Raw genomic sequence first — 56,196 nt, 5'->3', positions numbered from 1 at the left:
AATTACTTACGGGGCATAGCGCCGCATTTTCAGTGCGTGTGTTTGAACAAAAAATCTAAGGAATCCGCTATGGTTAAATTCGAAAATAGAGATCCGTTGATGTTAGCCAGACTACTGCCGCTTAAATCGGTAGCTCTGATTTTAGCGGGAGGGCGCGGTTCGCGCTTGAAAGACCTGACGGCCACTCGTGCCAAACCGGCGGTACATTTTGGCGGTAAGTTTCGCATTATCGATTTTGCCCTGTCTAACTGTCTAAACTCGGGCATTCGCCGGATCGGCGTCATTACCCAATATCAGTCCCATTCTTTGGTTCAGCATATCCAGCGCGGTTGGTCGTTCTTCAACGAAGAAATGAACGAGTTTGTCGATTTGCTGCCGGCTCAGCAACGTTTGAGCACTGAAGAATGGTACAAGGGAACCGCGGATGCGGTGTATCAGAATCTGGATATTATTCACAGATACAATGCGGAATATATCGTCATTCTGGCGGGTGATCACATTTATAAAATGGATTACTCGCGCATGCTGATTGACCACGTTGAAAAAGGGGCGAAATGTAGCGTGGCTTGTATTCCGGTGCCGCTAAGCGAAGCTTCGGGATTTGGTGTTATGGAAGTGTCTCTGGACTATCAGATCAAGTCGTTTACAGAAAAGCCGGAAGTTCCGGCATCAATGCCTGGAAATCCCGATATGGCGCTGGCCAGCATGGGGATCTATATTTTTAATGCGGATTATCTGTATAAATTATTGCTCGAGGATATGAATACTCTGGGGTCCAGCCATGATTTTGGTAAAGACCTGATACCTAAAATTACCGAGCGGGGAGAAGCCTGGGCGCATCCGTTTACTCTGTCTTGCGTGACTTCCAACGGCGACTTACCGCCTTATTGGCGTGATGTCGGGACACTGGATGCCTATTGGCGCGCTAACCTGGATTTAGCCTCGGTAACGCCGGAACTGGATATGTACGACCGCTCCTGGCCGATTCGCACGCATATGGAACCACTGCCGCCGGCAAAATTTGTGCAGGATCGCTCCGGTAGCCACGGTATGACCATGAATTCACTGGTTTCTGGCGGCTGTATTGTTTCCGGTTCCGTGGTGGTGCATTCAGTGCTATTCCCTCGGGTGCGGATTAACTCGTTCTGTACGATAGATTCAGCGGTGCTGCTGCCAGACGTTAATGTGGGTCGATCGTGTCGTTTACGGCACTGCATTATCGACCGCGCCTGCCAAATTCCAGAAGGGATGGTGATCGGTGAGAATGCGGAAGAGGATAGTGCACGTTTCTACCGTTCGGAAGGCGGAATTGTACTCGTCACAAGGGAAATGCTGGCTCAGTTGTAATTTAGCTTCAGGCTGGCGTGAAAACGTGAGCCTGATATTCTGGCCGAAGCCGTATGTTGTCTGTAAGCCTATTGGTAGCTGATGAGATACCAGGAGTAATGATGCGGGTTTTACATGTCTGTTCTGAGATGTTTCCCTTACTAAAGACCGGAGGATTAGCGGACGTTGTCGGCGCTTTACCTGCGGCTCAAATTGCCGATGGCACCGACGTTCGGGTGATTTTACCGGCGTTTCCCGACCTGAAAAACGGCATTCCCCATAGAGTATTAGTCAAAGAAATTGATACCTTCGCCGGGCGGGTGGAATTGAGTTATGGCACTTACAATGGCGTTGGAATCTACCTGATTGATGTGCCAGGTTTATACGATCGCCCCGGCAGCCCTTACCACGACCAATGGTTGAATGCTTACGGTGATAATCATCGGCGCTTCGCGCTACTTGGTTGGATGGCTTGCGAACTGGCCTGCGGGCTGGATAGCTACTGGCGCCCCAATATTGTGCATGCTCACGATTGGCACGCGGGTTTGGCCTGCGCCTATCTGGCGGCGCGGGGACGTCCGGCTCGTTCGGTCTTTACGGTACATAATCTGGCCTACCAAGGGCTATTTTCCGCTCACCATATGGCTGAGCTACAGCTTCCGCCGTCCTTCTTTAATATCTACGGTTTGGAATTCTACGGTCAGATTTCATTCCTTAAAGCCGGTTTGTTTTACGCCGATCATGTGACAACCGTTAGCCCGACCTACGCTAAAGAGATTACCCAGCCTGCCTTTGGTTACGGAATGGAGGGATTGCTGCAACAGCGAGCGCGGGAAGGGCGATTGAGCGGCATTCTCAACGGTGTGGATGAAGAAATTTGGGATCCGACCACAGATGCTCTGTTGGGAGAGCGCTATGATTCTGAAGATTTGCGAGGCAAGGCGGTCAACAAAGCCCATTTGCAGAAAGCCATGGGGCTACAGGTTACTGATAAAAAGCCGATTTTCGCGGTGGTTAGCCGCTTAACGGCGCAAAAAGGTTTGGATCTGGTACTACAGGCGTTACCCGAGTTACTCAGGCTGGGTGGCCAGTTAGTGGTGCTAGGCGCGGGGGATGCGCTGCTACAAGAGGCTTTTCTGGCCGCATCGGCGGATTATCCAGATCAGGTTGGCGTTCAGATTGGTTATCATGAGGCGTTCTCGCACCGGATTATTGCCGGTGCCGATGTGATCTTGGTTCCCAGCCGTTTTGAGCCTTGCGGCTTGACGCAGTTATACGGTTTGAAATACGGAACTCTGCCGTTAGTGCGCCATACCGGCGGGCTGGCGGATACAGTAGTGGATTGTGCTTTAGAAAATCTGGCCGATGGTAGCGCATCGGGGTTTGTGTTTGATGAATGTGAAGCAGCGGAACTGGAGCGGGCAATTCGCCGTGCCTTTGTGCTCTGGGTTCGTCCAAAACATTGGCGTCACGTACAGCGTCATGGGATGGAGCTTGATTTTGGTTGGCAGGTAGCGGCAGCAGACTACCGGTCGCTTTATCAACACTTGTTGTAACCACAAATTAGGGAAATACCGCTAATGACGACACCCTTTAGCTACACCTCACCCGTAGTCAGTGTGGAAGCACTGAAACACTCTATTGCCTATAAGCTGATGTTTATTGTCGGTAAAGATCCTTCCATCGCCACTGAGCACGATTGGCTGAACGCCACGCTGTTCGCAGTGCGTGACCGTATGGTGGAACGCTGGCTGCGCTCCAATCGGGCACAATTATCTCAAGATGTCCGGCAGGTTTATTACCTGTCGATGGAGTTTCTGTTAGGTCGAACATTGTCCAACGCGCTGTTATCTATGGGTATTTATGATGATATCAAAGCCGCGCTGGATGAAATGGGTATCGATTTCAATGAGTTGCTGGCCGAAGAGAGTGACCCAGGGCTAGGGAACGGCGGTTTAGGGCGTCTGGCAGCGTGTTTTCTGGATTCACTGGCGACTTTAGCCATGCCGGGGCGGGGCTACGGCATTCGCTACGAATACGGCATGTTTAGCCAGAAAATCGTCAATGGGCAGCAGGCGGAATCCCCAGATAACTGGCTGGAATACGGTAATGCCTGGGAATTCCCGCGTCATAACACACGTTATAAAGTGCGCTTTGGTGGTCGTATCCAGCAGGAAGGGACAAAAACCCGCTGGCTGGAAACTGAGGAAATTCTGGCCTGCGCCTATGATCAAATCATTCCTGGTTTTGATACCGATGCGACTAATACATTGCGTTTATGGTCGGCGCGCGCCAGTAATGAAATCAATTTGGGTAAATTCAATCAGGGGGATTACTTTGCGGCGGTAGAGGATAAGAACCATTCGGAAAACGTATCGCGAGTGCTGTATCCCGATGATTCGACCTATTCCGGACGAGAACTTCGTCTACGGCAGGAGTATTTCCTGGTTTCAGCCACGGTTCAGGATATTTTAGCCCGCCACTGGGCGCTGCATCATACCTTCGACAATCTGGCAGAGAAGATTGCCATTCATCTGAATGATACGCACCCGGTGTTGTCTATCCCTGAATTAATGCGTTTGCTGATTGATGAGCATAAATTTACCTGGATCAAAGCTTGGGGAATGGTGGAAACCATTTTCTCTTACACCAACCATACTTTGATGGCTGAGGCACTGGAAACCTGGCCGATCGATATGATTGGTAAGATTTTGCCGCGCCATCTACAAATTATTTTCGATATTAACGATCACTTCCTCAAACAAGTGCAGGAAGCCTTCCCGGACGATAATGAATTACCGTCCAGAGTGTCGATTATCGATGAAGGGAACGGGCGGCGGGTGCGCATGGCGTGGCTGGCCGTGATTGCCTGCCATAAAGTGAACGGCGTATCGGCGTTGCATTCTGAGTTGATGGTTCAGTCTCTATTTGCTGATTTTGCTCGTATTTTCCCGACTCGCTTCTGCAATAAAACCAACGGAGTGACGCCGCGTCGCTGGCTTGGGCTGGCGAATCGCCCGCTGGCGGCGGTGCTGGATGACAGCATTGGCCATAACTGGCGTACCGATCTTAGCCAACTGAGCGATATCAAACCCAATATTGATTATCCGAGCTTTTTACAGGCGATACAGAAAGCCAAGCTGGAAAATAAAAAGCGGCTGGCAATTTATGTCGCACAAAACCTGAATATTGTGCTCAATCCCGCGGCACTGTTTGATGTGCAGATAAAGCGAATGCATGAATACAAACGGCAGTTGCTGAATGTTTTACATGTGATCACGCGCTATAACCGTATTTTGCAGGATCCAGAGGCGAAATGGGTACCAAGAGTGGTGATCTTCGCCGGTAAAGCGGCATCGGCCTATTACAATGCGAAACAGATTATTCGCTTGATCAATGATGTCGCTAAAGTAATAAACAACGATCCTAGGGTGAACAACCTGTTGAAAGTCGTGTTTATTCCGAACTATGGCGTTAGTCTGGCGCAGATGATTATCCCGGCGGCGGATCTATCCGAGCAGATTTCACTAGCCGGAACCGAAGCCTCTGGCACCAGTAATATGAAATTTGCCCTGAACGGTGCGCTGACGATTGGCACCCTCGATGGCGCTAACGTGGAAATCCGAGAGCACGTCGGTGAGGATAATATTTTCATATTTGGTAACACCGCTGAGCAGGTTGAAGAATTACGCCGCAGTGGTTATAACCCGCGGAAATACTATGATGAAGACCCTGAGCTTCATCAAGTGTTGACGCAGATCGCCACCGGAATTTTCAGCCCAGAAGAACCCAATCGCTATACCAGCCTGTTCGATTCGTTGGTTAATCTGGGCGATTATTATCAGTTATTGGCTGACTATCGTAGCTATGTGGATACGCAGGACGCGGTGGATGAGCTATATCTACAACCGGATGAATGGACTCGTCGTGCGGTATTAAATATCGCCAATATGGGGTATTTCTCATCTGACAGGACGATTCAGGAATATGCCGATGAGATTTGGCACATTAAACCGATAAAACTCTAAGAAAAAACCGCCGCTTCTATCAGGAAGCAGGCGGTTTTTTTCATTGCGGCGCGTCTGTCGAATCAGGAAACCAGTGACAGCGTATTCATTTTCTCGGCATGAACTGCCGCCAACCATTCGGCAATGCGTTGTTTCTGCGCCTCATCCAGCCACATACCCAGTTTGGTACGGCGCCAGATGGCATCGTCTAACTCGACAACCCACTCTTTCTCAACCAAATAGCGCAACTCGGCTTCGTACAGGCCATGGCCGAAATCTTCGCCCAAATCTTTAAGGCTGGTGGCATTGGCCAGAATAATCTCGCTATGGCTACCGTAAGTGCGGGTATAACGGCGCGCCAGAGCTTCCGGCAGCCAGTTATAGTGATGGCGCAGTTTAACGGTATAACTGTCGCGATCGCCGCCGATATCGCCACCCGGCAGCGAACCGTTCTTAGTCCAGGCTGGGCCGACTTTCGGGTAGTATTGAGTCAGTTTTTCCAGTGCATGTTCTGCCAATTTACGATAAGTGGTCAGTTTGCCGCCGAATACCGATAGCAACGGGGCTTTGCCCTGTTCATCAGCCACGTCCAGCGTGTAATCGCGGGTCACGGCCTGCGGTGAGTCGGATTCATCGTCACATAGCGGACGCACGCCAGAGTATGTCCAGACAATATCGTCACGGCCAAGCTGTTTCTTAAAGTGGTCGTTATACACTTTCAGTAAATAATCGATTTCCTGATCGTCGATCTTCACATCTTTAGGATCGCCGTGGTATTCCACGTCGGTGGTACCAATAATGGAGTAATCATCCAGCCACGGAATGACGAAAACGATACGGTGATCTTCATTTTGCAGAATGTAAGCCTGCGGCTGGTTATGTACGCGTGGAACAACGATATGGCTGCCTTTAATCAGGCGGATACCGTAAGGAGATTTCAGTTTTAGACCATCGTCAAAGAACTGTTTTACCCAAGGACCTGTGGCGTTAACCAGACCTTTGGCACGCCAGGTGAAGGTTTTACCAGTATTGACGTCGGTTGCTTCTACCATCCACAGGCCGTTTTCACGCCAGGCGCGGGTCACTTTAGTGCGAGTACGCACTTCGCCACCGCGTTCAACCACTTCCTGAGCGTTAAGCACCACTAGACGCGCATCATCCACCCAACAGTCGGAATATTCGAAACCGCGCACCAGCTCCGGTTTTAGGACGGAATCTGCGCCAAAACGCAGGCCTTTACTGGCAGGCAAAGTGGTACGTTTACCCAAGTGATCGTACAGGAACAGACCGGCGCGAATCATCCAGGCAGGGCGCAGATGGGGCTGATGTGGCAGGCGAAAACGCATTGGGAAGGCGATATGCGGTGCCATTTTTAGCAGCACTTCGCGCTCGGCCAAAGCTTCGCTAACCAGACGGAATTCGTAGTGTTCCAGGTAGCGCAGGCCACCGTGGATAAGTTTGGAACTGGCGGAAGACGTAGCACAGGCCAAGTCTTGCGCTTCCAGCAGCAGTACTGACAGGCCACGTCCGGCAGCATCCGCAGCGATACCGGCACCGTTAATGCCGCCACCGATCACGATCAAGTCTTTGGTTTCCATGTAACCTTCCTCCAGATGTTCGAAACAGCTCTTTAATGTTCGTTTTCGCTCACGATTGTAATCAAAAACCAACAAACAAGCCAAGAGTTAACCAAAGAAAAACATTTATGCGTGATGAAGGTAACAGTTTTGTTGCGGGTTCATTTTAAAGATGTAATCAATGCAGCGAAGCAAACTTCCTTTGCGGGAAGCGTTTTTGCCGTCTTATAGATAGATTATAGGTGAAGTCTTGGGTGTCTAACTTGAGAGAAATGGCAGGGAATAGCGGCGAAAGTGTGGGTAAATATCGTCAATAGGGGCCGAAGCCCCTGATTGTAGTTCAAGTCTTATTGGGTGAGCCAGAGGGCGGGAATTAACACAGTTCTAGCTGCACATCATGCTGCTCAATGATTTTCATCACGCTGGCAGGGGGCTGCTGATCGGTAAACAGGTAGTCGATTAAATTCATATTTCCCAGATTTACCATCGCATTACGGCCAAATTTGGAGTGGTCGGTGACCAACATCACGCAGCGGGAGTTTTCGATAATCGCGCGTTTGGTGCGTACTTCGTGATAATCGAACTCAAGCAAAGAGCCGTCCATATCGATACCGCTGATGCCTAAAATGCCGTAATCCAGACGGAACTGGGAGATGAAATCCAGCGTGGCCTCGCCAATAATGCCGCCGTCACGGGTTCGCACTTCGCCACCGGCCAGAATCAGGCGGAAATCTTCTTTAGCGGTGAGTAAGGTCGCAACGTTTAGATTATTGGTCACGACGCGAAGATTTTTATGATTGAGCAGCGCGTGAGCCACGGCTTCTGGCGTGGTGCCGATATCGATAAACAGCGTTGCGCCATCGGGAATCTGGCTGGCAACTCGTTGAGCAATACGCGCTTTTTCCTCAGACCACATGACTTTTCGGTCGTTATAGGCCGCGTTGACCGAACTGGAAGGCAGCGCTGCGCCGCCGTGATGGCGATGAATTTTATTTTGATCGGCCAAATCATTCAGGTCACGCCGAATGGTTTGCGGACTAACAGCAAAGTGTTCTACCAGTTCTTCAGTGCTGACATAACCCTGAAGGCGCACCAGTTCAATAATCGCATCATGTCGCTGCGTTTGCTTCACGATAATCCCCTAATTTGCCCGGTTTACGGACCGTTATTGTGTGGTTCGGGTGCTATTACGCGTATCCCAAAATGCCATCAGTAATCCAATGACCAGACCAGAAACGTGAGCGGCATTGGCGATCGACAGACCTAAAATATCGAAATATCCGGCGATTAACCACAGAACAGAAAAAGCCATCAACCCGTTAGGGAGAGAGACTCCCCGCTCCGGCGCCCGTTGGCCGGTCAGCCAAACGTAACCCATCAGGGCGTAGACCACGCCGGACAAGCCACCAAAATTTGAGCCGCTGAATAAGGATTGTCCCCAGCCGCTAAATACGGCAGAAACAAGGGTTAATACCACTAGTTTTCCCGTGCCGAGGCGTTTTTCCATTTGGCCGCCCAAATACCACCACCACAGTAGGTTAAACAGGATATGCATCAGCGAGAAGTGTAGAACAGCGTGGCTGACCCAACGCCAGATTTCCAGATACTGGCTGCTGTTTACCGGCCAGGCCAGCCAGCTCATAACCGCATTATCGCCAACGATTTGCATCAGAATATAGACTGCAATACATACCGCCATCAGACCGAGGGTGAGTGGGCCAGCCTGACTACGTAAATTCTGCAACAGCGAAACACGCTGATAAGGCATATCGGTGTGAAGATTGCCCGATTGCCAGCTCGCCGCCTGATAGCGCGGGTTGAGTGGGTCTAATAAAAATTGTTCCAGCTCATGCTGAACCTGAGGCAGTTTTTCATCCTCATTTAGCCAGATTTCTGCATCCTGGCTCTGGTGTCGGAGTTCCAAAATCACCTTTTGCGTGGCCATATAGTCCACAAAGGCCTGCGCCAGACGTAGGTTAGAAATTACTATCACACGAATCATATTTATAATTTACCGTCTAACGTTATGATTTATAAAATATCTAAAGCTTTATCTTAGCAATTTAGCATGTTAGCAAACTGATTCTCCCTTTTCGCTGTAGGGATGTCATCTGTTGTTTAAAAAAAGCCAGAGTTCACAACAACGAAAACCGCCGAGACAGGTGAATATGTCGGCTTAATATCATTCTTGTGGGTGATGCAATATGGCGCAAGGCAGAGGCCAGCGGCGGCCTCTTGCATTGGGAAAAGGGGTAAATCAGGCTTTGTCTGTAGCGACATCTTGCGGGTAATTTCTGGCCCAGGCTTCGAAACCGCCGTTAATGCTGTAAACAGCATCGAAACCTTGCTCCAGCAGGTATTGAGAGGCACCGCGGCTGCTGTTGCCGTGATAGCACATCACCATCACCGGCTGGTCAAAATCGGTTTGTTGCATAAAAGTCTGCAAACTGCCGTTGGTCAAATGAAATGCGCCCGGCGCATGGCCGGCTTCGTAGCTCTGCGGATCGCGAATATCCACCAGAACCGCCTGACCCTCTTTCCAGCGAGTGTAGGCTTGCTCAACGTCGATTGCTTCAAATTGTTCCATACTGCTGACACCCTTTTATTGGCGATTAATGTGGTTATGCCGCTATTGTAATCAATTTTATGCCAATAAAGACCCATTGGTTGGTATGGATAAATGTCCGCCAGATAAAATCAGCGGTCGGTTAAACGCCGTATCCCATCATTTGCAGCAATCGCTGCGCTTGTTGCACCGCTTCCTGACGGTGCGCCACGCCCAATTTTTGATACAAATTACGAATATGGGTTTTGATTGTGGTGGCGGCGACGTCCAGTTCACTGGCTATTTGCTCATTACTGTAACCGGAGTAAATCAACCCGAGAACCTGCCATTCCCGCTGAGTCAGCGGGCTGGTACGAATCAATTCTGGCACCTGCGGATGGGTCAGTAACTTATCGACAAAGCGTTCGTCAAAATGAGCAAATTTATGGCGATGATGCTGGTTGATGTCTTTCAGGATGCGTTGAGCACGATGTTGTTCCAGTTCCGGCAGCGCGTTCAGTTGGATAAGCTGACGTAACTGCTGTGCCATTGCTTCCCCTTCGATCACAAAGTGGCTGATAAAACCGGTGCGGTTTGCCAATGTCAGAGATTCTATCAGCGCTTTTTGCGCTTCGCCTTTCCGTTCGGTTTGCCAGTAAAGAATATTACTTAACAGCAGGTTGCGGTTGAGATCGCTGGTCAGGCGCAGGCGACGGGCATTTTCGTTGAGTTCATCGAGTACCACTTCGGCCTCATCGAAATAACCGAGCATAATCTGCACTCTGGCAATATTACGCCACTGGCCTTGCAGGAAATGGTTATCGGCCATGCCCGGTTTTTCCGCCTGACGCAGCCAGTTAGTCGCAGCCGTTTTATCACCGGTCATTTGCCAGTAAATCACTCTGGGCTTATCCGCATTGGTTACCCAGTCGCGATGGTATTGAGTGCCGTGGATCAAGGCTTCGCAGCGTTGAATATACATATGGGCGTTATCTAAATCGCCCCGCGCCAGCGAGCATTTGGAGAGCATTGCCAGACATTGCAACTGCTGCTGTGGCTGATAGTTGGCGAGAATAGCGATGCCCTGACGTGCGGCTTCCTCTGCTTCATCCAGTCGCGACCACGACCACAGCACCTGCGCGCGAATACGCAGTAAGAATTCATGCATCGGCAATTGCTCAAGGTGCTGTTCGCGTATCAGCTCGAAGGCTTTTTCCTGAGTTTCAAACGCTGCCTGCAAGAAGCCTTGGGCAATCAGAATTTCACTCTGTTGCAGTAGAGCCCACAACGCGTAGTGATAGGCCTGGTGGCGGCGCGCCATTTGCTCAGTTTGCTGCATCATTGGCAGCGCGCGAGCCAGTTCACCTTTGCAGTGATGCACTTCACCTGTGACGGAGGTTGCCACAATTCGGCTGTAGTAACTGGCCATCGGCAGGTATTTCAGCGCATCGGTTGCCAGTTTTTCCGCTTCATCTGGCTTGCCTGCGTTAATGGCTACCTGCGCTCGCAGTGCGTCAAATTCGGCGCTGAGCGCAGCATCAATCGGAATTTTACGTTCCAGCATCGCCGTTTCGGCCTGACCGAGCAGAGTGTTAACTTCACTATAGCGATGCTGACTTTGCGCCAGCCAGGCTTGTAGCAGCGCCAGTTCAGGATTTTGTATCAGCAAAGAATAAGGTAGTGCGCTAAGGCATTGTTCTAGCAGCGCCAATTCGCTGTGATTGAAAAGTGACCAGGCGTGTTGCAGCAGAATATCCCGCAGCATCCCCACATCGCCAGCCGCTAGCGCATGGTGAATAGCTTCAGCGGGATAACCCAGCGCCATCCAACCTTCAGCCGCGGCGTGGTGAAGGTCCGGTAGCTCCAACGCCAGTTCCCACTGGCAGCGTTGACGCAGGAAAGTGGCAAACAGCGGATGGAAACAGAACCATTCGCCAGTGTCATCCATTCGGTGAATGAATAGCCCCTGTCGTTCCAATTCTTCCAGCCGTTGCTGGCCGTTGTCTTCGCCGGTCAGACGCACAATCAGCGCATCGTTCATTGAACGCAGCACCGAACAACGTAGCAAAAATGCACGAGCATTAGCATCAACCTGATCCAATACTTCATCTACCAGATAATCGGATAGATGGCTGGCATTTAACCCAGCCAGACGTTTAGCGGATTTTTGCGCCGATGAATTGGGTTGACGAGAGGAAAGGGCGATAAGCTGCAAAGCCGTAGCCCAACCTTCCACTTCGTCACACAGGCGGCTGCTATCTCCTTGATCTAATGGTACTGGCAAGCGGCAATCAAAGAATTGCTGCGCTTCCTGATGATTAAACGCCAACTGTTGAATACCCAATTCCAGTAACTGATCGCGCACCCGCAGATTGGCGATGCCCAAAGGCGGCAGCGTGCGGGACAAAATCAGCAGCGTGAGGTTTTCAGGCTGATGGCGCAGGAAAAAGCGCATGGCTTCATGAATGGCGTCGTTGGTGATCAGATGATAGTCATCAATCACCAGATACAGCGGCCCGTCCCAGTCGGACAGTTCCACAAATAATTGGGCGAACAGCGCCGAAAGATTGGCATATTGATGTTTTTGGCTGAGCGCTTCGCTCTTGCTGCAATGTCCACCGGTGGCCTGTTGCACCGCCGCGACCAGATAGGTAGCGAAACGTTCAGGTTGATTGTCGCTTTCATCCAGTGAATACCAGCCGAGGTTGGATTGCCCCGCTGCCCATTGGGCAACCAGCGTGGTTTTACCGTACCCCGCTGGGCAATTCACCAGCGTCAGGCGATAGTTCGCTGCCGCAGAAAGTTTGGCCAATAGGCGATCGCGCACAACGGTATTTTGCAGCCGTACCGGGCGGCTCAGTTTTGAAGGGATCAGCATATTATTCCAGACTCAAATGGCAACGACAGACCGGCGGATTCATAGGGATAATTATTTTAAGCCTCGTAATTAATCAGCCCTGTTAAGGTCTGATAACGGCCAAATTATTGCAATAACGTTAATACTTCCTATGGTCGTAAGTTGCACCTGATCACATTTTTAGCTACGCCCTGCGACTCATCCCCAGCTAATCCCTTACCAGGATGATGCTCTTGCCGATTCTCCTCGGCAGGATAAGGGTAAAATTACCCCACTCACAGGATAGAGACTTCCCTATGTCACAGCCCATGCTAAAGAAGGATGATTTTCTGGCAGCACTGACCCGTCAGTGGCAGCGCTTTGGCCTCAGTTCGGCCCAGCAGATGACCCAGCACCAATGGTGGCAGGCGGTCAGCGCGGCATTGGCCGAACAGTTGGCGGCTCAACCGGCGCCGACTAAAGTGCAAAAAACGCAGCGCCATGTGAATTACATCTCAATGGAATTCCTGATTGGTCGCTTGACGGCAAATAATCTTATCAACCTCGGCTGGTATGAAACCGTTGAGAAACTGCTGGCAGAGCAGCAGGTCAATCTGGCCGACTTGCTGGAGCAGGAAACCGATCCGGCTTTGGGTAACGGTGGTCTGGGACGTTTGGCGGCCTGTTTCCTCGATTCGATGGCAACGGTGGAGCAACCGGCGACGGGCTATGGGCTGAACTATCAATATGGGCTGTTCCGTCAGTCATTTAGCGAAGGAAAGCAGCAGGAAGCGCCAGACAACTGGGAGCGCGAGAGCTACCCGTGGTTCCGTCATAATGCGGCGCTGGCGGTGGACGTGAGTTTCGGTGGCAAGCTGGAAAAACAGGCCGATGGTCGTCAGCTTTGGCGTCCAGATTTTACGCTGCGCGGTGAAGCCTGGGATTTACCGGTATTGGGCTTCCGCAATGGGGTGACTCAGCCCCTGCGTTTATGGCAGGCAACCCACGTTCATCCGTTTGATCTGACTAAGTTTAACGACGGTAAATTCCTGCTAGCCGAACAAAACGGTATTGATGCGGAAAAACTGACTAAGGTTCTGTATCCCAACGATAATCATCTGGCCGGAAAGCGTCTGCGTCTGATGCAGCAATACTTCCAGTGCGCCTGTTCCGTGGCAGATATTTTACGCAAACATCACGCCGCCGGACGTACACTGGCCGATCTGCCTGAATATGAAGTGATTCAGCTGAATGATACCCACCCAACCATCGCTATTCCTGAAATGCTGCGAGTGCTGTTGGATGAACATCAGTTGAGCTGGGATGCTGCCTGGGCTATTACCAGTAAAACCTTCGCTTATACCAACCATACACTGATGCCGGAAGCCCTTGAATGTTGGGATGAAAAATTGGTGCGTAGCCTGTTGCCGCGCCACTTTGCCATCATCAAGCAAATCAACGCTCAGTTTAAAAAACGGGTGGATAAACAGTGGCCTGGGGATAAATCGGTGTGGGCAAAACTGGCCGTACATCATGATAAACAGGTACGTATGGCAAACCTGTGTGTGGTCAGCGGTTTCGCGGTGAACGGCGTGGCGCAACTACATTCGGATTTGGTGGTTAAAGATTTGTTCCCGGAATACTTCCAGCTGTGGCCAGAAAAATTCCATAACGTAACCAACGGTATTACGCCGCGCCGCTGGCTAAAACAGTGTAATCCGGCCCTTTCTTCGTTGATCGACGAAACTTTAAAAGTGGAATGGGCGAACAATCTGGATGTGCTGGAAGGGCTGGAGCCCTACGCCGAGGATAAAAAATTCCGTGCGCGCTATCAGCAGATTAAGTACGACAACAAGGTAAAACTTGCCGAATACGTCCATCGCACTATGGGAATTACGCTGAATCCAGATGCCATCTTTGACGTGCAGATTAAGCGCCTGCACGAGTACAAGCGGCAGCATTTGAATTTACTGCATATTCTGTCGCTGTATCGCCAGATTCGCGATAATCCTAATCTGGATATTGCCCCGCGGGTCTTCCTGTTTGGTGCAAAAGCGGCACCGGGCTATTACCTGGCGAAAAATATCATTTACGCCATTAATCAGGCGGCCGAGAAGATCAATAACGATCCGATCGTCAAAGATCGTCTGAAAGTTGTATTTATTCCTGATTATAAAGTCTCCGTAGCCGAGCTGATGATTCCGGCGGCAGATGTTTCTGAACAGATTTCCACTGCCGGTAAAGAGGCATCGGGCACCGGTAACATGAAGTTGGCGTTGAACGGCGCTTTAACTGTGGGCACGCTGGACGGCGCTAACGTTGAAATTGCCGAGCAGGTCGGTGATGAGAATATCTTTATCTTTGGTAACACCGTCGAGCAGGTTAAAGCTATTTTGGCGAAAGGCTACCAGCCACTGAAAGTCTTGAAAGCCGATGCGCATCTGAAGAGTATTTTGGACGAACTGGCCAGCGGTGCCTTCAGCAACGGTGATAAACACGCTTTCGATATGATGCTGCATAGCCTGCGTGAAGGGGGCGATCCATATCTGGTACTGGCTGATTTTGCTTCATATTGTGAGGCTCAACAGCAGATTGATGCACTGTATCGTGATAAAGAGGAATGGACTCGTCGCACCATTCTTAATACCGCGCGGGTAGGAATGTTTAGTTCCGATCGTTCGATTCGCGATTATCAGCAGCGAATCTGGCAAGCCAAACGTTAAGGAGACTGCATGGATCGTAAATCGCTCGATCAGGCAGCTACGCTGGCAGGGATAGCCGCCAGCTACATTAATGCCCACGGTAAACAGCAGGCTATACCGATGGAAACCAAGCAGAAGCTGCTGGTAGCCATGGGACGAAGCCCGGATTCCGTTCAGCCTTCGCCGGGTGAGAAAACGCCGTTACCGGTGGTGAAAGTCTTTACTCACGCAAGCCCGATGACTCTGGCTATCGGCGGTGAAGGTGATTATCACTGGCAACTGGTGACAGAAGAGGGTATTTCACATCAAGGGCGCGTTAGCGCCCAAAAAACCCTGACGTTGCCGGCATCGTTACCCCTTGGTTACCATCATCTAGCGTTGGAGCAAGGTACGCAGCAATGGCAATGTTCAATCATTGTGGCACCGAAACGTTGCTATGAGCCAGACGCGTTGCTGACCGGAAAAAAGCTCTGGGGCGCCTGCGTACAGCTCTACACTTTACGTTCGGAGCGTAATTGGGGTATCGGTGATTTCGGCGATTTATACCGAATGGTTGAACAGGTCGGAGGGCGTGGCGGTGCATTTATCGGCTTAAATCCGATTCATGCGTTGTATCCGGCCAATCCCAATAGCGCCAGCCCATATAGCCCTTCGTCCCGTCGCTGGCTGAATGTGGTTTATATCGACGTGAACAACGTGGAGGAATTTCAGCAGAGTGAAGCAGCTCAGCGCTGGTGGCATCTGCCGCAAACCCAAAGCACGCTGGCTGCGATCCGCACCGCCGAATGGGTCGATTACGCCAAAGTGACAGAGCTGAAACTGGCCGGTTTACGTCTGGCTTTCCCGCTGTTTTTGGCGCGAGCAGCCAATGATAAGCAAATGCAGGACTTCCGGCAGTTTGTGGAGCAGGGCGGTAAAAGTTTGCAGCAACAGGCCGCTTTCGATGCTTTACATGCTCATTTAAGCCAACAGGATTCTGCTATGTGGGGCTGGCCGGTGTGGCCAGAACAATACCGCGATGGACAGGGCGAAGGTGTGGCGGAGTTTTGCCAGCAGCATAGTGATGAGGTGACTTTCTACCTGTGGTTGCAGTGGTTGGCAGCCAGCCAGTTTTCCCAGTGTTTCCGCCACAGCCAGCAGCAAAAAATGCCGATAGGTTTGTATCGGGATTTGGCGGTTGGCGTAGCCGAAGGCGGCGCGGAAACCTGGTGTGATCGCGAACTCTATTGCCTGAAAGCCTCGGTTGGCGCGCCGCCAGATATTCTTGGCCCTTTAGGTCAAAACTGGGGGTTGCCGCCGATGGATCCTCACGTGATGGTAGCCAGAGCCTATCAGCCATTTATTGATTTGCTGCGTGCCAATATGACCAGCTGTGGCGCATTGCGGATTGACCACGTTATGGCGCTGCTGCGCCTGTGGTGGATTCCTTATGGTGAAACGGCAGATCAGGGCGCTTATGTGAAGTATCCGGTTGACGATCTTTTGGCAGTACTGGCGCTGGAAAGCCAGCGTCATCGCTGCATGGTGATCGGAGAGGATTTGGGGACGGTACCGGTGGAAATAGTCAGCAAGCTGCGGGATAGCGGTGTTTATTCTTACAAAGTGCTCTACTTTGAAAGAGATAGCGAAAACACTTTCCGTGCGCCTCAGTCTTATCCGGTGCAGGCGATGGCGACTATTACTACTCATGATTTACCGACGCTGCGTGGCTACTGGCAAAGTGACGATCTGACTTTGGGCAATAAGCTGGGTTTGTACCCAGACCAGCAGATTCTCAAACAGTTGTATGCGGATCGGGAAAGAGCCAAGCAAGGCCTGCTGGAAGGTTTGCACCATTATGGCTGCGTACCGAAGAAAGTCGGCCGCAAGGCGGCGCTGCTAGCGATGAGTCCAACGTTAAATAGAGGTCTACAACGCTATGTGGCAGATAGCGCCAGCGCGTTGTTGGGATTACAGCCGGAAGACTGGTTAGATATGGCAGCGCCGGTCAATATTCCCGGCACCAGCGATGAGTATCCGAACTGGCGTCGTAAGCTGACCCATTCTTTAGAGGAGATGTTTGCCGATCAGCGGGTTAACCGTCTTTTGAAGGATTTGGATAAGCGGCGCAAGAATGTCTCTGCGGGTTAACCATCAGCGTTTATCCGATGCCATTCGTTGAAGGGTAGAAATTAAAAAGGGGAGCCGATGATGAGTCGACCCCCTTTATTTTCCAGCGTTTCTCAATTAGGCAACGGCAGTGAGAGTTGCCATTGCCAGTTTAAGACAACGGAATCAGTAATAAGAATGCTCGCCGCGCTGATGCTCGGTCAGGTCTCTTACCCCTTTCAATTCAGGGAATTTCTGTAACAGCTCTTTTTCGATGCCTTCTTTCAGGGTCACATCGACCATCGAACATCCGTTACAACCGCCACCGAACTGAAGAATTGCCAGCCCGTCATCGGTGATTTCCATCAGCGTAACGCGACCACCGTGGCCAGCCAGCTGTGGGTTAATCTGCGATTGCAAAACGTACTCTACCCGTTCCATCAGCGGTGCAGAATCATCCACTTTCCGCATTTTGGCATTAGGCGCTTTCAGGGTTAACTGCGAGCCTAACTGATCGGTAACGAAGTCGATTTCAGCATCCTGCAGATAAGGTACGCTCAATTCATCCACATAGGCGGATAATTGCTCGAATTTTAGCTCGGTATCTGTGGCCTCAACCGCATCCGGCGGGCAATAGGACACACCGCATTCTGCCGTTGGAGTACCTGGGTTGATCACAAATACGCGGATTTGGGTACCTTCTTCTTGATTTGCCAGCAATTTGGCAAAATGAGATTGTGCTGCATCTGTTATTTTGATCATGGCATTAGCTCAATAGTTGACTGCTCTTGTCGGTTATAATACGCCCATTGACGCCGTGACTACAAGGTGCGGCAAATACACCAAACCTGCAATGAGCTTACCTTCTGTTCCCGCAGCATAGCGCCTATCTCGGCAACCGTGCTGCCCGTTGTCACAACATCATCCAGTAATACGACGTGCTGACCGCAAAAATCTTCGGTAAGGCGAAATATTCCCCTTAGATTCTTCCGGCGCGCGCTGGCGGTGAGCTGCCGCTGCGGTGGCGCGGCAGACAGGCGTTTTAGACTGTCAGGATGATAATCGCAGCCTAGCCAGCGAGCCAAAGGTCGCGCCAATAAATCGCTTTGATTAAAACCTCTCTGCCAGCAGCGCTGGTGATGTAACGGCACGCTGATCAACCGCTGAGGCTTGATTGCCGCACTATCGGCGTATTTTATCGTTCGCCAGCGTAAGAATATCAAGCGAGCCAAAACCGGCGCTAATTGTGAAAAACCCTTAAATTTCAGCATTTTTATTAGCGTACTTAACGGCGGTTGATAATCCCCGATGAACAGTATCCGCTGCCATGGCCGTGGTTGCTGTAGGCAGCGACCGCAGGGTAGTTCGGGCTGTGATGAGGGCAAGCCACAGCGAAAACAGCAGGGTGGCGGCATGGGTAAATGACGTAAACAGAAACAGCAAATTCCGTGAAAAGCCAGATGTAACGGTTGTCGGCATAGCCAACATAGCCCGGTGATTGTTAGCATAGGCATCTTCCTTGATGTTGAAGGCAACAGGATAATAACTGATGACAAAGCTTTATTGGCAGACCTGCGGCGAAGGCGATCGCGATCTTGTGCTGCTGCACGGATGGGGACTGAACGCCGAGGTGTGGCGTTGCATGATTGAGCGGCTTGCCCCGCATTTTCGTATTCATCTGGTCGATTTGCCGGGCTACGGACGCAGCCGAGATTATGGTGCGATGTCGCTGGATGAGATGGCTGATATTGTACAGAAACAGGCTCCAGCGAAGGCGCTGTGGCTGGGGTGGTCAATGGGCGGGTTGGTGGCGAGTCAGATTGCCCTGAGTCACCCGGAGCGCGTGAGCGGCCTGATTACGGTCTCTTCTTCCCCCTGTTTTACCGCCCATGACGAATGGCCGGGGATTCGCCCAGAAGTGCTGGCGGGTTTCCAACAGCAGCTAACGGAAGATTTTCAACGCACCGTTGAGCGTTTTTTGGCGTTACAAACGCTGGGGACGGAAAGCGCCCGTCAGGATGCACGCTTGCTGAAATCGGTGGTATTGAATCATCAAATGCCTGAGGTGGAAGTATTGACCGGTGGCCTGGAAATTTTGCGCACGGTGGATTTACGTCAGGAGCTGGCTGCTTGTTCTGTCCCGTTACTGCGTATTTATGGTTATCTGGATGGTCTGGTGCCGCGCAAAGTTGCCGCGTTGCTGGATGATGCTTTACCTCAAAGTCGCTCTGTAGTGATGAAAGGCTCGGCTCATGCTCCATTTATCTCTCACCCTGATGATTTTGCAGAGTTAATCATTAATTTTGCCGCTGAGACTGCTCAGAGTTCTTAATGGAGTCACGCCGTCGGGAGAAGGGCTATCTCTGTCATTACCTCGACGGGATCGAAATATATTGGTCATTTAGTGGCTAAATACTGAATCTACTCAATAATTAGAAGCGTTAGATCAGGTGCTACAGAACGGGCAGTTCATCGCGCCGATTTTTCTGTAACCCTTCCTCTGGGGGATGAACCTTTCCTGTAGGCGCATCAATACAAATCAAATCTAACTCATATCGTTATTACTTGGCTCAATTTTTCTGTACACGCACCTATCACTTTAATGCGAGGTATTACCATGAAATTATTGAAAAATGTAGCGGTTGCTCTGGTTGTTGGTGGGTTGTCTTTTGGCGCTTTGGCAGCGAAAGAAATTACAAGACAAGAAGCGAAAGACAAAGGCTACGAAAAAATTGGCACCATTTCTTCTTCTGGCGAAGCCATGTCTCCACTGGATGTGAAACAGGATTTGTCGGCTAAAGCCGACGAAAAAGGCGGCAAGTACTACGTCATCATCTCGGAAAATGAAAAGAAAAAATTTAACGCTACCGCAGATGTTTATAAGTAATTATCGTTGAATAACAATAAGGTGATGCCATTGCTGACATCACCTTTTTCTTTAGTGGGTTTTTAACTGATACACCACGGTATTGCATTTCTGGCCTTCCGGGCAGCTTTTACAGCTACCGCTCAGGCATCCGCTGTTATCCTGCTCGATACGCTCCAGTTTTCCCATAGCAATCAGTCGTTCTAGCATAGCTTCTACCAAAGGTAGCGGTGCGGCCAACTGCTGACTTAGCTGGCTAGCTTCCATGCAGCCGTTCAGGGCAAGGGTGTCACGCAGTTGCATCAAACTGGCCATAATTGATTTCTCCCTGATTAATGACAGTGACCGCCGCCATTTTGGCAGCCACTCGCGGGCTGTCGATTCTGTAGGCGGAAGGTTACCCGGCTGCGAGCACGGCGCAGGCCGAAGAATATCAAAATGTTAAAGACGATGACCGCCGCGATAATGCCCAAACTTTGCTGTGGATGGCTGCTAAAGGTCGCGGCCTGATAGAACAGCGTTGCCAGTGAGTAAGCCACGTTTAGTCCCCACAGAATTGAGAAGGTCATCCAGCCGCGGCTGGTTTCACGGGCGATCGCGCCCATAACGGAAACGCAGGGAACGTAGAGCAAAACAAAGATCAGGTAGCTATAAGCCGCCACGCTGGAGCCAAATTTGCTGCTCATCATGCCCATTGAACCAGCTTCCATTTCACCGTCACCCTTGCTGGCTTCGATCGGGTTGGAAAGTACGCTCAGGCTGAAGGTATCTTTTAATCCCTGCCAGGTTTCGTTTACCGCTCCGCCGAGTTCATCCAGCAAATTAAAGCCTTCTGCATCAAAAGGTTCGTTCTTAATTTGCTCGGCGGTATACAGAGTGTTTAATGTCCCCACAACGACTTCTTTCGCCATAGCCCCGGTAACCAAGCCCACGGTGGCCTGCCAGTTATCGGCGTGTACGCCCATTGGCGTCAGCAACGGCGTGAGTACTTTACTGACCGAGGCCAAAGCTGAGTCATTAATGCTATCGGCGGCTTTCCCGCCGAAGGTAAAGCTGTTCAATCCACCAATAAAAATACTGGCGATAACGATGACTTTACCGGCGCGCAGCACAAAGCCTTTCAGGCGCTGCCAGGTCTGTAGCAGCAGGCTTTTTAAGTGAGGAACGTGGTAAACCGGCAGTTCCATCACGAAGGGAGAGGCTTCGCCGCGCATAATGGTGTACTTGAGTAGCAGTCCGGTAAGAATGGCGACCACGATGCCGAGCAAATACAGGGAGAATACGATGCTGGCACCGTCCTGCCCGAAGAAAGCGGCGGCGAAGACGGCAAAAATAGCCAGACGTGCACCACAGGACATAAAGGGCGCCATCATGACGGTTGTCAGGCGTTCGCGCTGAGCGTCCAAGGTACGTGCGCCCATAATTGCCGGCACGTTACAGCCAAACCCGACGATGAGCGGCACGAAGGATTTACCCGGCAGCCCCAGAGCCTGCATCAGGCGGTCCATAACGAAAGCCGCCCGAGCCATGTAGCCAGAATCTTCGAGGAAGGATAGAAACAGGTACATCATGCCGATTTGCGGTACCAGCGGTAAAACAGTGTTGATCCCGCCGCCAATCCCCTGAGCTAAAAATATCGTCAGCCATTCGGGGAAGTGCAGGGTATAGCCAACCCATTGTAGACCCTGAATAAATATCGCCGATGAGCCGATATCAAAAATTGGCTGTAGCGCCCCGCCGATATTGATCGCCAATACAAACATCAAATACATAACAAACAGGAAAATTGGCACGCCGAGCCAACGATTCAGAATCACTTTATCTAGCATTTGAGTCAGACGGTTAGGTTCAGCCTGTTGCGCGTTGCTAACCGCATCACACAGCGTTGCGATGCTTTGGTAACGAGCGTCGGCAATCACCAGTTCGGGATCTTCATGTTGTTGATCTTTAAGCCGTTGGCGGGACTCTGCCAGCAAAGCGGGCGAAACGCCGGAGCGTGCCAGACTGTAGATATCACCTTCCAGCATTTGTAACGCCAGCCAGCGCCGTTGCTGCATTGGCAGACTATCGGGCATGGCCGAAGTCAGTTTTTCAACTTCTTCCAGCAACAGCGGCGGATAGTTCACCAGAGCGTTATCGGTGTTCGGCTGATATTGGTCGATGCTGGTTTTCAGTTCGGCAATACCTGTTGCACGAGTCGAAACTAGTGGAATGACCGGGCAACCAAGGCGCTTAGACAACGCATCCACGTCAATTTTGATTCGTTGACTTTGGGCAATATCCAGCATATTCAGCGCGATAATGCATGGAATGCCCAACTCTAGCAGCTGCAATGTCAGATAGAGGTTGCGTTCCAGATTCGACGCATCTATTACGTTGATTAACAGATCGGCTTCGCCACTGAGAATGTAGTGACAGGCAATTTGTTCATCCAGCGAGGTTTGTTCAGAGATGGTCGTCAGGGAATAGGTGCCGGGCAGGTCAACCAAAGTCACCTGATGCTGCGCCGTGGAAAAATGACCTTCTTTCCGTTCTACCGTGACCCCAGACCAGTTACCTACGCGCTGACGTGCTCCGGTCAGTTGGTTGAACAGTGTAGTTTTACCTGCATTGGGGTTGCCAATTAAGCCGATTGTGAGTGCTTTCATGATCCAACGTAATATGAGTAAATTAAAATTAATCTAGACCAGGTGATATACCCAACCGAGCCGCAGAGAAAATAAAATGAAAGGAACCTAAAAATTAAGGCTGTAGGTCCAAATTCAGAAAATCTAAATCTTTTTTACGCAAGACCAAGCTAACGCGGCGAGTTTCTATCTGAATGGGATCGCCTAATGGTGCGAGACGCACAACATTAAATGATGAACCGGGTAACATGCCGAGCGACAATAATTTTTGTCGATAAGCCGGGCTGATTTCAGGAGAGAATCCCAAAATCTTATAAGCGCGTTGAGGAAGAAGATGCATATAACCCTCGTGATAATAAAAGATGACATTATCGGCAACAAAATGGCGGACTAACCAGCTCAACGCCAGGTGCGAATATCACATTATCTGCCAGAGGAATCGGGCTATTAGCGCTAGCCATTGAACTGCGGGCGGTAGCGCTAAGCGATAATAGACACAATAATGATAGTGAGAATCGTTATCGTATTCAACAGCGATCAAAAACCTAATGGTAAATATTCGTTACGACATTAGGAATAATATGCTCTAGGCCGATATCTTCTTTTTTTAGCACCAAAGTGTGGCGTTCGCAAACGAGAATGGCTGGTTAAAATGGTTAATGAATTGTATTTCAATTTACATATACGACCAGCCTTAAGGATAATAATTCTAATTTACACTATCTGCAATTCACCATGATTTGAATCAATTAATATCTGGATTTATATTTAGTTAATCTTATTTATTATGTTTCTTAATAAATCCTTAGGGTTGCGTCAGTCGCCTCATTTATTTTGAGAGGTCCAACACAAATAGAAAAAATATGATGGACTCAGAAAATAGATGTTTAGCTTCTGCTAATCATCTATGAATATAAAATTTCATATTTATAGACCAAAAGATTATGAAAGGCATATCACAGAATAGCAGTGAGAAAAGGGAGAGAGTGGCGCGAACTGGGAAGGAAAAACGCCGCTGACAAGAGTCAGCGGCGCGGTTGGATTAGCGTTTTTTGCCTAAGGCCGCTGCTAGCGCGTCGCTCATGGCGCTGTTGCCTGCGCCGGTAGCGCTAGCAGTGCGTCCTTTGGCTGGCGCTCTATCGCGAGAATCCTGACTATTGCGTCCTCCCTGACGAGGTTTAGCACTATTGTCAGCGCTGCCGCGTCGGGCATTGGTTTCTCCCGGTTGCTCGTCTAAACGCATCGTTAAAGCAATACGTTTACGCTGTAAATCTACTTCCATTACTTTCACTTTGACGATATCGCCGGCTTTCACCACTTTATGTGGGTCATCGACAAATTTGTCTGCCAGTGAAGAAATGTGCACCAAACCATCCTGATGGACGCCGATATCAACAAAGGCACCAAAATTGGTTACGTTAGTCACCGAACCTTCCAGAATCATTCCCACGGTGAGGTCGTTCATGGTTTCAACGCCGTCTGCGAAGGTTGCGGTTTTAAACTCAGGACGCGGATCGCGACCCGGTTTTTCCAACTCTTTAAGAATATCTGTCACCGTCGGCACACCGAAACGCTCGGTAGTAAAATCTCTGGCTTGCAGGTTCCGCAGTACGGTTGGATTGCCCATTAAATCCTGTAACGCCTGCTCGGTCGCAGCCAGAATACGTTCGACTACCGGATAAGCTTCGGGATGCACCGTCGAGGCGTCCAGCGGGTTATCACCGTGGTTGATGCGCAGGAAACCGGCGCACTGCTCAAAGGCTTTTGGCCCCAAACGACTGACTTTCAATAGCTGTTCACGATTACGGAAACGACCATTTTCATTACGCCAGTTCACGATATTTTGCGCCATCATGCGCGTCAGACCGGCAACGCGGGTTAGTAATGGCACCGACGCTGTATTGAGATCCACGCCAACGGCGTTTACGCAGTCTTCAACCACCGCATCCAGTTTTTTAGCCAATTGGCTCTGGCTAACGTCATGCTGATACTGGCCAACCCCGATAGATTTTGGATCGATCTTAACCAGCTCGGCCAGCGGATCTTGCAGGCGACGGGCAATTGACACCGCGCCACGGATAGAGACATCCAGATCGGGGAATTCCAGTGCCGCCAGCTCAGATGCGGAATACACGGAGGCTCCGGCTTCACTGACAATCACTTTCTGTGCGGTAACCGCCGGATATTGCTGCTGCAATTCGGTAAAGAAGCGCTCTGTTTCCCGAGACGCGGTGCCGTTACCAATTGCCACCAGTTCAACCTGATGCTTGATGCATAGCGCCGCGACAGTGGCGGCGGCTTTGGTGGCCTGACCGGTATGAGGGTAAACCGTGTCGTAAGCCACTAATTTACCGGTGGCATCAACCACGGCGACTTTGACTCCGGTACGTAATCCTGGATCCAGACCCATGGTGGCGCGCATGCCGGCAGGTGCTGCCATCAGCAAATCCTGCATATTACGGGCAAACACGTTGATGGCTTCTTCTTCCGCCCGCTCGCGCAGGGTGCTCATCAATTCGGTTTCCAAATGCAGTAAAACTTTGATGCGCCATGTCCAGTTGATGACGGCTTTCCGCCACGCATCGGCAGGCGCATTATTCAGGCGCAGATCCAGATGATTGATAATAATCTGTTCGCCCTGGCTTTCACGCGGCGGTTCTTCAAACTGCGGATCGGCATTCAGAGACAGTTGCAGCACGCCTTCATTGCGGCCACGGAACATAGCCAATGCGCGGTGCGAAGGTACCTGAGCGATAGGTTCATGATGTTCGAAGTAATCGCGGAACTTTGCCCCTTCCTGCTCTTTGCCTTCAACTACTTTTGAGACGAGGTGCGCATTTTTCCATAGATACTGACGCACTTTAGCCAGCAGCGTGGCGTCTTCGGCGAAACGCTCCATCAGGATGTAACGCGCGCCATCCAAGGCGGCTTTGGTATCGGCAACGCCTTTCTCAGCATCGATATAGGCGGCGGCAACGGATTCAGGCTCTTGCTGCGGATTGTTCCACAAGCTATCGGCCAGAGGTTCCAGACCGGCTTCAATCGCAATCTGTCCGCGCGTGCGACGCTTCGGTTTATAAGGCAGATAAAGGTCTTCTAGCTCGGTTTTACTCATAGTGCCGTTTATGGCACCGGCGAGTTGCTCAGTTAGCTTGCCTTGATCTTCAATGGATTTGAGAATGGTTTGGCGGCGGTCTTCCAATTCACGCAGATAACCCAGACGGGTTTCCAGCTGGCGCAACTGGGTATCATCCAACCCGCCGGTAACTTCCTTACGATACCGTGCAATAAAGGGAACGGTATTACCTTCATCAAGCAGGCGGATAGCGGAGATGACTTGCTCCGGCCGGGCCTGTAGTTCGCTTGCAATAATGCGGCTCAGTGGTTCATTCATAAGTCTGGTATCAGTTCGATAGATGAATAGGGAAATCAGAAAGGACAGTTATACGGATTGCGACAGAGAATTGCCAGTGCTGCGGTAATGCCGGCGAGCCAGAGAAAGTAGTGTTTTAGCATCTCGTTTTGCAGTAACAAATCAAAGCAGACCATTCCCAATATACTGCCGAGCGAATCTCCCAGAGTGGCAGACAGTGATACCAGCCCGAAGTAGGTAGCGAAACGCCCTGGCTCGGCGAATGAGGCATTAGCCGCGTTTGAGCACGGCATAAATACCATTAGTGCAAAGGCAAAAATACAGCCTGCCAGCAGGATGAAAAACATGTTATGAGCGTAGTAAATCAGCAGGAAGGATAGAGAAAACGCCGCTAATGTCACCTTGGGAAAATAAGCCTGAATCCGCGGGTTAATATGGGCGCTGACCCAGTATTGCAGCACCATCACAGACAAGGCTTCGACCATGTAGAACCGCGTGATATGGCTTTCTGCGCCTAATACTTCGCGTACGTAGAGTGGAATGGTGGAAAAAAGCTGAGCATAAAGCATCCATAGCAGGCTATTGATCAGCAAGAATCGGCAGTAATGCTGTTTTTTGAAGGCGATCAGAAAATCTATAACGATCGGTTTGGCTTTCTCAACTGACTGGTGGTGAGGTTCAGAGAGAAAAAACCGGCAAAATAGCAGCAGAGCGAGATAGAAACTAGCAATAACCCAATACAGCTGACCAGGATAATTGAGCAATATATTAAAACCAATGGCAGGGGCGATTAATGCCGAGCCATGCATAAGAACGTAGATAAATGAATAATCGGCAGGAGCGTGAGAAGCGTCGGATGAAGACTGTTTTTGGCGCGCGATAGCAGAGTGGGTTAGCAATACGATGGAAGAAACGCCCACGCCAGCAATACAGAGGCACCAAGGAGCAAGGATACCTATCAGCTTATCTGATGCAGCCAGTAAAAAACCGACGGCGGCAATGCTTAAAGAAAGCATCAGGCTAGTGCGTAGAGTTAATCGATCGAACCACGGCCCCAAAGCGACCTTTGCCAGACGTGAGGTAAAAACGTAGCCAAAAATGATGGTGCCAACGGTGGCTACGGATAAGTTCAGATAATCATAGAGATAAGTGGCGAGAGTCGTCATCAGCATGTAATAGGCCAATGACGATCCGGCAAAAATAATAGAGATTGATAGTAACGGCCGAGTATTTATCCACAACGGCATATACCCAGCCACTCCTAGGCTGTTTGTCGAGTTCGATGGCCTTCACCTAAAGAGCGAGTGAGGTACAAATCCATCATATGGCGTTGCCACAGATTGAGTGCCTCTGCAAAACGATAAGCCAACCCTAAGGCTTCTTCCACGCAAGCTACGGCTAAAGGCGGACTGTGAGCAGAAAACTGACTTAACGAATTAAGATGATCATAGTTTTCATCCGTTTCTGCGTGGATAACGAAGGGTTCAACCACGCTATAATCTAACGCGTTTCGCTCGGCAATATTTCGATAAAATGTTCGGGTTTCATTGACTCGTCGAGCGGTGTTTTCCAGTACGGCTACGCAGCTTTTGTAGGCGAAACAACCTCGTCTGGCGGCCAATTGCAACAGCGCGCAAAGAGACTGAGTGCAGGGTAACGGCAACAGCGTTTCTTCTAGTGCGGGTAGCAGATGAGCACGGCGAAAACGTATTGCGCTAAGTTTGAACAGATAAGGGTGATCCCATTCCTCAGACAAATGTGTAATGAGTTTGTCCGCGACCAATTGATTCTGAGTATGAGATAGCGCGGCTCCTAAATGTCGGATCACACTGTGAGTATGGTGGTAGTTTTCTATTGCCCAAGCATAAAGCGTATTCAGATCTGTCGCTGCCGTCGGGTTTTCCATCGTTGACCAGAATGGGTCGAAGTAAAGTATATCCGCCCAATGATTCAGCTCGTTGTTTATCAGGTCAGCGGCATCTGCGGCAGCAATATAATCAGCATTAATCGGAATGGCATAGAGCAGAACGTTTTTATGCAGGAATGCCATAAAGTCTCGGCTGAAATCGGCGCTGCACCCTGTTTCTATCAAAGCGGATTCTGGGTCTCGGTTTCTCGACAGCATTTCGACAAAAAATGCATTGATATCATCATGAACCAGCTCAACTACCTGTAGCCGGGAGGTGAGGCGCAAAACTCGTTCGCGAACATATTCAACCACAACGGAATCTTTTAACAGCATGATTTTCTCCAGTATTCACCGATTGTGGTGCTGGTGGCATTAGGCGCTGTGTAACCAATTCATGTGCAATTGAGGGAAGGAGAATGCCTTCTCGACGTAAAAAACCTGCACACCGCGATAAAACAAATGAAATTGATCCCCCAGAGCCGCCAGATTAATCAGGCTGGTATCGATATCTCGTTGCAGGCGCGGACCGATAAAATCGCAACAGGCTTTGCCATAGCTGCCCGCAAGGGGATATCCGTAGACTTTGGTCAGGGGAATACTGGCGAAAGAGGTGTCATTATCAATAGACTCTGATTTCCACGTAGCAAGGTGAGCAATGATTTCCGGGTTATCCAAAAGCTCGCTAAAGAACGCCACTACCGGTTCGATAGATTCGATGTAGCCAGGTGATCCAAATAGATCGATGGCGTAGGCAAAAGCCAGAGGATCTTTAGCGGCGATATTCTCCAGTGTGAGCTGCAACATTAAGGTTGAGGTCAGTGGCTCCAGTTCAGCCAGAGGTTTTTGGGTCAGCTCATGACAAATGTTATCCCAGGTTTTTTTCATTCGATGAGCGTGGAAAGCATGCAGAATAAAAAGCTCCTGAAGCTGCTTATCTTCGGTTTCCGCAGCGCATCGTACCAGCGCTTTATCTAATCCATACAGCAGGTGGCACATTTCAACGGCGAGTTTGCAGCAGTGAGGCGTTAATCCATAGTATTCGCTCATTGCGCCGCCTTTCAGCCAGCCACGCAGCGAAGTCGTCACGGCGATAAACTGTTCATTCATCTCTTCGGGCTGAATCATGTTCCAAGCGTCAGCGGGAAAGGATAAGTCCTTAGGAGTCAGAAGGGGTAGTGCTGGGGCTGTCGCGGTATTATCCATAAAGTTAACCCTTTCCTATATGGTTGAACTTGCGTAGTGGGTACCAGAAAGCTGGTCGGATGATGTAGAAACACACTGAGCGCCAGAAAGCGGCAATGAGTGATAATGCCGATAAATATCGTCATGCCATATCTCAAACCAATTGGCGAGCCGATGACAGCTAGTGAAAATCTGAGTAACTTTCTGTGCCGGTAATGTCGAATGACCTTCCAGTAGGTGTTCGAAGATATCGATATGTTCAAACTTCTGATCTGCCTGATGCGCCGCGCGATAAATGCGCCCATTTCCGTGAGATAAATGGCATCGCTACGGCGTTTCAATATTTGCAAAAGAATTACAATCCTTCTGCGTTATCCTTTCTCTGACCATCTACCGGAAAGTACCGGTAAAGCGTCGATAACCCCACACCGTAGATAATGGCCAACTGCTGGCGGGTGTGCCCCTTATCCAATAGTCGCCCAATCTGCTCTCGCTCATGCGCTTTTAATGCGTTGGGTCTTCCACCTATGCGTCCCTGTGCTCTGGCTGCTGCCAGTCCAGCGACTGTTCGTTCGACGATCAGTTCACGTTCCATCTCGGCCAGTGCCGACATCACATGGAAAAAGAAGCGCCCCATGGCAGTGCTAGTATCAATACTGTCTGTTAAAGAGCGGAAGTGGGCACCGCGTTCATGTAACTCTGATATGAGTGCGATCAGGTTCTTAACGCTGCGTCCCAGCCTGTCCAGTTTCCACACTACCAGGGTGTCTCCGCTATTAACGCACTTTAAAGCGCGTTTAAGGCCGAAGAGGGCTTTGCCATTTGCCGCACAGCAGACCTCTCATCGTGGGAATATATCACCGATCACAGAGGCCAAACCGTTTACAGCACAGAGACAATGCAACAGGTTGAAGTGACGGCACTGGGAAGCTATCCCGAAGGTACTACGCCCAATGCCCCTGCATCACCGTATGATAAATGGGACGGCGATAAATGGGTCACGGATTCTGCCGCGAAACATGAAGGTGATATTGCTGATGTAGAACAACACCGACAACTGATCCTCGCTCATGTGGATGAACTGACCTCCGACTGGCGGGTGGAGCTGATGCTCGGTGATATCAGCGAAGAAAACAAAAAGAAACTGTCGACGTGGATGGCTTTTAAAACTGCGGTTAAAGCCGTCGATGTTTCGACGGCTCCTGATGTTAACTGGCCAGTTCAACCGGAGGCGTAGGCCATTTTATATCTGGTGCAGCGTCAGGAACGACAGCCTGCAATTCTTTTATATAGGTCAGCCAGAGTATCAGGCTGGCCTTATCTTCATCACTAATAATGCCTAGCTGCAGCTCCGTCTGCCACAGGCTGATTGTTGCCTGCGCTTCGGCTACGAAAGCTGATTTTTGCTGTACTGCTGCCTCCACGTCTGCAGTGTGCTGCTCGTCAGTATTAGTAACCCACTCGCTACCGTTCCACGTATCGTATGGCGCAGCAGGTGCCAGTGTCGTGGTGCCTTTTGGGTAATCACCAGGTAAAGTGACAACACGCGCTTCGCCAGTTTTGGTGCTATAGATTGTTTCACCACGATGATCGGTAAGGTATTCCCATGCGGTAAAATCAGCCGTTCGGCAAATGGCAAAGCCATCCTTTTCATCTTCTGGCGCATCAATGCAGGAATTGGCAGGAATGCCAACACCTACGGCGAGGTACTCAACGGATGAAGACAGGTACTCGCGGGTTTCTCCATCGTAGTTAAACACAGTGATATCACCGGCCACAGTAGCGATAAACTCGCTATTTAGTTCAGCGTTCGTCATTATGCTGCCCTCACAATATAGTTAAATGCGATGTTACGAGGGCGGGTTTCATTCACGCCATATTCACTAGTGCGTTGGTTACCAACAAAGTAACCATTTGGATTGGAAGCGACTGAGTAATCATCAAAATCCGTTGGACTGTTTGCACCAGGAGTTAGACCTGCTAAGTATCCTCGACCAGGAACAGCTGATGATGGAGTTTCATTTTGACGTGAATCGCTTACTTTAAATAATTGCCCGTTATGCGTGTGAGATTCAACGCCATATATCTGACTGCTTAAAATCCCCCTTCCATTATCAACGCCGCGCCCGTCATCCCAGCCACGCAGAAACTCACCACGCAAGTCAGGCAGTCTGAACGCCGGATAGGCCAGGGCCAGCTTAGGATACTGGGAGGCAGTGAACGCGGCTCCGTTGCACTTGAGCCACCCTGTTGGTGGTGTCGCTGACGGCCACGGAATGGGGACGCCAACCGGCAACGCAGAGCCTTCCCCTAAACCAAGGTTTTTGACAAAGAGCGCTGGGTTAGGGATATCCGCACCGTTCTGGTCTTTGGCCAGCTTCTCCGTCAGCTTGTTCAGCACCGTGGTTGCAAAGTTCGGATCGTTTCCAAGTGCGTCTGCCAGCTCCTTCAGCGTATCCAGTGTCTCTGGAGCCGTACCAGCAAGAGCAGCAATCGCTCTTGCCACAAACTCTGTCGTCACCAGTTTTTTACTGTTGTCGTTAGCCGCTGGCGTGGGGGCTGTCGGCGTGCCGGTGAATGTTGGGCTGGCCTTCGGCGCATACTGGGTATGAGGGTCGGCTGCAGCGATGTGTGCAGCCAGGTCTGTTCCGCCTTTTTCGACCTTCTGTTTAAGGTATGACGTGCGGCTGGCCAGCTGTTTAGCCTGACGGTTAGATATCCCGTCAGGCCCGCCCAGAACGGGGTCAGAGACCTCAATCTGGTAGACGCCTTCTTCCCACTGCTGGGTTTCGGGTAGGTTTGCCATAATTAACTGCTCCCGTGGTTATAGCTGCCGTCATAGTTGACGGTGTTGTTGTAGCGAATAGCGACAGACTGATACTCCAGGCTCGCCAGATGGCAGCGGGCCGGAGCAAATGCTGCGAGCGTCTGGCGTAACAGCGCCGCCTGATCGTTAGTGATAGGCTGTTGAAGGATGACGCGATAAACCGCCCACGCTTCAACATCGCCATGGACGAAAAGCCCGTTGTAAGTGTGTTTGCCGTCGTAGCCGATCTGACCAGTGCCTTCAATCAGATCCACTTCACCGAAGCCGAAACGGCGGATGATTTCCCGGATTGACCACGGTGTCCCTTTATAGCGGTGCAGCTCGATGGCGGATTTGATAAGCGTGCGACGCACATCATCCGATTCCGCCAGCTCCCAGCCATCGCCGAACAACGAGAACTGCTCGCCCAGCCATGGCAGCGCGGAGCTGTCAACAATATCGACCAGATAGACCATCAGTACGCTAAGGTCGATGTTGTCCAGCCGCCCGGCCAGTCTGCCCAGTGCTCTGAGGCTGATATCACCCTCAAGCGGTGGCGGGAGTTGTAGCGGCTCAGCCATCGGACACCCCGGTCATGTTGAGAGTGATCGCCGTACAGTTTGCCCACTCGCTTTCAGCAACGACCCTCAGCGCGGGTGTCACCAGTTCGACCTGGTAGACCCCGGCAACGGACAGCACGCTGATAATCTGACTGGGGACAATATCGCGGCCCAGTGCTGCAGTACGGGACGCCACCCAGTTCTGTATGGCGCTGTTAGCGGCGTCTTTTATCGAGTTGGCATCCTGGTCACGGTAGATCGTGATGTTGGCTTCGATGGTGTAATCCACCTGGACAGGCGTTTTAGTCCGCACGGTATCAGTGAGCGGCCTGACTTTCTCATCTGAGCAAAAGCTCTCAACCAGCGTGAGGATGCTATCGTCAGGCAGGCCGGTACTGAGCAACGGATACAGCTCCACGGTGCCCGGAGCCGGTGAGAGCACGGCCACATCGACGATATTGGGATGGGCCTGCATGGCATGAAACCGGTATGCCTTACGGCTTCCGGCATTCGTGAACGATTCCGGGGCCAGTTTGATGCGCTCGCGCAACCTGTCGTTGTCTTCCTGCTCTGAGCCGCCAGAACTGGCCGCCAGATTGGTCACCTGCAGGTCGACGTTATCAATCTCATCAAGCAGCTGGCTCACCTGTGCAGGTTGCCAGCCGTTGCCAGCGACACCCGGTTCGGTACAGGTGGCCGTGGTGTTAACCAGCAGCAACCCGGCCTTCAGAACCACGTCCGTATCGGTGGAAAAGATAATGCTGTCGGAAGCACTGACGCGGGTGCCTGCCGGAATCAGCACATCAATGTCCAGCGCCTCCTCCACGGAGAACTGGAGTGGGATGGAAGCAGGTTGCGCGGCAAGGCGGTACACACCAACCAGTTCACCGAGGTAATCAATCATCGGCTCACGGGCAAAGGCGACCAGATTCTGTTTGGCGGCTTCCTGCGCCGCCACCCTGACCAGCATTTCGCGGTATGCCCACAGGTCAATCAACAGGCGCTCGGCCTGTGCGGGATACAGAGTTTTACCGGTTGCGGCTTCGTACTGCGCAATCATTTCAGCCGTGATTTTATCGGCGTCGCGTTCAATAAAGTCGGGTTCTGTCAGCGCCATAGCAGCTCCTGAGTCCGGGTCTGTCCGTCTGAGCCTTTCCAGCTCACCCGGAGCGTAAGATGTTCGCCGTCAACGGCGGGTTTGACCGACATAAGCTGGCAGCGAGGCTCCCAGCGCCGAATGGCATCGACGGACTCGCGCACCACATGTGGGATAGCACGGTCGATAGGCCAGTCGATATAAAGGTGCAGATTGCTGCCGAACTCCGGGCGATGCGGGTCGCTGCCGCGAGGAGTACGCAGGATGATTTGGATGGCCTGCCAGATATCATCCAGCCCCTGGACGATTTCGCCGGGGGCCTGCAGGGCCGGTTGCCAGAATACTGAGGTTGTTTTCATAGGGGCAGTATTGCCCCTGTGCGGGAACGCCGATATTAAAGGCGTTTAAGAAGATTCAGTGGGAGTGGTGGTTGGAGTTATCGCCATCTGACAGCATGCTGCCGGTTGAGTGGGCGTTCCCGTTAATCTCGACATTGCCCTGAATGGTCGCAGCAGCACCTTCACCGCCAGAGCCAGCCATGCCCCCCTCATAAGTTAGTTTACCCCAGACCAGCAGGTCGCCGGTCACTTCGGTCTGTAGTGCATCAATCGTGGCTTTCTGCGTTTTCACCATCACGTCAGCGCTGCATTCAATCACCATATGCTCAATACCACCCCGGATAGTGAGCGTATGCGAAGCGCGGTTATAGCTGAACTCAGCCCCGTCGCTGAATTTGGTACCGCGAACGTTCTTGTCGCTGAACGATGGTGTATCGACGTCTGAATAAACTGTGCCGAGAATAACGCCATCCTCGCCATTTTCGTCCAGCAGCACTTTGACCTGTTCTCCCACATCCGGGAGCCAGTAATCTTTGTTGTTCTGGGTGTTGCGCTGGAGGACGTCAAGCCAGTTGGTGCGCATATTGTCGCACTCCGGCAACCGGACGCGGGCTTTCACTCCATCAGCATCGACAGCGCTGACTGTTCCGGTCTGCAGAGTTACACCTGTCATTTCTTCTCCTCCTTTATTACCGTTGAGGTGCTGCCGTCCGGTTTGTAGACGGTCAGCGTCTGGGTCTTGCCGGTCTTGTTGCCTTTTTTGGCTTTGCCCTGAGTCACCGGTCCCCGCGCCACGTCCAGTTCAGTCACATAACCGCTGTTGCGGTCAAACGCATGGCGGGCAGTGGTTATCAGCCATGGCCCGGATAACTGACCAAAACCCACCAGTTCAATTTTGTTGCCCGCTGTCAGCTGTGGCGTGCCCATTAACGTCAGGGAGCCGCTCTGCTGATATTCGTTATGACTTGCCAGCGCAGAGTCCGCCTTGATTTTTGCGCTGTCAGGGTCGCTGACGCGGCTGTTGACCTTCAGTGAGTCGGCGCTGGTGATTTTGCCGCCTTTGGCCTGTTTATCGCTTTCGCTGGTGCCACCGTCAGCCTCGTAGACGATCAGCTTTTTGCTGCTGCTCTTCTGGTGTTTTACCTTCGCGGACTTGTAGACCCGGTTGATGGTGTCGCGCAGGGAAAAGCGGGCCACATCTTGCGGTTTCAGTTGCTTAACCGGCTCCTGACCACGCAGCGTGGCCAGATGAGAGAAAATCAGCTGGTCGCTGACAACTTTCACCGCATAACCATACTCACTTGCCAGCCGCCGCAGGAAGCCAACGTCCGTTTCAGCGTACTGCGTTACGCGGTCAATTTTGATGGATTCAATGCTGCCAACCAGCTTCAGCTCATGCTTTTTGGCGATACGTCCGGCAATAGCTGCCAGCGTGGTGCTCTCAAAACCGCGACTGGATTTTGTACGAAGCTGCGAGTTGACCGACGTGGCCACGCCCCGAATGGCGACAACGGATGCGGGTGAACTCACCTCGATCTCGTCAATTGAGAACGTACCGCAGGACAGCAGTTTCTCGCCTTGATAGCCCATCTTTAGCGTCAGCGTGTCACCCTTACCCGGATACCACTTATCCAGCCAGCGACCATCGGTGTCGTCCAGCTCCACCTCAATGGTGTCAGACTCGCTTTTGATGTTGTCGCTGTAGGTCACGCGGGTGACATAAGGTGCGATATCGTTAGTGATGTTCTTCTGCAGGTACCACAGGGTGAACACCGGACTCAGAACGTCGCTGATGCCGGTCAACGCTGACGCGGCTTGTGTGGTGCTGTTTACCTCAGCCATGGGGCAATATCCTCTTCTGTACTGGCATCGGTAGCCTCGATAACCGGAATCAATAACAACAACCCGGAGGGCAGCACCGGCGTGATGGCCACATGCGGGTTAGCGGCGATAATCCGGGGATAACCCAGCGGGTCGCCATAGTACTGCCATGCCAGAGAATCCCAGCGCTCACCGTCACGGGTGACATGTTCAAGAAACATCACACACTCCTCGCCAGAATTTTGGCGACCATGGTGCTTAACCCCGGCGACATGCGGGTGAAGGTGGTACTGGCTGAATTCAGCTGACCAGAGACGGCATCAAGCGACGCTGCGATGTTGCTACTGTCTACGCCGCTCAGCGAAGACTGCGCCTGCTGCACATACGTGGCCGCATCACTGGTGGCTCTGGCCAGACTGATGGCTTCGGGCATGGATTCGGAGAGCGCATTAAATGCCGGAACGCTTTGACCCAGCGCCCCGGACACGTTGCCCAGACCACTCATCAGCCCTGGCACGCGGGTCAGCGCAACGGCTGGGTTATCCTTCATCTTCTGCGCGACCCGAACGGCGCTGATGGTGGTCTGGAGAACGGACTGCGCCTGTTTGGCATAATTGACGCCGTCGCGAACGTACTGAGCCACCCCGGAAGGTGAAGGAACGGCACCGGAGACCGCCCCGACACCGGGAACCTGCGTGCGTATTGCAGGTGGCTTCAGCGGGTTCTTCGGGTCGCCGATATACTCCCGCAGCGATGCAGTGGCATTGACGGCCAGCACGTTGCCAGTGCTGTCGGTCTGCTCGCTGGTCGCGGTCACGTCGGTAATGACGAACCAGCCGCGATAGTCGCCATTCCCGAAGACCAGCGCCAGCGCCTGATGGGCTTTCATGGCTGTTCGCAGTCGTGCCAGCTCCACGTCGGGCACACAATAATGCTGATGGAAGACCAGGCTTATCTGGATTTCGTCCAGCTTATCGCCGACGAACTGCAGTCCGGGCTTTCCTTCGATTCGGGCATGTTCGGCATAATCGACGCCGAATGTGGCCTCAAAGCCGTCCCAGTAGGTAATCAGCTCAAACTCAATATCACCCAGTACCGCAAACATTATTCGTACCCCCGACGTTGTTTCTGAGCCAGCAGACGCTCCAGCATTTTCTCAAGCTCATGCAGGCTCATATTTAGTGCGCCGGTCAGCCCGGCAGGCGCTGCGGTCTCTTTGCCATTGAGGAAAAACTGGGGATTAAAACTGACCTGAAAACCGCCAGATGTTCCGCCACTGGCAGCAGCTGCGCCACGGCCTGAATAGCCCGCTGCCATGATTTCCGGCGACGGGATGCGGGGAACGTCGGGAACCATTTCATCCGCCAGTCGTTGACCGGCCAGCGCGGCCAGCGGAGTAGTGCGTTGCAGGCCGATAGTTGCACCCTGACCGATATTGTCACCGAAACCCATAAACACGCGGCTCGGCGAATGAATGCCCAGCGTCTCTTTGAACCAGCCCGAAATGGAGTTGCCGAAGTTAACGATGGTGTCTTTCGCTGCGGACAGTTTATTACCGATACCGTTAACGAGGCCGCTGATAAGATTGCCGCCGAAGTCGGTAAAGTTTTTCGGCATATCGACGCCAAACCAACTCATAACCCCCGCAAAGGCTTTATAGAACAAGCCTAATGGAGACCAGTTAAGAATAAGTTTGCTGACTCCGATGATCCCACCGTTGAAAGCTGCTTTAACATTACCCCACAAACCAGTAAACCAACCTGATACGCCATTCCATGCAGACTTGATACCACTCCAAGCATTAGTGAACGCAGAGGTTACCTGCGCCCACATTCGCTTAAAGAAAGCAGAAATTGGCCCCCAGTAGCGGTAGATCAGATAAGCGGCCATGGCTACGCCAGTGATGATTAGTCCAATGGGATTCATCAGCAGCGCCCGACCTATGAAAAGAACGGCACGACCCGCGAGCATTAGTCCACGAACCAGACCACCGCCGAGTACGCGGGCCAGTGTTCCGGCTCCTTTGGCGACAGCGCTGAATCCGGTCACCAGCCAGCGGAGTTTGCCGCCTTCACCCAGCGCGAGCGATAGCCGCAGCCAGTTAGCCCGAAGAAGCACGGCGTTTTTCCAGACATTGACGAAAGGGGAAATAAGAAGATTCAGCCCGAGCTTGAGGCCGATGGTGGCCATCTTAAATGCAAGTAATGCACCGATTACCTGAATCGTACCGCTCACGAGTTGCGGATTAGCCGCGATCCATTTTCCAACGCTGTTCATTAATGGGATGAACGTTTCCCCTAACTGGATCAACGCTGGGCGTAATGATTCACCGATGCTAATAGCCGAGTCGTTAAAGCCAATCTGCGTTCTGCGCCAGCGCCCTTCGAGCGTATCATTTTGTTTCGCAGCATCCTTGTCCAGCGTAGACATTGCAGAAGGAGTATTCATTTCCTGCTTATTAGACTGGTATTTATCCCAACCCTGACGCATCGACAGCAGATGGTTGACGGTCTGAATATCGGTGAAGACTTCCGCCAGTCCGAAGGACTCCATCAGCTTTTGCTGACCTTCCTGATCGCCTCTTGAGCCTGCAGCTTTCCATTGCTGTACGAATGCCTTGCCTTTACCGTCGATAAATCGGTTGGCAATCATCAGCGAGGCTTCATATTGAGAGAGGCCCTGGGCTACATAATTTTGCATTGACCCCTGGTAATCCACGCCAGCCTTAGCGTATTTCTGCGTGGTATCTCCGCGTCCCATTGCCGCCAGCCAGTTGGACATATTGGTGACAGCTTCTTCCGCTGAGCCGCTGCCTTTACCCACTTCCAGACTGGCGACGATCTGGGTTATGGCGTCTTTACCGTAAATTCCACGTGCAGCGAAGGCTTTGGCCATACCGGGTAACGCTTTCGCCATATCCTTGAGTTCAAACGAGCCGAGCTTGGCCCCAGTTGCCGCAATCCCAAACGCCTGCTCCAGCTCTTTCGCATCGGTAATTTTGAGGGCATCGCTGAAGGCATAGGTCATTTTGGCGAGGTCGGTCATATCCGCTTTGGTAGCCGTGGCCGCTTTACCAAGCATCCCGGCAAAGGTCGCCGCCTGTTGCGGATTCATGCCATCGGCAACCAGTTGACCCACGCCCCCCAACAGAGATTCCTGGAGCTGATTGACCTGCAGAGATGCCCGACGAATGGCAGTACCGATGGCCTGTTCCTGCCTTGAATCCAGATCGCCGGTGACACTGATATCGCGCAACTGAGACTCGAATGACGAATATTGTTTGACAGAGGCCATGACAGGTGCGCCCAGCGTTCGGGCGATGCCGTAAGTCTCTGCCCCCTGACCATAGAGCGCCATACGGTTGGACTTCAGCGCATCACTGGTGGCCGACACCGCCGACAGACGGCGCTGCTGGCGCTCAATCTGCTCCATTGTGCGACTTACCCGCAGCAGATCACTGTTGAGGCGCTGCATCCGTGATGAACCCAGCTGGCCGTAGCGCTCCGTTGCACGGGTTAAGGCGTTCTGGCGCTCCTGAAGTCGACGTGACGTATCGCCGAGGGAGTCAAGGGCGCGTCGTGTACCGCTGACGGCAGAGCGAAAGCTGCTCCCGACAATGCCGCCAATGATGACGCCGACTGAAAATTCACTGGCCACGGTGGTTATCCTCTGAAAGCAGAAAAACGGGAGAGAGATGATGGGGAACCATTAAGAACAGCCGCGAGGTGCGGCTGCTCAGGACTGGAGAACTACTGATTGTTGCCGTATTCGCTTTTGATTTGCTCTTCAGCCTGGTCGAGCCACATCTCCAGATCGTCAGTATCGAGGGCATCAATCTCCCCCGGCTGAAACCTAAACCACCTCGCCAGCAGCCCCTGTGCCTGCATCAGCGTCTTCGTTGCTCTTGCCCAGCCCAGTGACTTGCTGAAATCGTTTCTGCAACTCCATGTAATCAGCAAGATCCATATTATCGAGGTCTTCCGGCAGGATGCCGGTACTGCGGGCAATCAGTGGTTCGTCCCAGTCGGCAGGGTCTTTACTGGTTTTGCGCACCTGTTTCAGGTCTTTGACCGTGAGGCGCTTCATTTCAACCATCTCAACTCGGGCACCAGCTGCGGTGGTAAACGGATAGGTCAGTAGAAAAATGTTGGATTTGATTTCTGACATGTTCGTGCTCCTGTGTAAGTTCAGAGTAGTATGTCCGGTAGAGAGGGTGACAGATATTAAAGGGGATTAAGAAGAAAGGGGCCGAAGCCCCTGTGATATCAGTGAGTGCGAAAACCCTTGCAGTTGCGCAGGAACGCAATAAGTAGCGCTTTTCCTTCGGCTTTACCGATGCCGGTGAACCAGTGGTCGGGTGGCGTCCAGGCTTCAATCAAATCAGCCAGCCTGCGGGCCTTTGAACGGGTACAGTCAATCGGGTCATTAGTTTTACGGGTATTAAAAAGGCTTTCCACCCCAGGAATATCCAGAATGGTGAACCAGGTACCATTCCCCATGCCGATAGAACCGCAGTTCCCACCTTTGTCCTCAATCTCGACGGTCACCGTCAGCCCCCGATATTGATGCGGTAGTCAGTCAGTTGGTCAACACCGCCGACGCGGAAGATGTTGGCCAGATAGTCCAGCTCCAGCAGTTCTTCACCGTCCAGCACCTGCTTGATGTACGTGCAGGTGAAGCTGCTGGAGAATTCGGCGTTCTCATGCTGTTTGAACGTCCCCAGCGGGTTCTTCTTGAACATGATCGTCAGGAAGGTGACCAGCGGGATTTCATCAATCAGCCCCTGAGAGCTGTAGCGCTGGACGCTGGAGCGACACTGCAGGGCCAGCGATTTATACGGATTTGCAGCAGACAACATGGCATCGCGATAGAAGCTGTTCCACTTGATCTCGCCTTCCATTTTGTCGAAGCCTGCCGGGAGTTCCACCTTGCCCACCATCCCCAGCGCTTTGTGCTCCTGCATAGTCATGGACACGTCAGGGAGTTTGACCTCCTCGGCCCGGCCCAGCAGGTTAGCGCCATCCAGATAGATGTTGGCATTGGTGATGCGGTTGATCTCAATCTTTGCCATCAGCTATTCCCCTTCAGCGTTAACAGGTATTCCGAGGTGATCTCGGTCTCAAACGTCAGTCGCTCCAGCGGCGGTGGCGGCGTGTATTTGTAGCTCAGCAACAGGTGACCGGCGGCAAGCTCCGTCTCTTCGTTGCGGGCTGGATCAAACCAGCATTTAAAGCCCAGCAGTGCACCGTCGCCAATCAGCTTACGACCATAGGCGTTGACCGATTCCGTCAGCGCATCAATCAGCGCCTGGGTGATGGGCATATCGATGTACTGCTGGCTGAAATAGCGCAGGGACTCGTTGATAACATCACCGGTGCGGCGAACGTTCTCAAAGTTGCGCATATGGGTCACCGTTGGCCACGCGGCAGTGCGGTTGCCCCACAGACGCAGACCGCTGCCGTAGCTGCTGAAGACCGTGGTGATGCCCTGTTCGTTAAGCAGGTTCACCTCGCTCTGCGGGTCGTCAATCATTGCCGACAGCTGGCGCTCCACGCCTGTGATACCCATGATTTCCTGGTTGGATGAAGACCACCAGTAACCCTTATCCAGGTCAACTTTGGCACGCAAACCTGCAGCACGCTGGCTCAGCGGCTCCAGCCGTTCGCTGTTGGTGGCCGAGTCATAGACCTTGACGTGCGGATAACACAGGCGGACACGGTCGGAGCTGGTGTTGAAGTTGATGGTGCCTTCCGGGCCACGCCCCGTCAGCGCCTGCGCAAAGGTGGTGCCAATTGGCGCGTCGATGTAGGTCACCGCCCCCAGCTTTTCAGCCATGGCAATAAGCTCCACCGAGACGCTGTTCTGGGTGCAGAACACAGGAGCAATCAGGATTTTGGCGAAGTAGCCAAACAGGTTGAAGCTGTCATTAAGCAACTTCATGCCGGTACGGTTGCCCGCCGCGTTAACAGCCCCGATGATATCAGCCGGGGTGACTTTGGTCGGGTCAGCATAGTTATAGCTGGCCGTCGCGGTTGCGCCTGCCGCAATACTTTTGCCGAGACTGGTGATCATGCCGGTCTGCGCATTGAGCGAGTAGTCTTCACCCTCGACATAAGGCTGGCCATCGCTGTCCGGTTTCAGCACCAGCTGCGCGACCACCGGATTGGTCAGTTGCGCTTTGCCCGTTGCTTTATCGAACGTCACATCTTCATCGGCCACAGCAGTTTTATGTACCGCCGGATCAAGCACGTTAATGACCAGAACGGTGCCTGCGCCGTGGTCGTAGATGGCATCCAGCGCCTGCGGGATGGTAAAGCCGGTAAGCTGGCTGCCAAATGCCGCCGCATCCTTCTCAGACAGGCACTGCACCAGCGTATTGACGTCACCCATCGGGGCGGTACCAATCAGGCCAATAACGGCAGATTTCACCGTCTTAACCGGGCGGGCACCGTTTTCCACCTCAATGGTTTCGACGCCGTGCAGATAGTTAGCTGACATGGGTGTCCTCCGCTTTCACATCACTGTCGCCACCGTTTCTGCGCTTTAGTAACTGAGGCGCGGGTGTGCTGGCGGGTTTGGTTTCTTCAGGTACCGGCGTCAGGTGCTTCAGCGCCACCAGTACCTTCACATAATCATGCTCCTCCGGTAGGGAGACGTTCTTCCCCGGCCAGAGCAGGATTTCGGTTCCGTCCGACAGCGTGACGCCGCTGGCCGGGCCGGAATAGCGGTATTTTTTCATCACTCGCTTTCCTCATAGTTCACTTCGGTTAACAGCGGGCCGGACGGTAAATCGCTGTCTTCGATAAAGACGCTTTCAGTTGCAAAGTCGAGGGCGTACTGCCACAGCCCCTTGATCTCACCGATAAACACCTCACGGGTGAGCCAGATACGGCGGCGGCAGTTCGGCGGGGTGTAGCCACCGAGAATGCGACGGACTGCATCCAGAACGTCAATCGCACCTCTTTTGCCGTTGAGCTGGCGGAAGACCACCGTGACGCAGAGCTGAACCGTCTGAGGCTGGATCACCGCGCCGATATCATCCGGTTTGTCGAAACGCGACCCGGCATAACTCACCAGCAGTGCGCCGACAGGATGATTGAGGCGATATTCAGACGGTTTTTCCGGGAAGTATTCCACCTGCAACTGTGGCAGCTTCTCGCGTAGCCGGGCCAGCACTGCATCGAGGACGGGCAGAACGTTCATCAGTATTTCTCCAGTAAGCCGTCGCGCCCGCCAAAGGTGGGCCGACGTGCCCGTGCCCGGATTTCACCGGACTCAGGCACATCTTTCTGAGTGGACTGCAACCCCAGCGTCAGTTTCCCGTCGCGGATAGCCTCCAGCTGACGCCGGGCCTCTTTGTTGTCGTCCTTGACGGTGTCAGGCAGATCACCTTCAGGACGACGGACATACAGGCGGTAACGCACCAGCGTGATGGCAATATCCCGCAGAACGGTAGGCACTTCTGCCAGCGGCAGGGTATAGCGGCCACGAAGGTGCGCATCAATCAACTCCCCGGCGTAGCGAATACAGCTGTCCACAACCGTCACATTCACCGTGGCGGGAGTGTCAAAATCCACGACCTCGTTAGTGAGCTGAATCAGCGTTGACTCAGGCACTTGCTCCTGTAAATCCGCCAGGGTGCAGTACATGTCACACCCCGCGCAGGATGCGGATAACGTCGCCTTCGGTCAGCGCCTCATCCAGCGCAATCCCGGCTGAAATCCCCGCAGGGGCATCTTCCGTGGCTGCTGTCTGGGGAACGGCGCAGGCATTGGCATCCGACTGGACGTTAAGTCCTCTGGCAATCGCAGCACCCGCTTCGACGGCAACAATACCCAGAACGTTAACCGGCGTTAAATCACCGGCAGCGGCGTCTACCTCTGCCACACCGAGCGCGACGGCCCCGGCCTGACAGGGGCCATTATTGGCCCCGACAAAGCGCTGCTGCGTGAGAGCCGCGCTTGCCATCACGGTGGTGGTCAGAATGACCTGTTGAGTTGCGCTCATTATCGTCCCCTTATTTCACGATGTTGCTGATGAGATACCCGGCATCGCCACCGACCACGGCGACTTTGTAGATATCGGTATAGCGGCAGTAATTCACCTTGCCGCCTGCGCCGTCGTACTTATCGGCAACTGGCATGCCTTTACGGCGCAGGGTGTAGCCGAACGACGGTTCATTCTCATCGGCACTGGTGGTTCCTGGCTGGGGCTTGCCGACGTAATGCAGCATCAGGTTGTCGGCCCAGATATCGGACGGCGTCTTGTCCTTATCCTGGGCATCCTTCATGGAGGCCATGGAGACCGGCTCGCCGACCACAACGTCGTCCAGCTGGAAAAGGTCTTTCAGAATTTCAAGGGTGATGCGCTTGCGCTCATTAGCCCCAATCGCCGCCTGAATGGCCGGGTGGAACTTCAGCAGCGACATCACGCTGGCCCCCATGGTCATCAGGTTCGGGCGCAGGCCCGTTTTGTTACGCACGGCTTCGATACCGGCTTCGATAATGCCAATCGGGTCACCTTTACCGCCAACCCAACGCTCAGCTGCGGCCAGGGCTTTGACGCTCCCCTGGACATAAACTTTCGGATCCTGAGCCAGGCGGGCGGCATACAGTTCGCGCTTCAGGTTGACGCCGTTCGTTACGCGGCGAATGGCCTTGGATTCTTCGTTGAACATTGACTCGGCTTTTTCGCGATAGTCCACCGGCGCGGCCAGATCGTGTTCATTAAGTACCAGGTCAAGGCTCCCGGTTTTCTCACGCACCAGAACGTTACTGTCAGCCCCTACGGCACGCTGGGTTTCGAACTCAACGAATGCCGTTTTGCCGAAGGTAGGTACTGTCACACCTTCTTTATCGGTCTCGACAATCGGGAAGATGCGCTCGCCGATGAAAGCCGCATTTTTATAGCCGCGTGCGATGCTGGTCAGCACCGGGTCAACGACGCGCTTACCCTTTAAATAATCAGACATGTTCTCTCCTTAATTACAGGCAGCGGGAGACAGCAGCGTCGTAGCTGATGCCTTCTTTTTTCGACAGGTCGAGCGCTTTCTGATGCAGCGCCAGACGCTCTGGATCGGCTTCAGCAAACTCTGCAGAAGACGTTGAAACACCAGCATCCACACGGTCTTTGGTCGCGTGTTCGCTAAAGTTCAGCACCGGTGCAGCGCCATCCAGCAACGTCTTGAACGCAGTGGCAAGCGGTGTGCGGGTATCGCCTTCGGCAAATTCCACCGGCTCATCACCAGCAGAGACCGCATCCAGAATGGCGACAACAACGGGCTTCGCTGCCGGGGCCAGTTGACCGCCGCTTACCAGCTTTTCAGCGTAGGAAACGTTGTCAGCGTGCAGCTTCTCCTGCTTGCTCTTCGCATCCAGCGCGGCTCGCTGGGTGGCTTCTGCCTTCAGGCGGGTGTTTTCCGCCTGAAGGGCTTCAATTTCTTCTTTGGTCATCGCGTCATTCTCTTGTTGAGGGTTAGGGTTTGGTTCGCTGAAGTCCGGCACGGCTTTCACTGGATCGCGGTACGCTTCTTCACGCAGGGAATCCACCTGCCATGACGGAAGTACCTTGTCGGTTTCATCCAGCCCGAACTGGCCGATCAGAAAGTCACGCAGTCGACCCCAGAGAGAGGCATTGGTGATATCGCCCCAGTCGGCAAACTCGACAACGCCTTCTTCTGACTCGCCAAATGACACCTGCTTCAGCCCTTTAATAGAAGGTGGCTGTGCCCCCAGAAAACCGACGTGGCGCAGGTAAAGCGTGCCGGGTTTCGGGTTGTTTGGTGAGTCCGGGAGATAGAACGAGGCTGAGACTTTCTTGAAGCGCCCGTTGCCTACCAGCTCGGCAAACTGCGGGTCGAGTTGTTCAGGCTCAGCCAGCAGGTCAGCGCCGCTAAGTGACAGGGATTTCACCCAGCCCCACGCCGGGTCTTCCGTTTTAGGGTGACCAATAACGAGCGGTGCTTCATGGACGGACGGATCGTAGGCTTTTACGCAGGCGGCAAGGTCGCTTTGCGTGAACGGCAGTTTCGTACCGTGCATGTCGGTATGAGTACCGGCTTTGAAAATATGAATGGCTGACATTTTGCTGCCCCGCGTGATGTTGTCGGAGACAGTTTGTGGAAAAGCCGCGAAGAGCGCTTTTAATCTGCTTTAGAAAAAATAAGGGGGGATAAGACAGAGAGAGGGAAGCAGGAGTGATTAAAGCCGTAAACGAGGGGGCTGTAAACCTTTATAAAGGCTCCGGGGCGGGTAACGCGGTAAATCGCCCGTCCCGGAGGGTTAACATCAGCGACGGGCCGCAGATTCAAGATGACGCACAATCGTATCGAGGATGGGAATAACCGCATCAGACTGCAGCTCACCGTCCCCCGTCAGTGGCAGGAACGGACGGGCCGGAAGCTCAACGGACTCATTGCGCCCCGTTTTACCACCGAACTGGTGGATCGGGCCATAAACAACGTTGGTCCCAACCGCTGCCTGCCTGTCGTCGTGGTCAGTGGTCACTGACCCCATCAGCCGCCCGGTGTGCTGAAGCGTCTGACCATCACGATCCTGTGCGGCGAGCGACGGCGTCCAGCCCGGACGGCCCTCATCCAGAAAGTTAAACTGCGTTTCCGCCAGCAGGGTTCCGGCGATTTTGCGCATCGCAGGCTCCAGGTCCGTGGCGGCTAGATCCAGCGCCCGCAGACTCTGGCGCAGGGACTCATCGTTAATGGTGATATTGACCAGATTATCGGAAGCCATCGTTATCCTCTCAGTTCCTGCTGTGCCAGCGGTTGTAGCGTGCCCTGGTAACGGGCAAGGTCAGGACGGTAAGCCGCACCCGGCGCATAAGACCACCCGACGTCGGTGGCCACCTTCGTGGTACCGGTGTTGAAGGTGGCGACGTTCTGCATCTCGCCGGTTTTCTCTGAGACCAGCTTCAGCTCCCAGCCCATAGCGGTGCCGGAATCCGCTACTTTCAGACCTCGGGCGCGGACATCTGCCGCGCTCAGGGCAATCACCCCGCAGCGACAGCGCCAGCCGTTCGGCGGGTAGAACGCCTGCCAGAACGGGTCATCATAGCGCCGCACCATATTGTGAAGCAGCAGATGCGCCTTACGGCTATGGCTGTCGTTGATGCCGGTATACATCCAGTACGGCCTGTCGTCGACGTTCTCCATCTGTTCGGCCCAGCGCCCGGCGCTGTAGAGCACCGACATATTGGTGCGAAAAATGGTGTCGAGCCGCCACGGGCTACCCTGCTGGATAGTGACCGGTTCACCCGTTACCGGGTCGGTGGTGTCACGCGGCCCCCACCATCCCTTACGCTGCAGCTCCGGCTCCAGCTCCTGTCGGAACCAGCGGTCTGTTTTCCCCTCATCCAGCGCCTTCTGCAGCGCGCTTCGGATATCTTCAAGGATGTCGAGGCGGGTCACTTTGGCGACGGTAAAAGCGCGGGCATGCGCATCCTGCCACATCTCCTCCCAGTCCCAGGTGAATTTATACCCTTTGGATTTCAGGTAACTGATAGCCCGCTTCGGGGGAAGCGTCATGCAGTACGCCAGCTCAGCCGTTGTCACGCTCATGCAGACGCCCCCAGAGTGTTGAAACAAACAGGATACGAGCCAGCCGCTCCTGCAGGTCATCCGCGTTCATCTGCGGGTACAGTTCGGCCAGCGCACCCAGCAGCTCCGAGGGGTTAACACCGCCCTCAACCTGCTTAAACAGCGGGGTCAGCACCGGCTCAAGCACGCCGTTTAACGAGCCGCCGTTCATCAGAATATCCAGCGCATCATCCAGCTCCTGCTGAGCCTGAATATCGGCATCAATCGCCTCGGCGAACGACAGCGGCAGCGTGTTGTTCTTCTGGCGCTCTGAAGGCGGTGTCTCATCAATATCACCGTCCAGCAGCTGGTACTCGCGCTTGAAGTATTGCGGCGTGAAGACCACACCGGCGCGGCTGAGTTTCTCATCGCGGGTGGCCTGCGTATCGTCGACCGTTCCCTGTTCCCACATCTTCCAGACGGGGCTGGCCACATCGCCAAAGTTCAGCGAGACGGCCTGACGGATAACCTGATTTACTGCACTCACCACAATCTCGGCGTCGGCATCGCGGATATCACTGGTGACTTCCAGCCCGGCCTGTGCAGAGGCGCGGTTACTGTTCGCCTCAGTGGTCTGGTTCTGCCCCAACAGGGCAATAGAGATTTCGCTGCGGGCGAGCGTAATCAGATTCTGGTAAATATCGCTGCTGTCGGCTTTGCCTGCGGCCTCTTTGATTTCGATAGAAGAATCATCGGGAATAGCCGCCACGGCGTCTTCGACCATCGCCTCCATCGAGTCCAGCAGCAGGTCAATCTCGCCCTGAGCCGTACCGCGTGGATGCTTACCGATAACCCACGGCGAGCCAAATTTCTCGGCAAAGCGCACCCAGAACTTCATCCCGCCTTTCTTAAACGTCACAGGCCAGAAGCACATCGACAAATCAGGGAAGCCATACGGGTTGTCGTAGGTCGCATCCTGACGCGGTACCACGAACTTATTCAGCGGGACGGGTTCGCCCTCCAGCCCGGCGTCTTTGGCCCGGAAGCGCAGCAGGTTGTCGTTGTCGAACTGGAACCACTCGGGCGGTTTACCCACGATGTCGGTGACCGCCCAGGACTTAACCGAACGGCCCCACATGATTTCGCAGGGCTGATATCCGTAGAGCACGGCATCAGTCATCTCGCCGATGATGCGGGAGATATCGAGATCGTCGAGCATGTCGTTAATAAAGCTGAAAACCCGCTCCGGGGCATGACCACGCTCAAGCCCACGCTCAAGCGACTTGACCGCCGCTTTACGTCTGCGGATACAGCCACCAACCAGCGGGTCGGTACGCAGCTCACGATAGATGCGAATATCCCGGCCCTGTGATTTGAGAATAGGATCGGGATTGGGCAGGTACATCCCCAGACCGAAGAAGTCGATTGAGCGGCTGCGGGACGCAATCTGCTCCGTAAGCGTCTTGTTCGGCTCGGCAAAGCTGACAAATTCATTGGGTGAAACCCAGAGTCCACGCGGCATCAGTAACCCTCCAGCATGCGGGCCGACTGGCGACGACGGCGTGAGCTTGCCTTCACCGGCCCTTTGTTAATTTCACGGCTGGCAAAGTACGCCAGCGCCAGCGAGATAGCCGAGTCCCCGTGGCGTTTGCCACTGTCCGACTTCGCTTTTGACCGCTGTTCAGGAACGCGGGGAACGCCGTTAACCACCTGAACGGCTCGCAGGTCATCCAGCGTGTCTTCATCCTTCGGCAAATCAATCAGGTTGCCATCCTCCAGCGCCGCCTTGACCGGCGGCATATGTTCCCGGTACCAGCTCTCGGTAGGCATGACCTGCTTCACCCGGCTGGAGCCATAGCGCTGCATGGCATACTCCGCCAGATAGGAGCCGTTACCACGGGCATCAAGTGCCGCGCCCATCAGGTTTGGCAGGCCGTCCATCAGGTACCAGGTGATTTGTTCCTGCTGTTTGAACGGCACATTACGCAGCTCCATCACGAACGGTACGCGGCGTACCAGGTTCTTCTCCTGCAGCAGGGGATAGTCCACCGACAGGTCACCGCTGCGGCCAAAGTCACGCCCTAAAAACGAGCGGGCATCGGCGGGAAGCGCCTCCAGCAGCGGCTTCAGATGTGTATCAAGCCAGTCCTGTGTATCACTGAAGCGCTCAGCGTCGGGCTTCAGCTCGTAGCCCTCCGGGCAGGTCAGGCGCAGCACCGGCGTATCGGGTGACATACGGGACTCAATCAGGGCGCGGGACAGCCAGGCACCGCCGCCGTTGGCCGGGATACAGTCAAGCTCTTCGGATGCGCCGGTGCCGTAGAACTTGTACACCGACGCCATCCACGCCTGTTCAGCGTCCTGGGTCCATTCCTTCCCGGTTCGCAGGCAGACACGGTGAAACAAACCCTGTGCAACGGCTTCTTTGAAGGCAATTCGCTGCACGCTGCCCCCCTGACGTCCGGCGCGGATATCGCCAATAAGCGTATTGAACGGGTTGTCGTCACCGTCATGGGTGGAGATAACGCGCACCTTGCCACCCCAGATAAGCATCGCCAGCGCCGCCTTCAGCAGTTCGTCCAGTTGCTCATGAAACGCGGCCTCATCAATCACGATGATGCCCTGACGGCCACGCAGGTTAGACGGGCGACTGGAGAGCGCGACAACGCGGAAGCCGGAGTCGGGAAACTTGATGGTGTAGGTCTTGATATGCTTGTCGTCTTCGTCTTCTTCCCAGAAACCTTCTTCAATCTCGCTGGCGGCGTAGTTGAATGCCCGCGCCCACATGGCGCAGGCCTGGATATACTCGACGGTCATGTCCTGGTTATAGGCAATGTAATAGACGTTCATGCCACCCGCAGGTGCTGAAGAGGCAGCGGTCAGCACGTTGTCGGACGCCTCCGCCCAGGTGATACCGGTACGGCGGCTCTTCTCAATCACCTTGAGCGGAGACGTATCAGCCACCCAGCGCTGCTGGTAAGGCATCAGAGCAGCTGGCACATCCAGCGCCGAGGTATCAGGCAAAACGGGAGCAAGCTGACTCATGTGGCAATCCCCAGAATTTCACGTCGCAGCGCCTGTACGGCATCAGCTGACAGGCCACCCTTGCGGGCAATCTTCTCGGCGTTACCCGCCGCCAGCCGGGCACGGTCACGGACTTCGCTCTGAAACTTCTTCAGGTTGACGGAGGCGCGGGACAGCGTGGCCACGTTTTTGGCAACCTTGGACAGCAGCGCCACGCGCTCTTTGGGGTCGACTTCGCCTTCTTCCGCTTCCTGCAACTGGACGATACTCTCGAACAGCTCGGTCTGGATCAGGGCGATGACGGCCTCCGAACGCGCATCCTGATCGTCAGCCGCACCTTCGGTCAGCATACGGGCCGCTTCGGTGGCCGCACGAATGGCACCATAGCGGCGCTCAATCTTCTGGCCATAGCGATGGATAGCCGATTTGCTGATGACGTAACCCTGCTCACGCAGCAGGGACTCCAGTTCGGAGTAGCCGCTGAAGCCGGATTCATTCAGCGCCCGCTCAAGCCAGCGCCGCACGTTTTCCGGCAGCTTATCTATCGTGCTGCGTCTGGCCATCATTCACTCCAGTACTTTACCGGGCGGGCAATGCCGGGGCCGCATTCAACGGTATATTCCACCAGGTCAACGCCGAGGCGGGTCAGGTCGGCAAACCAGTCACCGGAAGGCTTCTTCTCCAGATCAACCATCTTGCGGTCAGCCAGGTAGTCCAGTTCCCGACGCAGCTCAAGATGCGTAGTGTCCGGGTAGATGGCGCGGGACACATCCAGCAGCAGCGTTTCGCTGGCGGTATACGGGCGGGTTTTGTTCAGAGCGACCAGCAGACTCCAGCGCAGGGATTCCCGGCGCACGCGGGTGATATCAACCATTTTTACCTCCGGTAATACGGTACTGTTGTACCACTTCCAGCTTGTTATAAAGCGCGTCCAGCTTGGCTTCGATGACCGTCTGCCCCCGGATATAATCCTCGCGGCGGACATAGTTCAGGGGCAGTTCCGCACGGAATCGCATAAACTCTTTTTCCAGCTCGCCCCAGTTGGAGGAGGACTGCTGCAGCGACTGCTCAAGCGAGGCAAATCGAGCCGCCTGACGTTCCTCCGCTTTACTGAAAAGCCACTTGGCCATACCGCCGACAAAGCTCATGAAGGTGATGAGGAAGCCCACCACCGTCCAGAATTCAACCTGCAACGTCATTTTTCTAATCCCTCTCGTTCGTCAAGCAGACCGTTTATCTGGCCTCGCCAGACGCGGCACTGTCTGGCGTTGTCGATGATGTTGGCGAGGATGTCACGCTGGGAGACGCCTGAGTTGCGTAGCCCGGCGTCAGGGGCTTCAGGAGGCCGGGGCGCTGTGCCAGCACCGGGGATAGCGGTGGTAACGCTGCCTGCATGACCGCTGTCGACGGATGCGTCGTCATATCCGAGCGCTGCGTTGTACTGGCGCACGAAACCGCGAGTAAACACGCACTCAATGGGATGGCTCTTGCCTTTTTCATCAATCCAGCGCTGTGTGACATCATCAATTTTCTCTTTAAGTTGTTGGTTCTGGTTTTCAAGCAGCGATACCTGCTCAAGGTAATCGGCCTCTGCCTGATGGCCTGCGGCTACCTGCTCCTGATAGCGCTTAGCCCAGGCCCGCAGCGCAGCGTTCTCAAGCGTTGCCTGTTCTGTTTTGTATGTATCGAATGCTGACTGCAGCGTGCTGAGTGCCACATCTCCGTCGCGTTTTGCGTCATTGTGTCCACCGCGATATCCCCAGTGGTACAGGCCATACAGCACTCCCACTAAGGCAAGCGTGAACAGCATGCCGCGCCACGGCAGTTTTTTTATCAGGCTAGTCCACACAGCTGCCGCCTCCCCAGGTGAGATAGCGCGGGGCCAGTTCGTGCAGGATGCGCTGCGGATAGTGACGGTTCTCCCGCCAGTTGGCGGCGCTGCGCCCGGCATTCACCGTGGCGACATGCTCAAACCAGCGGGTACCGTCCAGCCCGTTCTGCGCGGCCAGACGCTTATCGCGCTGTACCCAGCCCAGTCCACCGTTGTAGCCCGACAGCGTCATGGCCATCCGCTCGCAGCTATTGGCGGCGCTGACGCGCTGCCACAGCCAGCGGTCATAGCTGACCAGCGCCCGGATGGCCCATGCCGGATTAAACGGCTCGCGACTGTTCAGGCCCGGTACCAGCTGACTAATCCAGTCGGCGGTGGCGGGCATAAATTGTGCCATCCCCTGAGCACCCACCGGCGATACGGCATCGGGTCGCCAGCCGCTCTCCTGATGCAGCTGCGCGGCAAAGTCTGCCACCGGCGCTGACATTCCCCATTCAAGCCGGGCATTACGGATCACATCGGCGCGGTACTGCAGGGCCGCCTGCGGAGGCTGTGCCGCTCTGGCCTGGCTGAAGAAACCACCGCACCAGAGCAGCCAGGCGATCACAAGGTTGCCAGCAAGCTGCCACCAGAAGCTATGCCTGTCGTTGCGTGGTTCGCCATGCTTGATGGCGGTCACGCCCAGACCAAAGGCCAGCAGGATGATGAGTGTGATTTGAGGCCAGTTCATGGTTACAGCCCCGTGGCCACGGCCAGACAGACCGCTGCAACAATCAGCGCACGGCGGATCAATGCGGCAGAAAAGACCAGGTGGAGGCCGGTCTGTACCGGGTAACGGCCAGACGCCATCAGCGTTTCATCATGCTTCAGGTATTGGCCGGGGCGGGCTTTGGGGAACAGCGAACGGTCGAGCCAGTAGCCGAGTACCGCAGCGAGCGTGATGAGCGACAGCTTGTAAACCACCACCGGCAGCTGCTGCGGCGATACCAGACCGATGGTACCGAGCAGCAGCACAGCGGTCAGCAGCCAGCCGCTGAGCCGGGGCTTTTTAACAGTGGGAATGATTTTCTTCAGGTTTTTCATGGTGCGTCTCCTTGTTGTGTGGGAGACAGCATCACAAATGCCAGGGGAAAGGGATTTTAAACAGCGTTAATAGTGAAGCGATGGGGCAAAACGCATGATTACTTTGAAAGAACGACAAGCCTGGTGCACCAGTACCTGACTAGCCAACAACCACGGATATTTCTCTGAAGGGGAAACGTATGACTTCGGCAACAGCTAAATCCAGCTCACTCTGTCTGATGGGGGTCACCTGCGATGAGTACGAAACTGCGGCAAAAATTTACACCCTCCGCGTTAATGCTGACAATCTGGCAGAGGCAATAAGAGAGATGCAGGCCGCGCTTGAGCAGGTGGAGAAAACGCCACGAATGCTCCCTGAAAATAAGCTGAAAGGAATACTCATTGGACAGATAAGACTGACCATCAGCGCCAATCCAAAAAGCAGATTGGCTTGCTAACTATCTGGCCGTCATATTGCTCATTCCATTACCCGCCTGCCTGTTGATGCCGGAAGTGGGATCAGTATCTCCCAGAATGGTTCCTCACCATTTGCATGTGCAAGACTTTCACCTGACCAGTACAGATGCGCCCGACGATATATATCAAGAACCGGGCCATCACTGTTAAGCAGCCTCATATCACCACGGTGAACAGGATTCTCGTTCCTTATTTCATATATCGGCGCTGTCCGTATTCCATCATCACCACGCTCGTTGGCCAGCAATTCTCTGAATTGTTTAACCTCACTGATTTCCTGACAGGCAAACAGCGACTGATATCGGGACGGTTTATCAGGAAAGTCGCTACGCCTTACAAGTTCAAGGATGAGACCAATCAGTAAGGCGCTGTCCCTTTGATGATCTTCATCGAAAAGCGCAGGGTTGTAGAGGTAGTTATGGCCGTGCTTTGACAACCCTTCTGGATACATTTGATTCAGGAAATCAGCCAGCTCTGGCTGTTTTGGGGCGTAGTGACGCAGCGGTATCTCATGGAGTGAACGCAGGCTATTAGCGGAATCAAGCGTGTAATACTTTTCCAACAGGGGGACATCCTTATCAAACCAGTTAAATGACGAGGCTGTATACCGATATCCAGTAAACCGCGTTAATAGCCGCCGAACATCCCCAACCTCATCCTGACAGTGAAAGAACGACCAGCCCGGTGCGTCAACACCGGACTGGCCATCAACCCACAGATATGCGCTGTGAGCCAACCAGGGTTCAGTCAGTCTCGCGAGACCAGACTAGCCTGCCATATTTTCACCGACTGTAAAAGGCTTACGGATAATGAAAGAACAATCTTTGCCCATCGTTCCATGGATCGGCGGTAAACGCCGTCTGGCCAAACATATTTTGCCGCTTTTCCCAGCTCACACCTGTTATGTAGAGCCATTCAGCGGTGCAGCGGCGCTATATTTCCTGAAGACCCCCAGCAAGACTGAAGTTATCAACGATATCAATGGCGAACTGGTGAACTTATACCGGGTAGTCAAACACCATCTGGAAGAGTTTGTCCGGCAGTTTAAATGGGCGCTGGTGAGTCGCCAAATCTACAAATGGTTGCAGGATACGCCAGAAGAAACGCTGACTGATATTCAGCGTGCAGCCCGGTTCTACTACCTCCAGAAGCAGGCCTTTGGCGGCAAGGTTGCAGATCACACCTTTGGTACCTCCACCACCAGTGCGCCGCGCTTTAACCTACTGCGCATCGAGGAAGAGTTGTCGATGGCGCACCTGCGCCTGTCGAGAACATTGATAGAACATCTGGACTGGCAACAATGCATAAAGCGCTATGACCGCCCCCATACGCTGTTTTACTGCGACCCACCATATTGGGGAACGGAAGGCTACGGCGTGGAGTTTGGGCTTGAAAACTATGACCTCATGGCGGAACTGGCGCGTAGTATCAAAGGAAAGATGATTATTTCGGTGAACGATATCCCGGAAATGCGGCAGGCTTTCAGCGGTCTGAATATCCAGACGGTGGATATCAGCTACAACCTTAAAGTCACCGGGAAAGCCTCACGACGGAAAGAGTTAGTGATTTGTAATTTTTGACGGTTAGGCGAGCAAAGGAGGTGAAGTTTCTACATCACCTCCTTCCTCCCGAAGTGAGTGCGACTAACGGGATTTTTCTTTATCGAGTTTTATGACCATATCCCCACCAGGTACATCCATTTTGTCGAGACAAACGGACTGGCAGGCTGATTTAGATATTTTCACTTCATGGGCATTGTTCGATATAAATAAGAAGCAGTTATTCCCAGAAGCAGCGTAATCATTCGGGATATTATTATCGTCTTTGATATGGAATTGCACTGTTGTTACTGGCCGCATGCTGTCATCAGACACCTCAAACTTATCGAAATTAACAGCGTATTTGTCCAAACCAGGGCACTGTTGGCGAATAAAAGGCAGCTCGCGCTTTACAATCGGATTATCGGTCTCAACACTAAAGACTGCGTGATCTGCTGCTGAGCTTTGTACGTCAGTAGGGTCAGCATTATCTCCACATCCAGCCAGAAGAAAAATCGTTGGTAATAGAAAATTTCGTATAGTCATATTATTAACTCTTCAATGTTCTTAATAGGAACAAATTAACCCACATTTTTTAAATTTTTAAGCTTTGAGGACAACTCCTGAAGCTGCTTTTCCATCTCAATTACACGCTGTTTTTCTTCAGCGCCTCGCATGAGATCTCGTCGAACCTCAGGGTCGAGCTGATTTAATAGCTCAAGCATTTTAAGGTCCGCTTGACTGAAGCTTTGCATTGCTGGTTCAGCCTTTGGCACCTCACTCTCATCCTCCCCCTTGCCGGTGAGTAACCAGTCAAGGGAGATACCCCTTTCCTCAGCAATGTTTATGCAAATTGAATAAGGCACAGAGTCTCGCTTTCTCCAGCTAGCTAAAGTCTGTCTGTTAACGTTCAGCGCCCGAGCCAGCTCACTGTCGTTATCGACATTAAACAGTGACATGAGTCGCAGAAGCACTGCATCAACGGCCTTTTTATTCATTTCAAATAAATCCCACTTGAGTTATTCATTTTGAATAAGTACACTTATTCATATTGAGTACATCATAACCCAATAGGAAC

At 53.0% G+C, this 56,196-nt stretch carries 58 protein-coding genes and 1 pseudogene (1 of these 59 only partly in view); 11 read left to right on the top strand and 48 right to left on the bottom strand.

Annotated features, from left to right (window positions below; all coding sequences use genetic code 11):
• The 4 genes from glgX to glgP all read left to right on the top strand — a co-directional run.
• Positions 1 to 59: the 3' portion of a glycogen debranching protein GlgX gene (glgX, locus tag ACQ4OC_RS13780; protein ID WP_430971274.1), read on the top strand. 1,942 nt of this gene lie to the left of the window's left edge; 59 of the gene's 2,001 nt are visible here — the last part of the coding sequence; its start codon lies off the left edge, out of view; the stop codon is at positions 57 to 59.
• A 10-nt stretch (positions 60 to 69) separates the two neighbouring features.
• Complete coding sequence (gene glgC, locus ACQ4OC_RS13775; RefSeq protein WP_064515682.1) at positions 70 to 1,347, top strand: glucose-1-phosphate adenylyltransferase; 1,278 nt, start codon at positions 70 to 72, stop codon at positions 1,345 to 1,347.
• 101 nt (positions 1,348 to 1,448) lie between these two features.
• Entirely contained in the window at positions 1,449 to 2,882 is a 1,434-nt protein-coding gene (gene glgA / locus ACQ4OC_RS13770; protein ID WP_064515679.1) for a glycogen synthase GlgA, read from the top strand.
• 24 nt (positions 2,883 to 2,906) lie between these two features.
• Positions 2,907 to 5,354, top strand: a complete 2,448-nt coding sequence (glgP, locus tag ACQ4OC_RS13765) for a glycogen phosphorylase (RefSeq protein ID WP_064515678.1) — start codon at positions 2,907 to 2,909, stop codon at positions 5,352 to 5,354.
• Between the two features lie 62 nt (positions 5,355 to 5,416).
• Here the strand turns inward: glgP and glpD are convergent, their stop codons facing one another.
• The 5 genes from glpD to malT form a co-directional block, all read right to left on the bottom strand.
• The gene (glpD, locus tag ACQ4OC_RS13760; RefSeq protein ID WP_064515676.1) at positions 5,417 to 6,931 is read right to left on the bottom strand and encodes a glycerol-3-phosphate dehydrogenase; all 1,515 of its coding nucleotides are present in this window, start codon (positions 6,929 to 6,931) and stop codon (positions 5,417 to 5,419) included.
• Between the two features lie 352 nt (positions 6,932 to 7,283).
• The gene (locus ACQ4OC_RS13755) at positions 7,284 to 8,042 is read right to left on the bottom strand and encodes a DeoR/GlpR family transcriptional regulator (RefSeq protein WP_064515675.1); all 759 of its coding nucleotides are present in this window, start codon (positions 8,040 to 8,042) and stop codon (positions 7,284 to 7,286) included.
• Positions 8,043 to 8,075: 33 nt separating this feature from the next.
• On the bottom strand, positions 8,076 to 8,912 hold the full coding sequence (gene glpG / locus ACQ4OC_RS13750) for a rhomboid family intramembrane serine protease GlpG (protein ID WP_064515674.1): 837 nt from the start codon (positions 8,910 to 8,912) through the stop codon (positions 8,076 to 8,078).
• Between the two features lie 255 nt (positions 8,913 to 9,167).
• Positions 9,168 to 9,497 carry a thiosulfate sulfurtransferase GlpE gene (glpE, locus tag ACQ4OC_RS13745; protein WP_064515673.1) on the bottom strand — a complete coding sequence of 110 codons (330 nt, stop codon included), beginning with the start codon at positions 9,495 to 9,497 and terminating at the stop codon, positions 9,168 to 9,170.
• A 121-nt stretch (positions 9,498 to 9,618) separates the two neighbouring features.
• Positions 9,619 to 12,333 carry an HTH-type transcriptional regulator MalT gene (gene malT / locus ACQ4OC_RS13740; RefSeq protein ID WP_430971273.1) on the bottom strand — a complete coding sequence of 905 codons (2,715 nt, stop codon included), beginning with the start codon at positions 12,331 to 12,333 and terminating at the stop codon, positions 9,619 to 9,621.
• A gap of 275 nt (positions 12,334 to 12,608) precedes the next feature.
• Between malT and malP the strand changes: the two genes are divergently transcribed.
• Both malP and malQ read left to right on the top strand, forming a co-directional pair.
• Positions 12,609 to 15,014 (top strand): maltodextrin phosphorylase, encoded by a 2,406-nt coding sequence (gene malP, locus ACQ4OC_RS13735; RefSeq protein ID WP_430971272.1) that lies wholly within the window; start codon positions 12,609 to 12,611, stop codon positions 15,012 to 15,014.
• A 9-nt stretch (positions 15,015 to 15,023) separates the two neighbouring features.
• A complete protein-coding gene (gene malQ, locus ACQ4OC_RS13730) occupies positions 15,024 to 17,123 on the top strand; it encodes a 4-alpha-glucanotransferase (protein ID WP_430971271.1) in 2,100 nt (699 codons plus the stop codon).
• 144 nt (positions 17,124 to 17,267) lie between these two features.
• On the opposite strand, the gene nfuA is transcribed toward malQ, so the two are convergent.
• Together nfuA and gntX are read right to left on the bottom strand one after the other, a co-directional pair.
• Positions 17,268 to 17,843, bottom strand: a complete 576-nt coding sequence (gene nfuA, locus ACQ4OC_RS13725) for a Fe-S biogenesis protein NfuA (RefSeq protein ID WP_064515669.1) — start codon at positions 17,841 to 17,843, stop codon at positions 17,268 to 17,270.
• A 59-nt stretch (positions 17,844 to 17,902) separates the two neighbouring features.
• A complete protein-coding gene (gene gntX / locus ACQ4OC_RS13720; protein WP_064515668.1) occupies positions 17,903 to 18,589 on the bottom strand; it encodes a DNA utilization protein GntX in 687 nt (228 codons plus the stop codon).
• A gap of 41 nt (positions 18,590 to 18,630) precedes the next feature.
• Between gntX and bioH the strand changes: the two genes are divergently transcribed.
• Positions 18,631 to 19,413, top strand: a complete 783-nt coding sequence (gene bioH / locus ACQ4OC_RS13715; RefSeq protein WP_064515667.1) for a pimeloyl-ACP methyl ester esterase BioH — start codon at positions 18,631 to 18,633, stop codon at positions 19,411 to 19,413.
• 285 nt (positions 19,414 to 19,698) lie between these two features.
• Positions 19,699 to 19,968, top strand: a complete 270-nt coding sequence (locus tag ACQ4OC_RS13710) for a YdgH/BhsA/McbA-like domain containing protein (protein ID WP_064515666.1) — start codon at positions 19,699 to 19,701, stop codon at positions 19,966 to 19,968.
• Between the two features lie 51 nt (positions 19,969 to 20,019).
• On the opposite strand, the gene feoC is transcribed toward ACQ4OC_RS13710, so the two are convergent.
• From feoC to ACQ4OC_RS13670, 8 genes and pseudogenes are all read right to left on the bottom strand, one after another.
• Complete coding sequence (gene feoC, locus ACQ4OC_RS13705; protein ID WP_120805330.1) at positions 20,020 to 20,262, bottom strand: [Fe-S]-dependent transcriptional repressor FeoC; 243 nt, start codon at positions 20,260 to 20,262, stop codon at positions 20,020 to 20,022.
• Positions 20,263 to 20,279: 17 nt separating this feature from the next.
• Positions 20,280 to 22,595, bottom strand: coding sequence for a Fe(2+) transporter permease subunit FeoB (feoB, locus tag ACQ4OC_RS13700; RefSeq protein ID WP_120805332.1), 2,316 nt, complete (start codon positions 22,593 to 22,595; stop codon positions 20,280 to 20,282).
• A 94-nt stretch (positions 22,596 to 22,689) separates the two neighbouring features.
• Positions 22,690 to 22,914, bottom strand: a complete 225-nt coding sequence (gene feoA / locus ACQ4OC_RS13695; RefSeq protein ID WP_049597284.1) for a ferrous iron transporter A — start codon at positions 22,912 to 22,914, stop codon at positions 22,690 to 22,692.
• 702 nt (positions 22,915 to 23,616) lie between these two features.
• Positions 23,617 to 25,968: a Tex family protein gene (locus tag ACQ4OC_RS13690; RefSeq protein WP_064515663.1), complete on the bottom strand. Its 2,352-nt coding sequence runs from the start codon at positions 25,966 to 25,968 to the stop codon at positions 23,617 to 23,619.
• Between the two features lie 35 nt (positions 25,969 to 26,003).
• Positions 26,004 to 27,194, bottom strand: a complete 1,191-nt coding sequence (locus ACQ4OC_RS13685; RefSeq protein WP_064515662.1) for an MFS transporter — start codon at positions 27,192 to 27,194, stop codon at positions 26,004 to 26,006.
• A gap of 14 nt (positions 27,195 to 27,208) precedes the next feature.
• The gene (locus ACQ4OC_RS13680; RefSeq protein ID WP_064515661.1) at positions 27,209 to 28,189 is read right to left on the bottom strand and encodes a hypothetical protein; all 981 of its coding nucleotides are present in this window, start codon (positions 28,187 to 28,189) and stop codon (positions 27,209 to 27,211) included.
• A 39-nt stretch (positions 28,190 to 28,228) separates the two neighbouring features.
• Positions 28,229 to 29,059 carry a hypothetical protein gene (locus tag ACQ4OC_RS13675; protein ID WP_064515660.1) on the bottom strand — a complete coding sequence of 277 codons (831 nt, stop codon included), beginning with the start codon at positions 29,057 to 29,059 and terminating at the stop codon, positions 28,229 to 28,231.
• A 334-nt stretch (positions 29,060 to 29,393) separates the two neighbouring features.
• Positions 29,394 to 29,843 (bottom strand): annotated as a pseudogene (locus ACQ4OC_RS13670) (recombinase family protein); the annotation flags it as partial.
• A gap of 93 nt (positions 29,844 to 29,936) precedes the next feature.
• Between ACQ4OC_RS13670 and ACQ4OC_RS13665 the strand changes: the two are divergent.
• Positions 29,937 to 30,275, top strand: a complete 339-nt coding sequence (locus ACQ4OC_RS13665; protein ID WP_430971270.1) for a tail fiber assembly protein — start codon at positions 29,937 to 29,939, stop codon at positions 30,273 to 30,275.
• On the opposite strand, the gene ACQ4OC_RS13660 is transcribed toward ACQ4OC_RS13665, so the two are convergent.
• The 30 genes from ACQ4OC_RS13660 to ACQ4OC_RS13515 form a co-directional block, all read right to left on the bottom strand.
• Entirely contained in the window at positions 30,247 to 30,855 is a 609-nt protein-coding gene (locus ACQ4OC_RS13660; RefSeq protein WP_430971269.1) for a tail fiber assembly protein, read from the bottom strand. The genes ACQ4OC_RS13665 and ACQ4OC_RS13660 overlap by 29 nt on opposite strands.
• Positions 30,855 to 31,844, bottom strand: coding sequence for a phage tail protein (locus ACQ4OC_RS13655; protein WP_430971268.1), 990 nt, complete (start codon positions 31,842 to 31,844; stop codon positions 30,855 to 30,857). The genes ACQ4OC_RS13660 and ACQ4OC_RS13655 overlap by 1 nt, the downstream gene beginning before the upstream one ends.
• Before the next feature lie 2 nt (positions 31,845 to 31,846).
• A complete protein-coding gene (locus ACQ4OC_RS13650; RefSeq protein WP_367122175.1) occupies positions 31,847 to 32,425 on the bottom strand; it encodes a phage tail protein I in 579 nt (192 codons plus the stop codon).
• On the bottom strand, positions 32,418 to 33,521 hold the full coding sequence (locus tag ACQ4OC_RS13645) for a baseplate assembly protein (protein WP_430971267.1): 1,104 nt from the start codon (positions 33,519 to 33,521) through the stop codon (positions 32,418 to 32,420). Before ACQ4OC_RS13645 ends, ACQ4OC_RS13650 begins: the two co-directional genes overlap by 8 nt.
• Positions 33,512 to 33,859 (bottom strand): GPW/gp25 family protein, encoded by a 348-nt coding sequence (locus ACQ4OC_RS13640; protein WP_063617137.1) that lies wholly within the window; start codon positions 33,857 to 33,859, stop codon positions 33,512 to 33,514. Before ACQ4OC_RS13640 ends, ACQ4OC_RS13645 begins: the two co-directional genes overlap by 10 nt.
• Positions 33,860 to 33,914: 55 nt before the next feature.
• On the bottom strand, positions 33,915 to 34,511 hold the full coding sequence (locus tag ACQ4OC_RS13635; RefSeq protein WP_430971266.1) for a phage baseplate assembly protein V: 597 nt from the start codon (positions 34,509 to 34,511) through the stop codon (positions 33,915 to 33,917).
• Positions 34,508 to 35,680 carry a phage late control D family protein gene (locus ACQ4OC_RS13630; protein WP_430971265.1) on the bottom strand — a complete coding sequence of 391 codons (1,173 nt, stop codon included), beginning with the start codon at positions 35,678 to 35,680 and terminating at the stop codon, positions 34,508 to 34,510. Before ACQ4OC_RS13630 ends, ACQ4OC_RS13635 begins: the two co-directional genes overlap by 4 nt.
• Positions 35,668 to 35,880, bottom strand: a complete 213-nt coding sequence (locus ACQ4OC_RS13625) for a tail protein X (RefSeq protein ID WP_170930805.1) — start codon at positions 35,878 to 35,880, stop codon at positions 35,668 to 35,670. Before ACQ4OC_RS13625 ends, ACQ4OC_RS13630 begins: the two co-directional genes overlap by 13 nt.
• A complete protein-coding gene (locus ACQ4OC_RS13620; protein WP_430971264.1) occupies positions 35,880 to 36,764 on the bottom strand; it encodes a phage tail protein in 885 nt (294 codons plus the stop codon). The genes ACQ4OC_RS13625 and ACQ4OC_RS13620 overlap by 1 nt, the downstream gene beginning before the upstream one ends.
• On the bottom strand, positions 36,764 to 39,316 hold the full coding sequence (locus tag ACQ4OC_RS13615) for a phage tail tape measure protein (RefSeq protein ID WP_430971263.1): 2,553 nt from the start codon (positions 39,314 to 39,316) through the stop codon (positions 36,764 to 36,766). The genes ACQ4OC_RS13620 and ACQ4OC_RS13615 overlap by 1 nt, the downstream gene beginning before the upstream one ends.
• Positions 39,317 to 39,511: 195 nt before the next feature.
• Positions 39,512 to 39,826, bottom strand: coding sequence for a phage tail assembly protein (locus ACQ4OC_RS13610; protein WP_430971262.1), 315 nt, complete (start codon positions 39,824 to 39,826; stop codon positions 39,512 to 39,514).
• A gap of 98 nt (positions 39,827 to 39,924) precedes the next feature.
• Positions 39,925 to 40,206: a hypothetical protein gene (locus ACQ4OC_RS13605; protein ID WP_284931105.1), complete on the bottom strand. Its 282-nt coding sequence runs from the start codon at positions 40,204 to 40,206 to the stop codon at positions 39,925 to 39,927.
• A gap of 2 nt (positions 40,207 to 40,208) precedes the next feature.
• The gene (locus tag ACQ4OC_RS13600; RefSeq protein WP_164079462.1) at positions 40,209 to 40,733 is read right to left on the bottom strand and encodes a phage major tail tube protein; all 525 of its coding nucleotides are present in this window, start codon (positions 40,731 to 40,733) and stop codon (positions 40,209 to 40,211) included.
• Entirely contained in the window at positions 40,730 to 42,157 is a 1,428-nt protein-coding gene (locus ACQ4OC_RS13595; RefSeq protein WP_430971261.1) for a phage tail sheath subtilisin-like domain-containing protein, read from the bottom strand. The genes ACQ4OC_RS13600 and ACQ4OC_RS13595 overlap by 4 nt, the downstream gene beginning before the upstream one ends.
• A complete protein-coding gene (locus ACQ4OC_RS13590) occupies positions 42,147 to 42,398 on the bottom strand; it encodes a hypothetical protein (protein ID WP_430971260.1) in 252 nt (83 codons plus the stop codon). Before ACQ4OC_RS13590 ends, ACQ4OC_RS13595 begins: the two co-directional genes overlap by 11 nt.
• Positions 42,398 to 42,862, bottom strand: a complete 465-nt coding sequence (locus ACQ4OC_RS13585; RefSeq protein ID WP_430971259.1) for a Gp37 family protein — start codon at positions 42,860 to 42,862, stop codon at positions 42,398 to 42,400. The genes ACQ4OC_RS13590 and ACQ4OC_RS13585 overlap by 1 nt, the downstream gene beginning before the upstream one ends.
• A complete protein-coding gene (locus tag ACQ4OC_RS13580; RefSeq protein WP_039271488.1) occupies positions 42,862 to 43,308 on the bottom strand; it encodes a gp436 family protein in 447 nt (148 codons plus the stop codon). The genes ACQ4OC_RS13585 and ACQ4OC_RS13580 overlap by 1 nt, the downstream gene beginning before the upstream one ends.
• A gap of 1 nt (position 43,309) precedes the next feature.
• Positions 43,310 to 43,666 (bottom strand): DUF2190 family protein, encoded by a 357-nt coding sequence (locus tag ACQ4OC_RS13575; RefSeq protein ID WP_430971258.1) that lies wholly within the window; start codon positions 43,664 to 43,666, stop codon positions 43,310 to 43,312.
• A 10-nt stretch (positions 43,667 to 43,676) separates the two neighbouring features.
• On the bottom strand, positions 43,677 to 44,630 hold the full coding sequence (locus ACQ4OC_RS13570; RefSeq protein ID WP_087816486.1) for a hypothetical protein: 954 nt from the start codon (positions 44,628 to 44,630) through the stop codon (positions 43,677 to 43,679).
• 13 nt (positions 44,631 to 44,643) lie between these two features.
• Positions 44,644 to 45,741, bottom strand: coding sequence for a peptidase (locus ACQ4OC_RS13565; RefSeq protein WP_430971257.1), 1,098 nt, complete (start codon positions 45,739 to 45,741; stop codon positions 44,644 to 44,646).
• 204 nt (positions 45,742 to 45,945) lie between these two features.
• Entirely contained in the window at positions 45,946 to 46,404 is a 459-nt protein-coding gene (locus ACQ4OC_RS13560; RefSeq protein ID WP_430971256.1) for a phage virion morphogenesis protein, read from the bottom strand.
• Between the two features lie 2 nt (positions 46,405 to 46,406).
• Positions 46,407 to 47,228, bottom strand: coding sequence for a phage minor head protein (locus ACQ4OC_RS13555; protein WP_430971255.1), 822 nt, complete (start codon positions 47,226 to 47,228; stop codon positions 46,407 to 46,409).
• Positions 47,209 to 48,708, bottom strand: a complete 1,500-nt coding sequence (locus ACQ4OC_RS13550; RefSeq protein ID WP_430971254.1) for a DUF935 domain-containing protein — start codon at positions 48,706 to 48,708, stop codon at positions 47,209 to 47,211. Before ACQ4OC_RS13550 ends, ACQ4OC_RS13555 begins: the two co-directional genes overlap by 20 nt.
• The gene (locus ACQ4OC_RS13545; RefSeq protein WP_430971253.1) at positions 48,708 to 50,231 is read right to left on the bottom strand and encodes a hypothetical protein; all 1,524 of its coding nucleotides are present in this window, start codon (positions 50,229 to 50,231) and stop codon (positions 48,708 to 48,710) included. The genes ACQ4OC_RS13550 and ACQ4OC_RS13545 overlap by 1 nt, the downstream gene beginning before the upstream one ends.
• Entirely contained in the window at positions 50,228 to 50,773 is a 546-nt protein-coding gene (locus ACQ4OC_RS13540) for a DUF3486 family protein (RefSeq protein ID WP_032636387.1), read from the bottom strand. Before ACQ4OC_RS13540 ends, ACQ4OC_RS13545 begins: the two co-directional genes overlap by 4 nt.
• Positions 50,773 to 51,084 (bottom strand): hypothetical protein, encoded by a 312-nt coding sequence (locus ACQ4OC_RS13535; RefSeq protein WP_430971252.1) that lies wholly within the window; start codon positions 51,082 to 51,084, stop codon positions 50,773 to 50,775. The genes ACQ4OC_RS13540 and ACQ4OC_RS13535 overlap by 1 nt, the downstream gene beginning before the upstream one ends.
• Positions 51,077 to 51,409 carry a hypothetical protein gene (locus tag ACQ4OC_RS13530; RefSeq protein ID WP_284931087.1) on the bottom strand — a complete coding sequence of 111 codons (333 nt, stop codon included), beginning with the start codon at positions 51,407 to 51,409 and terminating at the stop codon, positions 51,077 to 51,079. The genes ACQ4OC_RS13535 and ACQ4OC_RS13530 overlap by 8 nt, the downstream gene beginning before the upstream one ends.
• Complete coding sequence (locus ACQ4OC_RS13525) at positions 51,406 to 52,059, bottom strand: hypothetical protein (protein ID WP_430971251.1); 654 nt, start codon at positions 52,057 to 52,059, stop codon at positions 51,406 to 51,408. Before ACQ4OC_RS13525 ends, ACQ4OC_RS13530 begins: the two co-directional genes overlap by 4 nt.
• Entirely contained in the window at positions 52,049 to 52,771 is a 723-nt protein-coding gene (locus ACQ4OC_RS13520) for a transglycosylase SLT domain-containing protein (protein ID WP_430971250.1), read from the bottom strand. The genes ACQ4OC_RS13525 and ACQ4OC_RS13520 overlap by 11 nt, the downstream gene beginning before the upstream one ends.
• A 2-nt stretch (positions 52,772 to 52,773) precedes the next feature.
• Positions 52,774 to 53,124: a putative holin gene (locus tag ACQ4OC_RS13515; RefSeq protein WP_032636382.1), complete on the bottom strand. Its 351-nt coding sequence runs from the start codon at positions 53,122 to 53,124 to the stop codon at positions 52,774 to 52,776.
• Between the two features lie 179 nt (positions 53,125 to 53,303).
• Here ACQ4OC_RS13515 and ACQ4OC_RS13510 point away from each other — a divergent pair, with 179 nt between their 5' ends.
• Positions 53,304 to 53,561 (top strand): hypothetical protein, encoded by a 258-nt coding sequence (locus ACQ4OC_RS13510; protein ID WP_430971249.1) that lies wholly within the window; start codon positions 53,304 to 53,306, stop codon positions 53,559 to 53,561.
• Positions 53,562 to 53,581: 20 nt separating this feature from the next.
• Here ACQ4OC_RS13510 and ACQ4OC_RS13505 read toward each other — a convergent pair whose 3' ends face one another.
• On the bottom strand, positions 53,582 to 54,142 hold the full coding sequence (locus ACQ4OC_RS13505; protein WP_430971248.1) for a DUF2441 domain-containing protein: 561 nt from the start codon (positions 54,140 to 54,142) through the stop codon (positions 53,582 to 53,584).
• A gap of 247 nt (positions 54,143 to 54,389) precedes the next feature.
• On the opposite strand from ACQ4OC_RS13505, the gene ACQ4OC_RS13500 reads away from it, so the two are divergent.
• Complete coding sequence (locus tag ACQ4OC_RS13500; RefSeq protein WP_430971247.1) at positions 54,390 to 55,160, top strand: DNA adenine methylase; 771 nt, start codon at positions 54,390 to 54,392, stop codon at positions 55,158 to 55,160.
• Between the two features lie 63 nt (positions 55,161 to 55,223).
• On the opposite strand, the gene ACQ4OC_RS13495 is transcribed toward ACQ4OC_RS13500, so the two are convergent.
• Complete coding sequence (locus tag ACQ4OC_RS13495; protein ID WP_430971246.1) at positions 55,224 to 55,664, bottom strand: hypothetical protein; 441 nt, start codon at positions 55,662 to 55,664, stop codon at positions 55,224 to 55,226.
• A gap of 35 nt (positions 55,665 to 55,699) precedes the next feature.
• Entirely contained in the window at positions 55,700 to 56,116 is a 417-nt protein-coding gene (locus ACQ4OC_RS13490; protein WP_430971245.1) for a helix-turn-helix transcriptional regulator, read from the bottom strand.
• Positions 56,117 to 56,196: the final 80 nt, after the last annotated feature.

It is taken from the genome of Yersinia sp. J1, assembly GCF_050586585.1.
GTDB classification, from domain to species: Bacteria; Pseudomonadota; Gammaproteobacteria; order Enterobacterales; family Enterobacteriaceae; genus Yersinia; species Yersinia entomophaga.
This window is presented reverse-complemented; position numbering and strand designations above follow the sequence as displayed.

What these genes read in the sequence shown, in the direction of transcription:
- glgC (WP_064515682.1), top strand. Translation starts at nt 70, where the DNA reads ATGGTTAAATTCGAAAATAGAGATCCGTTGATGTTAGCCAGACTACTG.
- glgA (WP_064515679.1), top strand. Translation starts at nt 1,449, where the DNA reads ATGCGGGTTTTACATGTCTGTTCTGAGATGTTTCCCTTACTAAAGACC.
- glgP (WP_064515678.1), top strand. Translation starts at nt 2,907, where the DNA reads ATGACGACACCCTTTAGCTACACCTCACCCGTAGTCAGTGTGGAAGCA.
- glpD (WP_064515676.1), bottom strand. Translation starts at nt 6,931, where the DNA reads ATGGAAACCAAAGACTTGATCGTGATCGGTGGCGGCATTAACGGTGCC.
- glpG (WP_064515674.1), bottom strand. Translation starts at nt 8,912, where the DNA reads ATGATTCGTGTGATAGTAATTTCTAACCTACGTCTGGCGCAGGCCTTT.
- glpE (WP_064515673.1), bottom strand. Translation starts at nt 9,497, where the DNA reads ATGGAACAATTTGAAGCAATCGACGTTGAGCAAGCCTACACTCGCTGG.
- malT (WP_430971273.1), bottom strand. Translation starts at nt 12,333, where the DNA reads ATGCTGATCCCTTCAAAACTGAGCCGCCCGGTACGGCTGCAAAATACC.
- malP (WP_430971272.1), top strand. Translation starts at nt 12,609, where the DNA reads ATGTCACAGCCCATGCTAAAGAAGGATGATTTTCTGGCAGCACTGACC.
- malQ (WP_430971271.1), top strand. Translation starts at nt 15,024, where the DNA reads ATGGATCGTAAATCGCTCGATCAGGCAGCTACGCTGGCAGGGATAGCC.
- nfuA (WP_064515669.1), bottom strand. Translation starts at nt 17,843, where the DNA reads ATGATCAAAATAACAGATGCAGCACAATCTCATTTTGCCAAATTGCTG.
- gntX (WP_064515668.1), bottom strand. Translation starts at nt 18,589, where the DNA reads ATGCTAACAATCACCGGGCTATGTTGGCTATGCCGACAACCGTTACAT.
- bioH (WP_064515667.1), top strand. Translation starts at nt 18,631, where the DNA reads ATGACAAAGCTTTATTGGCAGACCTGCGGCGAAGGCGATCGCGATCTT.
- ACQ4OC_RS13710 (WP_064515666.1), top strand. Translation starts at nt 19,699, where the DNA reads ATGAAATTATTGAAAAATGTAGCGGTTGCTCTGGTTGTTGGTGGGTTG.
- feoC (WP_120805330.1), bottom strand. Translation starts at nt 20,262, where the DNA reads ATGGCCAGTTTGATGCAACTGCGTGACACCCTTGCCCTGAACGGCTGC.
- feoB (WP_120805332.1), bottom strand. Translation starts at nt 22,595, where the DNA reads ATGAAAGCACTCACAATCGGCTTAATTGGCAACCCCAATGCAGGTAAA.
- feoA (WP_049597284.1), bottom strand. Translation starts at nt 22,914, where the DNA reads ATGCATCTTCTTCCTCAACGCGCTTATAAGATTTTGGGATTCTCTCCT.
- ACQ4OC_RS13690 (WP_064515663.1), bottom strand. Translation starts at nt 25,968, where the DNA reads ATGAATGAACCACTGAGCCGCATTATTGCAAGCGAACTACAGGCCCGG.
- ACQ4OC_RS13685 (WP_064515662.1), bottom strand. Translation starts at nt 27,194, where the DNA reads ATGCCGTTGTGGATAAATACTCGGCCGTTACTATCAATCTCTATTATT.
- ACQ4OC_RS13680 (WP_064515661.1), bottom strand. Translation starts at nt 28,189, where the DNA reads ATGCTGTTAAAAGATTCCGTTGTGGTTGAATATGTTCGCGAACGAGTT.
- ACQ4OC_RS13675 (WP_064515660.1), bottom strand. Translation starts at nt 29,059, where the DNA reads ATGGATAATACCGCGACAGCCCCAGCACTACCCCTTCTGACTCCTAAG.
- ACQ4OC_RS13665 (WP_430971270.1), top strand. Translation starts at nt 29,937, where the DNA reads ATGCAACAGGTTGAAGTGACGGCACTGGGAAGCTATCCCGAAGGTACT.
- ACQ4OC_RS13660 (WP_430971269.1), bottom strand. Translation starts at nt 30,855, where the DNA reads ATGACGAACGCTGAACTAAATAGCGAGTTTATCGCTACTGTGGCCGGT.
- ACQ4OC_RS13655 (WP_430971268.1), bottom strand. Translation starts at nt 31,844, where the DNA reads ATGGCAAACCTACCCGAAACCCAGCAGTGGGAAGAAGGCGTCTACCAG.
- ACQ4OC_RS13650 (WP_367122175.1), bottom strand. Translation starts at nt 32,425, where the DNA reads ATGGCTGAGCCGCTACAACTCCCGCCACCGCTTGAGGGTGATATCAGC.
- ACQ4OC_RS13645 (WP_430971267.1), bottom strand. Translation starts at nt 33,521, where the DNA reads ATGGCGCTGACAGAACCCGACTTTATTGAACGCGACGCCGATAAAATC.
- ACQ4OC_RS13640 (WP_063617137.1), bottom strand. Translation starts at nt 33,859, where the DNA reads ATGAAAACAACCTCAGTATTCTGGCAACCGGCCCTGCAGGCCCCCGGC.
- ACQ4OC_RS13635 (WP_430971266.1), bottom strand. Translation starts at nt 34,511, where the DNA reads ATGACAGGTGTAACTCTGCAGACCGGAACAGTCAGCGCTGTCGATGCT.
- ACQ4OC_RS13630 (WP_430971265.1), bottom strand. Translation starts at nt 35,680, where the DNA reads ATGGCTGAGGTAAACAGCACCACACAAGCCGCGTCAGCGTTGACCGGC.
- ACQ4OC_RS13625 (WP_170930805.1), bottom strand. Translation starts at nt 35,880, where the DNA reads ATGTTTCTTGAACATGTCACCCGTGACGGTGAGCGCTGGGATTCTCTG.
- ACQ4OC_RS13620 (WP_430971264.1), bottom strand. Translation starts at nt 36,764, where the DNA reads ATGTTTGCGGTACTGGGTGATATTGAGTTTGAGCTGATTACCTACTGG.
- ACQ4OC_RS13610 (WP_430971262.1), bottom strand. Translation starts at nt 39,826, where the DNA reads ATGTCAGAAATCAAATCCAACATTTTTCTACTGACCTATCCGTTTACC.
- ACQ4OC_RS13595 (WP_430971261.1), bottom strand. Translation starts at nt 42,157, where the DNA reads ATGTCAGCTAACTATCTGCACGGCGTCGAAACCATTGAGGTGGAAAAC.
- ACQ4OC_RS13590 (WP_430971260.1), bottom strand. Translation starts at nt 42,398, where the DNA reads ATGAAAAAATACCGCTATTCCGGCCCGGCCAGCGGCGTCACGCTGTCG.
- ACQ4OC_RS13585 (WP_430971259.1), bottom strand. Translation starts at nt 42,862, where the DNA reads ATGAACGTTCTGCCCGTCCTCGATGCAGTGCTGGCCCGGCTACGCGAG.
- ACQ4OC_RS13580 (WP_039271488.1), bottom strand. Translation starts at nt 43,308, where the DNA reads ATGTACTGCACCCTGGCGGATTTACAGGAGCAAGTGCCTGAGTCAACG.
- ACQ4OC_RS13575 (WP_430971258.1), bottom strand. Translation starts at nt 43,666, where the DNA reads ATGAGCGCAACTCAACAGGTCATTCTGACCACCACCGTGATGGCAAGC.
- ACQ4OC_RS13570 (WP_087816486.1), bottom strand. Translation starts at nt 44,630, where the DNA reads ATGTCTGATTATTTAAAGGGTAAGCGCGTCGTTGACCCGGTGCTGACC.
- ACQ4OC_RS13565 (WP_430971257.1), bottom strand. Translation starts at nt 45,741, where the DNA reads ATGTCAGCCATTCATATTTTCAAAGCCGGTACTCATACCGACATGCAC.
- ACQ4OC_RS13560 (WP_430971256.1), bottom strand. Translation starts at nt 46,404, where the DNA reads ATGGCTTCCGATAATCTGGTCAATATCACCATTAACGATGAGTCCCTG.
- ACQ4OC_RS13555 (WP_430971255.1), bottom strand. Translation starts at nt 47,228, where the DNA reads ATGAGCGTGACAACGGCTGAGCTGGCGTACTGCATGACGCTTCCCCCG.
- ACQ4OC_RS13550 (WP_430971254.1), bottom strand. Translation starts at nt 48,708, where the DNA reads ATGCCGCGTGGACTCTGGGTTTCACCCAATGAATTTGTCAGCTTTGCC.
- ACQ4OC_RS13545 (WP_430971253.1), bottom strand. Translation starts at nt 50,231, where the DNA reads ATGAGTCAGCTTGCTCCCGTTTTGCCTGATACCTCGGCGCTGGATGTG.
- ACQ4OC_RS13540 (WP_032636387.1), bottom strand. Translation starts at nt 50,773, where the DNA reads ATGGCCAGACGCAGCACGATAGATAAGCTGCCGGAAAACGTGCGGCGC.
- ACQ4OC_RS13535 (WP_430971252.1), bottom strand. Translation starts at nt 51,084, where the DNA reads ATGGTTGATATCACCCGCGTGCGCCGGGAATCCCTGCGCTGGAGTCTG.
- ACQ4OC_RS13530 (WP_284931087.1), bottom strand. Translation starts at nt 51,409, where the DNA reads ATGACGTTGCAGGTTGAATTCTGGACGGTGGTGGGCTTCCTCATCACC.
- ACQ4OC_RS13520 (WP_430971250.1), bottom strand. Translation starts at nt 52,771, where the DNA reads ATGAACTGGCCTCAAATCACACTCATCATCCTGCTGGCCTTTGGTCTG.
- ACQ4OC_RS13515 (WP_032636382.1), bottom strand. Translation starts at nt 53,124, where the DNA reads ATGAAAAACCTGAAGAAAATCATTCCCACTGTTAAAAAGCCCCGGCTC.
- ACQ4OC_RS13510 (WP_430971249.1), top strand. Translation starts at nt 53,304, where the DNA reads ATGACTTCGGCAACAGCTAAATCCAGCTCACTCTGTCTGATGGGGGTC.
- ACQ4OC_RS13500 (WP_430971247.1), top strand. Translation starts at nt 54,390, where the DNA reads ATGAAAGAACAATCTTTGCCCATCGTTCCATGGATCGGCGGTAAACGC.
- ACQ4OC_RS13495 (WP_430971246.1), bottom strand. Translation starts at nt 55,664, where the DNA reads ATGACTATACGAAATTTTCTATTACCAACGATTTTTCTTCTGGCTGGA.
- ACQ4OC_RS13490 (WP_430971245.1), bottom strand. Translation starts at nt 56,116, where the DNA reads ATGAATAAAAAGGCCGTTGATGCAGTGCTTCTGCGACTCATGTCACTG.